Source organism: Ruegeria sp. AG7 (genome assembly GCF_056541545.1).
Genome location: NZ_JBQFYP010000001.1, coordinates 225,402 through 281,802, shown reverse-complemented (window position 1 = coordinate 281,802; position 56,401 = coordinate 225,402). Strand labels below are relative to the sequence as shown.

Here is a 56,401-nt window from a genome sequence, read left to right as displayed (position 1 = left end):
CATAGACATGCACCGGGTCGCCTTTGCTCAGACCCAGTGCTTCGGCCTCGGCTTCATCTGCCGCGCGTGTCGTCAGGGCCAGAATTTTCTTTCCCGGTATCTTGCCGCTGGCCGAGACGTTCTTGTGATATCGAACCCTTTTGCCAATCGGATAGTCGGTTGGCCGCGCGGCCACAAAAACGCCCGCACCGCGCCGGGCATGAACCAGACCTTGTTCCGACATGTCGGCCAATGCGCGCCGCACTGTGTGGCGATTGACACCGTATTTGGCGGCCAGCTGCGCTTCGGTCGGCAGGCGGTCACTGGTTTGATACCGCCCTTCGGCAATGTCCGAGGTCAGGCGCAAGGCGATGCTTTTCCAGATCGGCGTTTTGCTCATGTCATCAAATCTTCACACAGTTGGAGATTGCGTGTTGCGCGCACGCAGGCTAATATTTGTCTAGTTGTATAGTTCAAATAGACAACCCGGCCAAGAGGCTTTGATGACAGATCAGACAGAAATCGCGACCGGGGCGCGCAGGGATTGGATGAGTTTGCTGGCCCGTGCACCTGACGACACCCTGATGACCTTGTGGGATGGGATTGAGACCCGCCCGAGCTTTGACTGGCTGCGCCGTCCCGAGGTCGGGAGCGTGATGGTGCGCGGTCGCACCGGTGGTACCGGAGCGCCGTTCAATATGGGCGAAATGACGGTCACGCGCTGTTCTGTGGTGTTGCAGGATGGAACGGTTGGTCACGGTTATGTTCAGGGCAGGTCGAAACCCAAGGCCGAAGCCGCAGCGTTGATTGATGCGATGATGCAGACCGCGGCGGCAGATGAGGTACAGGCGCGGCTGCTCGACCCGCTTCAGCAACAAATGCAGGCGGTCAAAAGCACACGCGCGGCCAAGGCAGCGGCCACCAAGGTTGAGTTTTTCACGCTGGTTCGGGGGGAAGATTGATGGCCGTGCAAACACAGTTTTCCGGTGGCTTTCAAAACGCACCTGTCGATGCCGCATATGCGTTCCGCGCGGCGATGACCGTCATGGCGCGCCCGGGCTACATACGCGTCCTGTCGGGCGGCGAACCCCCAGCGCCCCTGTCCGTGGCGGCTGGTACACTGCTGCTGACGTTGTGCGACCCCGAGACCAGGGTTCATCTGGCCGGAGGCACCGATACCGAAGCAATCCGCAATTGGCTGACTTTCCACACGGGCGCACCGCTCGTATCCGCAGCAAAGGCTGATTTTGCCGTTGGCACATGGGACGCATTGGGACCGCTTAGGGCCTATCGCATCGGAACGCCGGAATACCCGGATCGTTCAGCAACCCTGATTGTGGAATGCGACCGGCTAGAGCAGAGCGGTGCCGTTCTGAGCGGCCCCGGCATCAAAAAGACCGCGCGCCTGTCTCTGCCGGATATTCCGGCGCTTCAGGGGAATGCGATGCTCTATCCCCTGGGGTGCGATTTCTTTTTTACCTGCGGCAACAGGGTTGCGGCCCTGCCCCGCAGCACGCAGATCACGTCGGAGACTTAAGCGATGTATGTTGCTGTCAAAGGGGGCGAAAAAGCCATCGAGAACGCCCATGCCTGGCTGGCCGAAGAGCGCCGGGGTGCGACCGATGTGGCTGAACTGAGCCTTGCGCAGATCCGGGAACAGCTGAGCCTTGCAGTGAACCGGGTCATGGCGGAAGGTTCGCTATATGACCCCGACCTGGTTGCGCTGGCGATCAAGCAGGCGCGGGGCGATCTGATCGAGGCGATCTTTCTGATCCGCGCCTACCGCACGACGCTGCCGCGTTTTGGCTACTCCAATCCGGTCGAAACGGGTGAGATGGCCTGCGACCGCCGGATTTCGGCCACGTTCAAGGATGCGCCCGGAGGGCAGGTTCTGGGGCCGACTTTCGACTATACGCACCGTTTGCTGGATTTCAAACTGGCCGCGGATGGTGATGTCCCGAATGCTCCGGAAGGTCCTGCACGGCAGGAACCGACGCCGCATATCACCGAATTCCTGAAGGACGAGGACCTCATTCAGGACGAACCGGCAAGTGATGACACCCCCGGCGACCTGACGCGCGAACCGATGGAATTCCCCGCCAATCGCCCGTTGCGCCTGCAATCGCTGACACGCGGGGATGAGGGATTCGTGCTGGGCATGGCCTATTCCACCCAGCGCGGATACGCGCGCAACCACGCGTTTGTGGGTGAATTGCGGATCGGCAAGGTTGCGGTTGAAATGGACATCCCCGAGTTGGGGTTTGCCATCGAAATCGGCGAGGTCGAACTGACCGAGTGTGAGACGGTGAACCAGTTCAAGGGTTCAAAAACCGAGCCGCCCCAGTTCACGCGTGGATATGGTCTCGTCTTCGGTCAGTCTGAACGAAAGGCCATCGCGATGGCCTTGGTTGATCGCGCGCTGCGGTGGAAGGAACTGGGTGAAGACTATCTGGGCGCGCCTGCGCAGGATGAAGAATTTGTTCTGAGCCACGCGGACAACATTCAGGCGACCGGTTTTCTCGAACACATCAAGCTGCCACATTACGTGGATTTCCAGTCCGAGCTTGAACTGGTCCGCAATCTGCGCCGCGAGGCTGACGCGCGGATCACGTCAAAGGAGGCTGCGGAATGAGCGGGTTTGTCTTTCTGGTGGTAATGCTGGCAGCGCTGCTGCACGCCACGTGGAACGCGTTGGTCAAGGGTGGGTCGGACAAAAGCGCCGCGATGACGGCTGTGGTGATGGGGCAGGGGTTGTCCGGCCTCCTTATTCTGCCGTTTGCCCAGCCGCTCGATTGGACGTGCTGGCCCTACCTGCTGGCAGGCATCGGGCTGCATCTGGGCTATCAGCTGTTTCTGATTCAGGCCTACAAGATCGGCGACCTGACCCAGGTCTACCCGATCGCACGCGGTGCCTCGCCGCTCTTGGTTGCGCTTGGTACGGCGCTGTTCTTTGGGGTTACGTTCAGCCAGGCCGAGCTATTGGCGATGGCAATGATCTCGGTCGGGATCGCCTCGATCGCGCTGGTGCGGCGCGCGGATGGCAATTTCAACATGGCTGCTGCAGGGCTGGCGCTGATCACTGGGTTGTTCATCGCCGCCTATTCCATCGTCGACGGGCAAGGCGCGCGCATTGCGGGAACAGCGCTGGGCTTCTTCGGCACGCTGACGGCGGCGAATGCGCTGGGCTTTGCCCTGGTGGCGCGGGTTGCGCGACCGGGGTTGTTGCGGCGGGCAGCCAGCCTTTGGTGGCTGGCGGTCCTTGGCGGCGCGGCCTCATTCACCGCCTATGTTCTGGTTGTCTGGGCTTTCACCCAAGCGCCCATCGCGTTGGTCACTGCCTTGCGCGAGTGTTCGATCATCTTTGCACTGATCATCGGCGTGACCTTCCTAAACGAAAGGCTCGACCTGAAAAAGGTCGCCTCAACCGCGCTGACCCTTGCGGGTGCGATCCTTCTGCGCATGAGCCGGAGTTGACCCATGTCTGACTACAACTTCGCCTATCTAGACGAACAAACCAAACGGATGATCCGCAGGGCCATCCTGAAGGGCCTCGCTATTCCGGGGTATCAGGTGCCCTTTGCCAGCCGTGAAATGCCGATGCCTTATGGCTGGGGCACCGGAGGGGTGCAGGTCTCGGCCGCGGCGCTGACGCCTGAGGATACGCTCAAGGTCATCGATCAGGGTGCGGATGACACGACCAACGCGGTGTCGATCCGCAAGTTCTTTGAAAAGACCGCAGGTGTGGAGACGACCGAGGAAACCGAGAAGGCGACGGTGATCCAGACCCGCCACCGCATCCCCGAGGCAAAGTTGCGCGAAGATCAGATCATCGTTTATCAAGTGCCGATCCCGGAACCTCTGCGCTTCCTCGAACCGCGCGAGACCGAGACACGCAAGATGCACAGCCTAGAAGAATATGGGCTGATGCATGTGAAGCTATATGAGGATATCAGCCAGCACGGGGCGATCTCGACCGCTTACGCCTATCCGGTGAAAGTGTCTAGCCGCTATGTGATGGACCCGTCCCCGATCCCGAAATTCGACAACCCGAAGCTTGAAATGGATGCAATCCAGCTGTTCGGTGCCGGGCGCGAGCAGCGCATCTACGCAGTGCCGCCACATACCAGGGTCGTGAGCCTGGACTTCGAGGATTACCCGTTCGAGGCCACCAAGGCCGATCATCCCTGTGACCTGTGCGGGGCCGAGGATAGCTATCTGGATGAAGTCATCATGGATGATGCGGGCAACCGAATGTTTGTCTGTTCGGACACTGATTATTGCCGGTCGCGCCGCGAAGCGGGCCATATGGGCCGACTGGCCGAGGAGAACGCGGCATGACCGCCCTGTTGCAGGCCAAGGGCATCGAAAAGCTCTATGGTGCGCGGATCGGATGCACGGATGTGACTTTTGATCTCTATCCCGGAGAGGTGATGGGGATCGTGGGTGAAAGTGGCTCGGGCAAGTCGACCCTGCTGAATTGTCTGGCCGGTCATCTGGTTCCTGATGCAGGGCAAGTGATCTTTGACACGCGCGCGAATGGGCCGGTGGATACGGTGACCATGTCGGAGCCCGAACGCCGGATGCTGAGCCGTACCGATTGGGCCTTTGTGCATCAGCATGCACGTGACGGGCTGCGGATGTCAGTTAGTGCCGGAGGCAATATTGGTGAACGGCTGATGGCCGTGGGCGAGCGCCACTATGGTGACATCCGAGACAAGGCCATTGACTGGCTGGGTCGGGTCGAGATCGAGGCGGCCCGCGTTGATGACCGGCCCACCGCGTTTTCGGGCGGAATGCAGCAACGTTTGCAGATTGCCCGCAATCTGGTGACCGGTCCGAGGCTGGTATTCATGGACGAACCGACCGGGGGGCTGGATGTCTCGGTTCAGGCGCGGTTGCTGGACCTCTTGCGCGGCTTGGTGCGTGAAATGGGGCTGAGCGCGATCATCGTGACCCATGACCTTGCCGTAGTGCGCCTGCTGGCCGATCGGCTGATGGTGATGAAGGATGGTCATGTGGTTGAGGCCGGGCTGACCGATCAGGTGCTGGATGATCCTCAACACGCCTATACGCAGCTGCTTGTGTCCAGCGTTCTGCAGGTTTGAGTATTTGGGAAAAGGTGAAGCAATGATTGAACTGATCAATGTGAGCAAAAGCTTTACCCTGCACAATCAGGGCGGTGTCGTTATCCCGGTGATGGAAGAAGCGTCGCTGAAGGTTGAACCGGGTGAGTGCGTTGCTTTGACGGGGACGTCAGGCGCGGGCAAGTCCACGCTGATGCGCGTGATTTATGGCAACTACCTGGCGGCCTCTGGTCAGGTGTTGGTAGGAGGTCTGGACGTGGCAAAAGCCGAGCCGCGCCAGATCTTGACCCTCCGCCGGGAAACGCTGGGCTATGTCAGTCAATTCCTGCGGGTCGTGCCGCGGGTGCCGACGCTGGACGTTGTGGCAGAGCCTTTGCTGGCCGTGGGTTGCGACAGAATTGAGGCGCTGGAGAAATCCACCGGGTTGCTGAAGCGGCTGAACATTCCTGAGCGTTTGTGGACCCTGAGCCCCACAACCTTTTCGGGCGGGGAACAGCAGCGGGTGAATATTGCACGTGGCTTTGCCCATGACTACCCGGCGATGTTGCTGGACGAACCGACGGCAAGCCTGGATGCGCAGAACCGCGAAACCGTGTTGTCACTGATTGAAGAGGCAAAAGGGCGTGGCGCGGCGATTGTCGGGATATTCCACGACCTTGATGCACGTGAGCGTGTCTGTGACCGCGAAGTCAATGTCGCCGACTTCACGCCGGGACTGGCGGCATGACACTTGCCCCTGTCATAGCGATTGTTGGCCCCTCGGGCGTCGGCAAGGACAGTGTCATGGAAGCGTTGGAGGCACAGGTGCGCGGCGCCCGGCGCGTGCGAAGGGTGATCACCCGCCCCGCAGGCGAAGAAGGCGAGGATTTCGACCGGGTTTCGGTCGCAGAATTCCAGCAGATGGAACAGGCAGGCGCTTTCGCGCTGAGCTGGCCCGCGCATGGTCTGTTCTACGGTATCCCTGCTGAGATTTTGCGACAGCGTCAGGGGGCGAATGCGGTTCTGGTCAATCTTTCTCGCCGGGTTCTTTTACAGGCGCAGAAGGTGTTTGGAGACCTGATCGTGATCTCTCTGACGGCAAATGCCGGAGTTTTGGCGCGGCGCCTTTCCGCGCGGGGACGGGAAAGCGCAGACGAGCAGGCGCGGCGGTTGTGTCGCGCCAACGCGGAGTTGCCGGATGGTCTGAACCGGGTCATCGAAGTCGACAATTCCGGCGCGCTGGAAGACACGGTCGCCGAAATCCTGCGCCGCCTTCAACTGGAAAGCGCGTAGCGATGGATCAGGTGAAACCACCCATCTTTCGTCTCGCCCATCAGGGCAAGATCAGTGATCTGGAAGGGCTGTGGCAGCAAAGGGCTCAGATGGGTTTGCAGTGCTTCTTGCGTTGCCTTGAGGGTTGGTTTGTCCAGTTTGCCGCTCAGCGTGATGTGAAATCGAAACGCGTCCAGCACGTAGGGATAACCCCATTTGGTCAGATTGTCGTCCTGCTCGGGGGTCAACCCGGCGGCGCGGCGGCGCGTCAGTTCAGCCTGAGTGGCAGGTGCGCGAAACCGGTCGAGGTTGCGAACACAGGCCGCGGCCAGCGCATTCAGCGCCTGCGTTTCACCCAGCGGGCACAGGGCCAGGAACCGTCCAAGGCGGACAATTTCCAGACCGTCAAGTGTGACAGGCTGCCGAGTTGCAGCCAGCGCAATGCACGCCTGGTGCAATTCGTCAAAGGTCAGGCCATCGCGCAACCGGAACGGCGGTTTCAATGTCGCGTGCAGCCCGTATTTGCGTGGCACATCTGTGACGGAGGCAATGTCGATGCCACCTATGATCGGATGCGCGACCTGCATTCCCTTTTCCATGTCCCAGCCCAGCCAGCTGGTCGCAAAATCCGTCCAGGCCGCCCCGGCGGGCGGCGCAAAATAGATCGCGTATCGCGTGAATGTCACATTGGCCTCCTATTAAGTGGCCTTCCAATACCTCAGATTGTGTGAAGTTCAGATGACAGAAGACTTGATCCTTGCCAATGCCACGCTTGTGTTGCCGAATGAAACTGTCACCGGCTGTGTTCGAATTGTGGATGACACTATCATCGAAATTGACACCGGGAGTGCAGTTCCCGCAGGTGCGATAGACTGCGAAGGCGACTATGTCAGCCCCGGTCTTGTCGAGTTGCACACGGATAATCTTGAACGCCATATTCAGCCGCGCCCCAATGTACATTGGCCCCATGCCGCCGCCATTCTGGCCCATGACGCGGAACTGGCCAGCGTGGGGATAACAAGTGTGTTCGATGCGATGCGGGTTGGTTCAATCCCGTCCGGCGCCGGACGGTACGGAAAATATGCCCGCGGCCTGTCGCGGGAGTTGTGGGAATTGCGCGAGCAGGATGCGCTTAAGATCAGCCATTTCCTGCATTTGCGGGCAGAGGTGTGTTCCGAGACACTGATCGAAGAACTGGACGAGTTTGGACCCGAGGATAGGGTCGGCCTTGTGTCCATCATGGATCACACCCCCGGCCAGCGTCAGTTTCGCGACATGGGCAAGCTGGAATCCTTTCTGAAGGGCAAATATGCAATGGACGATGATACGTTCTTTCAGCATGTGGCTCAGCTGAAAAGCCTACGTGATCGCAACGGCGATGTGCACGAGGTCGAAACCGTCAAGGCCGCGCGCCGATTTGGGGCCGTTCTTGCCAGTCATGACGATACGACCGAAGATCAGGTGAAGGTCTCGGCAGGTCACGGCATTCGGCTGGCTGAGTTTCCCACAACGGTGGAGGCCGCACGGGCGTGTCATGAACATGGTATCAAGGTTATGATGGGTGCGCCAAACGTTGTACGCGGTGGCTCTCATTCCGGCAATGTTGCGGCCCGCGAATTGGCCGAGCTTGGGCATCTGGACGTAATGTCCTCGGATTACGTGCCGTCGGCCTTGTTATTGTCTGCGGTCATGCTGGGTCAAATGTGGGGCGATATGGCGCGTGGAATGAAGACCGTCACATTGGCGCCGGCGCAGGCCGCCAGGCTGGAGGATCGTGGCGAGTTGCGCGCCAATGCCCGCGCCGATGTTATCCGTTTCCGGATGCGCGCGGGTGTGCCAGCCCTCAACTCGGTTTGGGCGCGCGGTCGCCGTGTGGCGTGATCAGGCCGTATAGAACAGGTAACGGTCCGGCGCGATCGTCTCGGGCCCTTTGATCTGGTTGAAGCCGACAAGGGGCTGGCCGGAAATCAACAACCCACCGGGCTGCATCACTTGCGCGATCAACGGGCTGAGGCGCGCGGCCTCGGCCACATCTTCGTGTTTGATGCCGCGTCCGAAATCATAATGCGCCAACGCGATCTTGTGCCCCTCGGCCATCAGTTTCCGCAGCATGGGTTCAGCTTCGCCTTGCAGGAAATCTTCGGCCGGTGGGGTGCTTTCGGGATGGCATTGCAGCACACGATCCATCACCCAGATCCGGCGGTGCGGCAGAATTTCTCGCAGGTGGTCATAGGTGCGACCATTGCCCAAACCCATATCCAGCACATCGCCGGGCTGGCCACTGATCTGTTCGGCTGCCCAGTTCAGCCCGTCACGTTGGGCCGTCAGTCGGCGCAGCATGGAATCCAGTCGGCTCATGACGATGTCCTCACTCGTTCTTTGGTGCGACCCAGGGTGTGGCAGGACCGTCCAGCAGATGTTTCAGCAACGCCTCGGTAAAGGCCCAGATGTCCTGATCATGGACCAGGTGATGGGTCAATACTCCAAAAGGCTCGGCGTTGTCTGCGCGGCCTTCGCGCCTGTCCCGCAGGAGGTTAACTGTCTGTGCGATCAGGCGGTCCGGAGAGATCAGACCGCATGAACCCCGCCAGTCAATCGGGTCAAGATGTGTGTTGACCTGCTCAAGCCCCGCTGCCGCCATTTTTGTTCTGCGGGGCGTTGCCGTTGAAAGAACGCGATACCCCAGCGATGGAAGATGTTCGATGACTTCTGGTGCAATGCGGTTCCACGGAGGGATAAACATCGGCCGCAGGGTGTTGCCGAACAAGGCGCCAAGGCGTGACAATCCTGCCGCGGCATCCGCGACAACCTGGTCCAACGGACGGTTGAGACGAAACTCGGCTTTCTTCTCACCGGCGGGCGCATGGTTCGTGTGGGACCAACCGTGGACCACAGGGATGAGAGTTTCGCCGTGCGCAACATAGTCGGCCAGCGCAGCGGTTGCCCCGTGCGGAATGACAGCCAGATGCACCGGCAGGCCTAACTGCGTGGCCAGATCGGACAGCCGGTCCAACTGTGGTGTCGGGTCGATCGCGTCATCGTCTCGCCACCACAACGGCAAGGAAAGGCCCGCTGCATGCCAATGGGTCAGCTCGACCTCAAGTGGGTGCCAGTCCGGGTTCATTTGCGCCGTTCCAGCAGGTGCTTGGCGATCTCCACGGTTTGGGCCGCGCCATCAAACCCGAAGTCCTGCTGCGCGCGGGGTCCATCTGAAATGACGCGCTCTACGGCCTGCGCCAACGCCTGCCCGCTCAGGGTTCGGCTGAGAAGCACCTCGATGGCTGGCAAACTCGATAGGCTTTGCCCACGCAGCCCCTGTTCAACCTCTTTGCCATCATCGAATGGGACAAAAACAGCGGGTGTTCCGCTTTGCAGAATATCCATGGCGGTGTTGTAGCCGCACATGCTGACCGATGCCGCCGCATGGGGCAGCATCTGGCGAAAATCGGGGCGCACAGGTTCCAGAATTGCCGAGGTTCCTTCAGCCAGTTGGGACAGCTCTGCGATCCTTGCCTTGGCATCCGTCCCGCCGATCAACAGGCGCCAGCGCCTGTTGGGCATCTGGCGGGCGGCCTCGATGGCCGCGCGAAAGATCGGTTGCCCCACAGAACCGCCGCCGGCGCTGACAAGGATTTCGCCCTGCCCAACGGACTGCGGATGCGGTAGAGGCAGTTCCGGCGCCACAAAGCCGGTATAATGCAGCCGTTCCGCCAATCGGTCCGACACCGGCCAACTGACCGAAAGCGGCGTGACACTTTCGGTCGAGTGAACAAGAATGCCGTCATAAAAGCGGGTGACGATATCTTCGGTACGCTGGGCCTTGGCAGGTTTGGATGGCGGGGCCAGAATATCGCGGATCGATCCCAGGATGACCGGAGGCTGAGGCAGGGCCCGTGCCGCATTCAGGCTCGCGTCGAATTCCGCTGCCAGCGACCGGCGGCCAAAGGGGAAAAGCTCGGTTATCAGGATTTGCGGCTGAAAGCTGTTTACCGCCTGCACCATGGCTGTCACGCGCGCGCGATGATAATCAGCATCGGCCTCGGCACCGCTTTCAGTCAGAAGCCGCGTGAAATTGGCTCCATCCGATCTGAGCGGTGGCAAACCGAACAGGGTTAGCCCGCTGCTGTCTAGTTGAGGCGCAGGCATCCCGCCCGAGACGACCATGACCTCGTGACCGTCATCCCGGAAGGCCCGGCCCAATGTCAGAGCCCGGCTCAGATGCCCTGTTCCCAACAGGTGCGTGACAACGATCATCATCTTCATGGCAGCGGCCCATGTTTGATCAGGCGAACAGGGTCCGGATCTGCGGTCATCGTATTCATATCGACGATATACAGCCGATTGCGCTTGATCTTGAAGGGGGCGGGACCATCAAAATCCCAGCGCCACGCCTGGGCGAGAATGACCCGCATGATGCCAATATGGCAGACCGCGACTGTATCCTGCCGCAGCCCGGACACCCAGGGGTGCAGCCTGGTCCAGACCTCGGCAGGGCTTTCACCGTCAGGCGGGCGAAAATCCCAACTCCAGTCTTCGATATGGCGATACCCGCTGGTTTCATCGGCGATCAGGTCGACGCCTCGAAGTCCTTCCCAGTCGCCCCAATTCATTTCTATCAGCGCGTCCGAGGTTTTCGGGGCGCGCCCAGACACGATGCGTGCCGTTTCACTGGCGCGCAGCAACGGGCTGGACCAGATATCAGCGACGGCCCATGGATCAGGCAAGCGATACCCGGCCAGCTCAGACCGCGCGTCGTCATCCAGCGGAATATCGCTGCGCCCCTGAATGCGCCCCGCGCGGTTCCAGTGGGTATGCCCGTGGCGAAGTAGTGCAAGACGGGTCATGATACATCCTTCAACAAGGGCCGTAGATGCGCCCACAACCGCGCGGTCGCCTGAGGTATAAGATGACGCCGGGCCACATAGCTGCGCGCATTCTCCCCAAGCGCGTGGCGCTGCGCGGTATCCTCGAGCAGGTTTTGCATGTGATCGGCAAGCCCTCTGGCCCCAGCTTCAACCGGTGGGTAAACCGCAGGTGCCAGCACGTCCCGAACGCCGGGACGATCCTGTGCGACCACGGGCAGGCCTGTCGCCTGCGCCTCAAGATAGACCATACCATAGGCTTCGTTCACACCGGGCCAGACAAGCAGGGACGCCTGTCGGTAGATTTTCTGCAAGGCCACCCGGTCGAGCTGGCCCAGAAAGTGCACCCGGCTTCCGAACGGCGCCATCAGGGTTTCGACTTCAGGCCGCGCCGGACCATCCCCTGCGATGTTCAGGTTCCAGTCACATGTCAGGTGCGAAAGGGCCTCGGCCAAAATCCGGTAGGACGCCAGCTTGTCCCCATGCCGCATCATTCCGACAGTCAGCATGGGGCCGTCCCCGGTCGTAGCCACAGGCAACCCGGTTTCAGGCAGAAATGGCGGCAATTCAACCAGTGCCTGCTTGCCAAAACGGTCCCGTTCCAACGTAATCAGGTCATTGGCTGTGTGGTAGAATATGATATCCGCTGCATCACACGCCTGATGCGCCGCTTGGGCGAAATCGGCCCACGCCCCGTTCAGCCTGCTTGATGCGCGCGTGCTTTCCAGTTGCACATACGGGATGCCGCGCGCCTGGCAGACCTTGGGGCCCAGCAGGTCGGGTGCTTTGTAGTAATTGTGATAAGTCACCCAAAGATCTGTATCAAAGGGCAATTCGGCGCTCAGCCGCTGCGCTTCAATCTCAGCCGCGCGAACAAGGGTTCGCTGTAGGTCCCGGTCTCCGATCTTGTCGTAGATGCGCAGGTCCGAGGCCAGTTCGATCTTATCCCCTTGCGCCGCCAAGCCGAGCATAAGGTTTCGCGCCATTTCGCGGTCGCCCGAGGGTATCTGGCTGCCGGGGGATTTCATTGGCGCATAAAACGCGACCCGCGCCATTACGCGTCTTCCATGCTCAGGGTTTTCAACCGTGCCGACAGCCGTACAATACCGGGTTCCATTCGAAAATCTGCAATCAGGCGGTCATAGGCTGCACGCGCCATAGTTGCTGCCGTTTCCGGATCAGCGGCCAAAACTGAAATGGCCGAAGCCAATGCAGCCGGGTCGTCATCAGACAGCACGCCATGCGTTCCGGATTGGATGAATTCCGGGATGGCCGAAACCGGTGTCGACAGAATTGGCAACTGCTGCGATGCGGCCTCCATCAACACGTTCGGCAATCCATCCCGGTCCCCGTCCGCAGCAACACGGCTGGGCAAAACAAACAGGTCGGCCTTGCGCATGGCTTCGATCACCTCGGGCTGATCGCAGGCCCCCCTCCAGATGATGCGGTCCACGATACCAGCAGCGCGCACCTGTTTGTGTAGTGAGTCCCCAAGACCCCCGCCGCCAATGTGGGTCCAATGCCAGTCCAGGTTTTCCGGCAGCAGCGTGAAGGCCGCAATAAGGCGGTCAAAGCCCTTCTTTTCAACCAGCCGCCCAACGGAAATCATGTGAAACGGATCGCCAGCGGCGCGTATCCTGCGCTTTGGCGGTTCGGGGAAGCGCGACAGGTCCAGGCCATGATAGATAAGGTCCACGCGGTTGGGGTCATCAGCGAGGCTGCGCAGGTGTTCCGCGCCGATTGCCGTGCAGGTGGCTCCGAAAGCGGCCCCATATGTTGCAGCCTGCAGCTTTTCACTCTTTTCCCAGTCCGGTGAGGTCCAGATATCCTTGGCATGGGCGGAAAAGCTCCATGGCAGACCGCGCATGATGGCCGCATATCGGGCGACGGACGAGGGGGTGTGCATGAAATGGGCATAGAGCCCCTGCGTCTGGGCGGGTAACTCGGCGGCCAGAACACATGCTTGCCCAAACCGGCGGATGCGGTTCGGCGTGGGATCGCGGCGCAGGTCGTGCCGCCAGATCTTGTAGGCCTCGGCATAGCCGGGCAGGTCTTGGGCGGCAGTGCGGGCCGCCCACACCCGCTGTGGCTCCTCATGCAGGTATTCCGGCAGATAGCGAACCTGCCCCAAGAATCGATCGTGCAAAGGGTGACGTTTGGTGTCGGTCGGACGGCGCAGAGACCAGATGTCAAATCGGTGCCCGGCTTCCTGCAAGGCAACAAGTTCCTGAGCGATAAATGTTTCGGACAGTCGCGGCCAGCCTTTGACCACAACCGCCAGATTGGGAGAGGCCGAGTTCATCCAGTGGCTCGTTTCTGTTCCCGTGTCAGCAGGCTGTCAATGCGGTCGGTGACATAGTCCAAACCGTCCAGCAATCCACTTTGGATGGCATGCGACGGCACAGATTGGTGCGGCAGATTGCGGATGGCACGGATCATTGCGTCGGGTGTCAGGCTGTCGCGTCGTTCGTCCAGCATCTTGACCAGCCCCAGCTCTTCCGCGCGTGAGGCCCTTATCCACTGTTCCAGACGAGGTGTGGTGCGTGGAACAATGACGGCCCGTTTGTCGAAGGACAAAACCTCGCAAAACGTGTTGTATCCACCCATGCAGACCACGCCTTCGGCCCCTGCAAACAGCGTTTCGATCTGCGATTCAAATCCAACCGCAGTTACGCGACCATTCAATGCGGCAACCCGTGCTTCGAAATCGTTGCGCAATTCACCCGACAGGAATGGGCCATAGACCAACACGGCACGCGGCGACAGGTCTGGGTCTTTCTCGTAGGCGGACAGCACAAGGTTGACCAGCGCCTTACCATCGCCACCGCCGCCGGGTGTGATCAGGATATAAGGTTGCTGAGGCGGTTCCCCGACCGGGCCGAGATCGCGGCGCAGATATCCCGTCCAGTGAATACGCGATCGCGCTGACGCGCTCAGCCGCAATCCTTGCGTCGGATCGTAGATCGACTGTGATCCGTAAACCCAGATCTCATGATAGAACCGCTCGGTCGCTTCGATGGCTTCTTTGCGTGCCCATTCGGCGGCCAGCACTTCGGGTTCGTCCAGCACATCACGCAGGCCCAGAACCAGTTTCGTACCGCAATGGCGTTCGAGATATTTCAGTGTTGGCAACAGCTCACCCCGGAACCCTGTCGGTTCCTTGTCGACCACCAACACGTCTGGGTCGAACTGCTGAACCGCGGTCTGGATCAATCCCGCACGCAATTCGGTTACTTCGTCGATCCCCATTCCGATTGTGCGCGCAGCATACGAGCCGTCCGCACGCTTGGTCACACCGGGCAGGCGCACATGGTCAACCCGGCGCGGAAAAGTGAAACGGCCTGCCACGGGTGAACCCGTCAGGATCAGCGCCGAGGCGCTTGGGTCCGCCTGCGTGATTGCCGCAGCCAAGGCGCGGGACCGGCGCAAATGCCCCAGACCGAAAGTGTCATGGCTGTAAAACAGGATACGCGGCGCGCGGTCCGGTTTAGAATTGGTTGTGCCAAGGCTCATAGTGTTGCCCGTCTTCTTGATCCCAGAGCGAAATCCGCGCGTTCGCTAGCGTTACCGTATATTTCAATGCCACGCTTGCCAAAGGCGGATTTGCGCATTTGCAAATGTTTCAAGCATTGCGATTTGGCAACAGCGTTTTGACAACTTCGCGGCATATCGCACCACAGCTAGAGAAGATCGCATAAGGATCCCGATGAAGGCAATCGGGTCGGACCTGAAACTTTTGCCCGGTCATATTCAATTATGGCAAGATTGAAAACACCTGCGAGCATCAGAGTGCGCCAAGAACACGTCCAAACACGATATTGAGACGGAGTGATGCGAGTGTTTGAACTGCCTGAAACGCTTCTGTAATCTGGCCAATATCGGCAAAAACTGGATGCAAGACCCAATGCGAAATAACTTTCCGGCCGTATTTTTTTTGGCGTTGTGGGCCATTTTCCTGAGCGTTCCCACTGGTGCATTGGCGCAGACGTCCTTGATTCCCGGATATTCTTCCGGGTCGGGCAGTTCGTCCGGGACCGACAAGGAAAGTGATTTGGCCGCTGCAATCCGTGCTGCCAGCGATGCAGGCGCGAGTGTCATTGTCATCGACAGTGCCGGTCAGGTTGTGACAACGGCAGGTGGAAAGGATGCAGGTTCGGGGGGCGCGGACAGCGATTCGAGCAACCCGATGGGTGACGGTTCGCAGTTGATGAAGGCGCAAGAGCGGTTCTCGAAATTCCGCGAGTCGATGAATTCCCGTCTCGAGGCGCTGCCCTATTCTATTTTTGAAGTACAGTACATCCTGCGCCAGACCAGCCCAGATGGCCGTATCCAGACCTATGTCGAGGTGTTGGGCTGGAATATCCTGTTCCTGTTACTTGGGCGGTGGCTGTCGATCGAGATTTACGGGAAACGGTTCGCGCGCCGCTGGGTGGTGGCGCGGATCAAGGACGAACCACAGGGTTATCGGGAAAAGATGCCGTTCCTGCTGTTCCGGTTCCTGATGGGGATCGGTGCTACGGTCTTTGCAATGATCATGGCTTTGATCGTCGGGTATCTGATCTTTGGCGAGGCCGAGGATATCTCGGTCCAGTTCACGATCACCGCCATCTTTACGGCTTTTTTCCTGTCGCGCACGGTGTCGGACCTGTGGCGCATGGTCCTGTCGCCTTATCTGAGCCAATATCGATTACCGCCCTTTTCGGACAAGAATGCGCGCAGGCTGTACATCTGGGCGTCCGTGCTGGCGACCTATGATATTTCGGTCGTCCTGTTTTCCACCTGGGTCGCTGATTTTGGGCTGAACTACAATGTCTACGCCATGGTGTATGGCGGTCTGACGATGCTGGGCGCGCTGGGTAATATTCTGATGATCCTATTCAACGCCCGTGCCATCTCGAACGCGATCCGGGGTGGGCGGGCATCCGAACAGGTGTCTTGGCTGCTGCGGTTTGTGTCATTTGGCTGGGCGCCGGCATTGATCATCTATGTCGTGTTCAGCTGGTTCCGTCTGGCTGTTGATCTGGCGCTGGAGCATCCGACACCGCTGCCGTTGATTGCAAGCAGCTATCTGATCTTCATGTCCGTGGTCGTGGCCTATGGTGCAATGAACTACCTGCTGGAGCGGTATTTTGACCGCTCGCGCATGATTAGCGAAATAAACGGGGAAGCCGAGGCAGCGGATGAAGGCGTCATGGCGGCGGATATACCCGAGGCTGAACAGCCGAAGCAGCATCTTCTGACTTATGAAGACCTGGCCCGCCGGGTAGCCGGAATTCTGGCTTTCGTGCTCGGGGCTTATGCGCTTGTCGTGATATGGTACCCGAACGCGGACTGGAGCGAGGATCTGCCGGTAGAACGTGCGCTGGATGTGATGGTCGTCCTGTTTATCGGGTACATCCTGTTTCATTTCTTTCGGATCTGGATCGACAGCAAGATCGCTGAAGAATCCGACGATGGCACCGAGGTTGAACTGGGCGACGAAGGCGGGGAAGGCGGGCAAAGCCGTCTGGCAACGTTGTTGCCACTTTTCCGGGGCGCAATTCTGGCTGTTGTCGTGGTCACGATCGTACTAATTGTCCTGATGGAACTGGGTATCAATGTCAGCCCGTTGTTTGCGGGTGCCGGTGTGGTTGGTCTGGCCGTGGGTTTCGGGTCGCAAACGCTGGTGCGCGACATTTTTTCCGGCGCATTCTTCCTGCTGGATGATGCGTTCCGGAAAGGGGAATATATCGACATTGGGGATGTGAAAGGGACGGTCGAGAAAATCTCGGTCAGGTCCATGCAACTGCGTCACCATCTGGGTGCGCTGAACACCATTCCCTTTGGCGAGATCAAAGTGCTGACCAACTATTCGCGCGATTGGGTGATCATGAAGCTGCCGCTGCGCGTGACCTATGACACCGATGTCGAGAAGGTTCGCAAGTTGATCAAGAAATTGGGTCAGGAACTGTTGGCCGATCCCGTAATCGGAGACAATTTCATCCAACCGCTGAAGTCACAGGGCGTGATCGAGATGCAGGATTCAGCGATGATCATCCGGGTCAAGTTCATGACGAAACCCGGCGACCAGTGGCTGGTTCGCAAAAAGGTCTATCAGGACATTCGCGAGTTGTTCGCGCGAGAGGGGATCAAGTTTGCGCATCGCGAGGTCACTGTAAGATTGGCAGATGGCAAAGAGGCGGAAGACCTGACACCAAAACAGCGTGAGGCCGTGACAGGGGCTGTTCAGGCCGCAATTGACGAGGACTATCTGGACGATATCGGGCCGGATGGCGACGACCGGTAGAGAGTCCCGCCGCCGCTTTGTGTTGAGTCTCGGATGAGGTGCCACGAAAGCGTGAGGTCAGTTGGAAACGAAGGGCCAGACCGGGTCAGATGTGCCCAGTTTCGACGCCGGTAAATCCCATTGCAGCACAGTTTCACCGAGGCTTAGCGCTGGTTTGAGGCGGTGCCCCGGTCCCCAGCCCGAGGCTTCTGTTGCAGGGGAGTAATCCGTGGGCATCGGGCGAATGGGCTCAGCCTCGACGTCGTCTTTGCCGAGAATCGCCAAAAGCTCGGCGGTGCGGGCAAGGGACACATACGCATGCATGATGGAATTGCCCGACGCGGCCTCGGCCAATGCGGAAAGGACGGCGGCGGCCATTAGGTAGCCGGTTGCGTGGTCCAAAGCCTGAACCGGCAATGGCGTTGGTTTGTCTGCGTCAGCCCAACCCATGCCCGTATGCGCAATTCCCGCGCTCATCTGCACAAGGCTGTCAAAGCCGCGCCGGTTCGACCACGGGCCTTGCCAGCCATAGGCATTCAGCGTCACCTCGACCCTGTTCGGTGCCAGTTCATCGCGCTTAGCACGGGTCAGGCCCAGCGCGTCCAAAGCGCCGGGCCGGTACCCGTGCACGAATACATCGGCCTGGGACAAAAGCTCTTGCAGCCGTTCCATTCCAACGGTCGATTTCAGATCGAGATAAGCGCAGTGTTTTCCAAGTGAAATGTCAGGTATCACACCGGGCTCGTCCCAAGCGGGCGGATCGATCCGCAAAACCTCGGCCCCGAAACCGGCCAATGTGCGTGTCGATACCGGACCCGCCAGAACGCGTGTCAGGTCAAGAACGCGCAACCCGGCAAGAGGTCTTGCAGAGGTTGCCTGCGGCCTCTCGCGCAGCTTGACGTACCGGGGGCCCTGCCAACCAATCAACGGGTCGCGCGATACAGCGCGGCCCTGCGGATGTTCAAGCCATTCGGTCCGGCTGCGCATGGCAGCGGCCACACCGCCTTCGGCCACAATATCGGTTTCCAAATCGGATATGGCCCGGGTTCTGACGGCTTTTGCCACAGCTTCACGCTCTGGCAGCGTTCCAAGAACCTTCATCGCTGCCGCGCGATGGCGTGGCAGGTTGGTGTGCAACCTGATCCACCCATCAGAAGCCCTGTAATCCCCCGCGACCGAATCCCAAAGGTTCGGCATTTCCCAGCCATCAGGCTTAAAGGAATAGCCGAACCACAAGGATGCCAGCCGATGGTCGACGGCGACCTCGGGTGCTTTCTGGGTCAGGTTCAGCGCCTGCAAAAGCCGGGCCATTTCCTGCCCAACGGCTGCAAAGCTGGCCGTCGCCAGTTCGGAAACGGCAAAAGCACTTGGCAGAGCGCCAGTGCCGATCCTGCGATATCGTTCGGCGGCGGGAAGGGTGGCAAGAAGGCTCATTGCTGATACGGGTCCAGACTGTCGCGCAATCCGTCACCTAGAAAGTTAAAGGCCAGTACGATCACGATAATCGGCAGCATCGGGATTGCCGTCCAGGGGTAGATCTCGATCGATGCGAGGTTCTGCGCGTCATTCAGCATCACACCCCAACTGACCGCTGGTGCACGAAGGCCCAGGCCAAGAAAGCTCAGCGCGGTTTCCCCAAGGATCATTGCCGGGATCGACAGGGTGGCTGATGCAATCAAATGAGACATGAAATTCGGCAACAAGTGCTTACGGATCACCCGGCCCGAGCTTGCGCCCATCATTTCTGCGGCGCGTACGTATTCTTCCTCGCGTAGTGACAGGAACTTGGCACGGACCGAACGCGCCAGCCCGGGCCAGTCGAGGATGCCGAGGATGATCGAAATGATGAAGAATACGGCAACCGGGCTCCAATTCGAAGGCACGGCGGCAGACAGTGCCAGCCACAGCGGCAATTCCGGCAGCGAGCGCAGGATTTCGATGACCCGGTTGATGACCCAGTCGATGCGCCCACCGAAATAACCCGCCATCGAACCGAACAGGATACCCAGAAAGAACGACACCGAAATACCGATCAGACCCACGGTCAGCGACAACTGCGCGCCATAAAGGATGCGGCTGAAGATATCGCGCCCCAACCTGTCGGAACCCCACAGGAACAAAGTGGCACCATCCGGCGCGCAGAAAAGATGCGTATCTGTCTTGATAAGACCTGCAAGTCGATATTCGGATCCTTCACAGAAGAACCGGATCGGGCGCGGGTCATCAGTGTCAGGGACGAACTTCCACTGGAAGGTTTCCAGATCCGCCTCGGCGACGATTGGAAAAACATGGGGGCCGATAAAAGCGCCGTCGTAAAACCAGTTCACGGATTGTGGTGGCGCGTACAGATGCTCTCCGTTCCGGTCATTAGGGCCATACGGCGCGATGAAACCGGCAAACGGCAGCATTAGGTAGCACAGCAGCAGGAAGATACCCGAGATCAGGCCCAGCTTATGTGTGCGGAACTTGCGCCAGACCAACACCCAGTTTGGGGCATCCAGATCGGCGCGTTCCAGTTGCTGTATCGATGCCTGCGGATCAAAAGGCGCGTCATCGACGTAGCGATTGTCAGGACGTTCGGTCATGCTTCGCGCCCCTCATACCGTATGCGGGGATCCAGCATGACCAGCAGAATATCCGAGATCATCGTGCCGATAAGCGTCAGCAGCGCGACAAACATCAGGATGAATGCGGACAGGAATTGATCCTGCGTTTTCAGTGCTGTCAGCAAAGTCGGCCCGATGGTTTGCAAGCCCAGAACGACTGAAACCAGAACCGATCCTGACACCATTGATGGCAGAAGGTTACCGATGTCCGCAACGAACGGGTTGAATGCCACGCGCAACGGATATTTTGTTAGCATCCGCGACGGGGCCATGCCCTTGGCAATGGCCGTTTCCACATAGGGCTTCCCCAGTTCGTCGAGCATATTTGCCCGCAGGCGCTGCATCATCGCCGATGCGCCCGAGGTTCCGATGACAAAAGTCGGAACGATCAAGTGGATGAGAATGGATTTCATCTTGTCCCAACTCAGCGGCTGACCTTCGAATTGCGGGTCCATCAGGCCGCCGATAGGTAGGTTGAAATACCGATGCCCGTAGTAGAACAAGATCAGGGCCAGCAGGAAGTTTGGGGTCGCCAGCCCCAGATAACCCACAAAGGCCGAGGTATAATCAATCCACGTCCGTGATCGCGCCGCAGCAATAACACCCAGGGGAAGGGCAACGGCATATACAAACAGGATCGCGGCAAGGTTGACGACGACCGTCAACCAAAGCGTGTCGCCTACGATTTCCGATACAGGCCGGTCGAACTCAAAGGACCAGCCGTAATTGCCTTGGATCAGACCTGAAAATCCGTGTGGTCCCGGCCAGAAGCCTATCCAGATCAGGTACTGTTCCCACATAGGGCGATCCAGAGCGTACTCGGCGCGCAGAAACTCGGCCTTGGCGACACCCGCTGACTGGCCCGAGGCCTGAAGCTCGGCAATCTGGTTGCTCAGGTAATCACCGGGCGGCAGGTTGATGATTATGAAGATCAGGACCGAGACCACCAACAATGTCAGCAGCATCGTGAAAAAGCGATACACCGCATAGCGCAGCATGACCATTTAGCTGCTCCTGCTTAGTCGGCGAAAAAGAACTCGTCCGGGCGGTGAACGCCGAAATGCGCACCGGGCTCCCATGCCCACATGGCCTGTTCCGGCACATTGCGCAGACGGTTCGACACGACAATGGGTTGGGGTGCTCCGTTCAGGATACCAATGGCATAAAGCTGATCGGCGTGGATTTTAAGCATTTCCGTCCAGATTTCCTTGCGTTCGTCGTCCGTTGTGGCGACCTCCCAGTTATGGGCCAGTTGCATCAGACGTTCTGCCTCGGGCATGTCGGGGGCTTCCCCGGCTTCACCACCTGTCTGGTAGAACTGGCCCCATTTTGGCCAGGCCAGGAATACCTGATCGGTGGGCGCCAGATAGGTTGGAGACGTGTGTGCCTGCGGGATGCCGTCATCCCATCCATACCAGACCGATGCCATCGAGTTGCCGGCAAACACCCGGTTGCGCAGGATATCGCGATCCAATGGGCGCATGACCAGCTTGACCCCGATCTCACGCCAGGTGTCGGTGACGATTTGCAAGGCGTTTTCAACCTCTTGCCGCTCACCAGCAGTTTCGATCACCAGTTCCATAGGACGGCCATCCGGTAACAGACGGACACCGTTCTTGTCGCGCTCGGTCAGGCCGACCTCATCCAGCAACGCATTGGCCTGGCCGACATCGTAACTGGCCCAGGCGGTGGCATTCTTTTCATCGTAAAAGGGCGAGGCAGGCAGAACCGACATTGCACCGGGGTGCGCAAGCTTGAAATACAAAGCCTGGTTGATTGTCTCGCGGTCGATGGCAAGGGACAGGGCGCGCCGCACACGGACGTCACGCAACACTTCGCGCCAGGCGTCATCCTCGTAATTGAGGTTCGGATAGATCGCGATTTGCGATGCAACGCCGGTTTTCCACAGTAATGTCTTGTAGCCGCCTTGCGCCTCGCCTTTTTTCAGGATGGAAGCGTCGCGGAAATCCAAGCCCCGACCTTGCAGGTCGCTTTCCCCTGCATTGGTTTTGGCGGCAACCAGACCGGGGGCAACGATCTCCATCTCGACCACATCGATATAGGGCAGCTGAACCCCTTTGCTGTCGATACGGTGGTAATAGGGGTTACGTACGAAATTGTGGCGGATTTTCTTGCCGGAACTTGCGTTCAGCCACGGTTGCAACGTGGGCAATTCGTGATTGTCGAACTTGTACAGGTTGTCGAGCTTGTTGTGCAGCGCGGCCCAGCTTTTGACGCGGGCATCATCGACCAGAAAGGCAAGTTCCTCGGGGTCGGCATATTTCTCGTGATATCGTTTCAGGAACGCTGCGGGACGATAAATAAAGGGCGGTCTTGCCTGAGCCAGCGATTGTAGAAAACCCGGGTTAGGGTCCTCCCATTCGAAAATCACAGTGGTTTCATCCGGGAAGGTAACGGTGGGTGATTTGCCTTCGACTATCAGAAAATCCGGCGGGCCTGACGGGCTGAGCAATTTGTTGTTGGCAACGTCTTCCCACCAATAGCGGAAATCTTCCGACGTAAACGGAGAGCCGTCGGACCATTTGTGCCCTTCGCGCAGTTTCAGGGTGAACTTGCGGCCGTCTTCGTTTTCAAACGACGCCAGCAAATCGGGGATAATCTCGTAGTTCTGGTCGAAACCGACCAGCCGGGCATAGCCATAGACAACCATCTGGCGGATATCTTTGGAGCGCGTGATCATGGTGCGCAGGGTGCCGCCCTGTTTGCCAAACTCGCGCCCCTTTGCTGCCAGATCGACAATCAGCGGGTCCTTGGGCAGGCGCTCTTGAACGGGAGGAAGATTGCCCGCTTCTACTTCCGCGTTCCAGAACGCGCTTTCCTGCGGCGTCGGGATCGTCTCGGCCGTGGCGGGCAGCATCCCGATGAACGCCAGCGAAGCGGCCAGGATCAGGGGGCGAGTGGTCTTAAACATGGCAACGTACCTTATGGCCCGGTTCCAATTCCACCAATGAGGGTATCACGGTGTCCGAGAAACGAAAGGCTTCATCCCAACTGTCCGGCGCGCCGGCGCCCAAGGAAACCACTTGCAGGTCGATCGGGCGATTGATGTCGGGTTCGGGTTGAGCGGCAATCAGCGCTTTGGTGTAGGGGTGGCGCGGATTGTAGAAAAGAGTTTCGGGTGGTGCTTGCTCGACGATCAGGCCTCGACGCATCACGGCAACTTCGTCGGCGATCCGTGCAACAACGGCCAGATCGTGCGAGATGAACAGATAGGACAGATTCAGGCTGTCCTGTAGATTTTCCAACAGGGTCAGAATCTGCCCCTGTACCGATACATCCAGCGCCGAGGTGGGTTCGTCACACACGATGAGCTGCGGGTCGAGCATCATGGCGCGTGCTATCGACAGACGTTGCCGCTGCCCCCCCGAAAAGGCGTGTGGATAGCGTTTCAGCATGTCGGCTGTCAGGCCGACGCGCTGCAACATCTCGGCGGCCTTGTCGCGCTGCTCGGCGGTTGTTCCGATGCGGTGAATTTCCAGCGGCTCAGTCATCGCGTCCTGAATGCGCATCCGCGGGCTGAGCGAGCTGTAGGGATCCTGAAACACCATCTGCGCATTGCGCTGAAACGCCGTGCGCTGGGCGCGGGTCATGTTGTGCACCGTGACGGGATCGGCATTCGGCGCGGTGCGAAACAGGACTTCTCCGCCGGGATCGGGCAGTTCCGCACCCAACGCGATCCGCGCGGCTGTCGTTTTACCTGATCCGCTTTCACCGACAATGGCCAGCGTCTTGCCACGTGCAAGATTCAGATCGACCCCTTTGCACGCATAGATTTCCTTGTCGGCCTGCCACCCTTTGCTGGACCGCATCGTGTAGGTCTTTGAGACGCCCTTCATCTGAAGGATCAGATCGTCGCCCGGCATCGGTATGCCCACAGCAGCCTGATCTGGAATTTCCGGCGCAGCATCAAACAGTTGTTTGGTATATGGATGCGCCGGGGAGGTCAGGATTGGTGCGGCCGGGCCAGCCTCCATGATGCGGCCCTTGTGCATGACCACAACCTGTTCGGCCATGTTGGCAACCACGCCCAGATCATGGGTCACCAGAATAAGCGCCATGCCAGTCTCGCGCTGCAATTCCTTGATCAGCCCCAGAACTTGAGCCTGAGTGGTCACATCCAGCGCGGTGGTTGGCTCGTCCGCGATCAGCAACTCGGGTTTGGATACCATGGCCATCGCAATCATGGCGCGTTGGCGCATTCCGCCCGACAGCTCGAACGGGTAGGAGTCATAGGCGCGCTGTGGATCTGGAAAACCCACGCGCTCGAACTGCGTCAGGACCTTTTTGCGCGCTTCAGACTCGGAAAGCCCACGATGCAGCCACAGGACTTCACTGACCTGATTCCCAATCTTGTGCAGAGGTGACAGTGAACGCATTGGTTCCTGAAAGATCATCGAAACGCGATTGCCACGAATGCCGCGCATTTCCCGCTCGGAGACAGCTGTCAGGTTACATGTGCCCTTGGAATCATTCAGAGTTATCGTGCCGCTGCGTATCTGAGCCGTTCGCGGCAGAATCCGCAAGACGGCCCGGCACGTGATGGTTTTACCCGATCCCGATTCACCGACCAGCGCCAAGGTTTCCCCTGGTTTGACATCAAAGTTCACATCCGCGACCACGGAACTTCCCGCACCAAAGCCGATGCTGAGGTCTCTGACGCACAACAACGCGCTCATGCAGGCTTTCCAACCGTTTGGCCGCTTGGTGACATCGGTCGTTTCAACTCCCCGTGATTTTTTCGCCAGTGTCGCGCGGTTCCGCCTGTCTAGTCAAACCCGTTCTTGGGCTGAAATGTCGCGAAAATGTGAAACTTTGGGCTTCGTCGCTACACAAAGTCTTGAGAATTTGTCATCTAAGGCGGCGTCGGGGGCATCTATGCTTTCGATTGGTATCAAGGAGATATTTACCGGTGTCCAAGAATCAAAGCCGTCTGGACTTGTTTATCGATCGAATGGTGTCACAGCGCGCCTGTCTGGATCACGCGATTGCGCAAACGGCAGGCATGGCAGGTCCGGTGTTTGAACTGGGTCTGGGCAATGGGCGCACCTATCATCATCTTGTGCAGCATATCGATGGACGCCCTGTCTTTGTGTTCGAACGCGCGGTGGCTTCGCACCCCGATTCAACCCCGCCCGAGGATAGGGTGATCTTGGGAGATGTGCGCGAGACGCTGCCAGCGGCGGTCGACAGGTTTGGACCGACAGCAAGCCTGATCCATGCAGATCTTGGGGGGCATAATCGCGAAAAGAACGACATCTTTGCGCGGCTTGTTTCCCCGTTGATCGAGCCCTTGCTGGCATCGGGTGGATTAATGGTATCAAGCGACCGGATGTATTTCGAGCGGCTGGAGGAAATGCCGTTGCCCGAGGGTGCCGTCGAAGGGCGCTGTTTCATCTATCGGCGCTGACCAGAGAGAAGGGGCCTGCATGATATTCTACGATTGCTCTACGGCCCCAAACCCGCGCCGTGCTCGCATGTTCATCGCGGAAAAAGGGTTGGACATCGAAACGCACGAAATCTCGATTGCTAAGGGCGCGCAGTTGAGCGCTGAGTTTCGTACAGTGAACCCCCGGGCCACAATCCCGGTTCTGGTAACGGATGAAGGCGCAGTCCTGACCGAAAATCTTGGCATCGCCGCGTATCTTGAAGCGCGTTTCCCCGAGCCGTCCTTAATGGGCCGTACCGCTGATGAAAAAGGGTTGGTCTTGATGTGGAACGCAATTGCTGAGCAGCAGGGCGGTGCGCCTATCGCTGAGGCTTTGCGCAACAGCCATCCGGCGTTCAAAGACCGTGCCATTCCCGGCCCTGTTAACCATGCGCAGATCCCCGAACTGGCGCAGCGTGGGCGCGAGCGGGTTGCGTCGTTTTTCGAGCTGCTGGAGGCGCGGCTGATGCAAAGCGCGTATGTCGCTAGCGATGTATTCACTCTGGCGGATATATCCACTTTTGTTTTTGTCGATTTCGCGCGCGTCATAAAGATGCGGATACCGGACGGCAATACGAACACGCAGGTCTGGTTTGAAAGCGTGAAAGCCCGCCCAAGCGCGCAGCTTTAGGTTTGCAAAGCAATAGGTAGAGTTCTCTCATTCCGCACTGTACAGAAATGTCTAGACAGAACTGAACAGTGCTACTAGCGTCTTCCAAGATTCTGTTCAGGGAGGTCGGGATGAAATCCCAATATCGCGTAGTGGTCATTGGAGGGGGCGTCGTTGGTGCCTCGGTTCTGTATCATCTGGCCAAATTCGGCTGGTCGGATGTGGTCATGCTGGAAAGGCGGCGGCTGGCTTCGGGATCGTCTTGGCACGCGGCGGGCGGCATCCATGCCCTGAACGCGGATCCAAATATGGCCTCGTTGCAGGCCTACACAATCGACCTGCTGAGTGAGATCGAAAAAGAATCGGGCCAGAATATCGGTTTGCATATGACCGGTGGCCTGACTTTGGCCGGTACGCCTGAACGCTGGGAGTGGTTGCAGGCCAATTACCGCATCTTCCAGTCCATCGGTATTGACGACTGCGAGTTGCTGACCCCGCAAGAGGCACAGAGACGCTGCCCGATCATGTCAACCGACGGTGTTTTGGGCGCGATGTGGGCGGATCGCGAGGGGTATATCGATACAACAGGTACTGTTCAGGCTTATGCTACTGCGGCCAGGAAACGTGGTGCCGAATATTATGAGGAAACCAAGGTCGAGGAATTGATCCAGACGGCGGATGGCTGGCAGGTGGTGACCGATAAGGGCACGATCACCTGTGAACATGTGGTCAACGCGGCCGGGCTCTGGGCCAAGCAGGTTGGGCGCATGGCAGGGGTAGAGCTGCCAGTCTCACCGTTGAAGCACCACTATCTGATCACGGACACGGTGCCCGAAGTGGCGCAGGCGGACTTCGAGATGCCGATGACCGTGGACCTCGAAGGGTTCACCTATATGCGGCAGGACCAGAAGGGCGTTCTGGTGGGGATCTACGAGGTCGATCACGAACACTGGGCGATGGATGGCGCGCCGTGGAACTATGGCGAGGAACTGTTTCAGGAACAGCTTGACCGGATCGAGAACGAGCTGACATTGGGCTTTGAGCGGTATCCGTCGATCCAGAACGTGGGCATCAAGACATGGGTCAATGGTGCTTTCACGTTTTCACCGGATGGTAACCCGCTGGTTGGTCCGGTTCCGGGTAAACGAGGGTATTGGACGGCCTGTGCGGTCATGGCAGGGTTCCTGCAAGGTGGTGGCGTTGGGAAAACACTGGCCGAATGGATGATCCAAGGCGAGCCCGAAGCCGATGCCTGGCCGATGGATGTGGCGCGCTATGGGGAATTCGCACAGAACAAGCGGTATATCCGTGAAACCACTGGCCAGTTCTATTCGCGCCGCTTCGTGATGACCTACCCGAACGAACAATTGCCTGCGGGTCGCCCGTTAAAGATGGCTCCGGCGCATGACGCGATGACTGAGGCCGGATGCAAATGGGGCGTCAGCTGGGATCTGGAGGTGCCGCTGTATTTCGCACCCAAAGGGTTCGAGGAAACGCCGACGCTCAAACGTTCGAACGCGCACGACATCGTGGCGGCTGAATGCAGGACCATCCGTGAGGGCGTGGGCCTGATGGATATCACGGGCTTTTCCCGCTTTGAGGTTTCCGGCCCAAATGCCAAAGCGTGGCTGGATAACGTTATGGCTTCGAAACTACCCGCGCCGGGTCGTGCCAAACTGGCGCCGATGCTGGGCGAAGACGGGCGGCTCAAAGGCGATCTGACCGTGTTGAACTGGGGCGATGGCACCTGGTGGATCATGGGCAGCTATTACCTGCGCGCCTGGCATATGCGATGGTTCAACGATCATATGATGGATGGGGTCACCGTCCGCGACCTGGGAGAGGAGTATTGCGGGTTTGCCGTGGTCGGACCGAAATCGCAGGCGGTGGTCGAGAAACTGGCCGAACAGGATATCTCAAACCTGAAATTCATGGGCTGCGGTGATTTCGACATCGGCCTGGTCCGTGCCCGCGTGGCCCGTATGTCGGTGACCGGCGAAAAAGGGTATGAAATCAACTGTCGCTATGGCGATCACATCAAGCTGCGTCGCATTTTACTGGAAGCCGGTTCAGAAGAGGGAATCCGCGAGTGCGGTTTCAATGCGATGCTGTCAACGCGGCTTGAGAAAAGCTTTGGCATCTGGTCGGCAGAGTTCACGCAGGCTTACACACCCGGCATGACCGGCATGGATCGCTGGATCGACTGGGACAAGGAGTTCATCGGCAAGAAGGCCGCTTTGGCCGAACGGGATGGCAATGGCCCGGCGCAGGTACAGGTAACACTGGAAATCGATGCGTTGGACGCCGATGCCAGCGGGTATGAGCCGGTCTGGGCCAATGGCGAACGCGTGGGTTTTGTGACTTCAGGCTGTTATGGGCACCACATCGGCAAGTCCTTGGCGATGGCCTTGATTGACCGTGACAAGGTGGACCCGGGTACGGAACTGTCTGTCCATGTGGTGGGTGTGGAATGTCCGGCGCGAGTAATTGCGCCGTCGCCCTACGACCCTCAGGGCAAAGCGATGCGGGGCTGATCATGGCCGCTCCGGACCGACGACGCCGAAGGCGAGGGGGCGAGGCTGCCCCGCAGCCCAGCCGCGACGTGAACTATCGCCAGCTTAGGAACCCTTTCCCATTGATGGAGGTGTTCCCGGCTGACCAGATTGCGGACATGCACGAGGCAGCGTTGCGTACGCTCGAGGAGTTGGGTGTAAAGACCCTGCTTCCCGAGGCACGCAAGCTGTTCAAGCAGGGTGGCGCGCGCGTGGATGAAGACAGTGAGATGGTCTTTATCGGGCGCGAGATGGTTGAGGCTGCCGTTGCCTCGGCCCCCAAATCTGTCGCTTGTAGCGCCGGTTCGCGGCATCGGGATTTCACTCTGGAACTGGGTTCGCTGGTGTTTCAACCGGGGGCAGGCGCGCCGAACGCAACCGATCTGGAACGTGGTCGCCGCCCGGCGACAGGTCAGGATTATCTGGAGTTTCTGAAGCTCACCCATCATTTCGATGTGTTCCAGATGATCTCGCCTCAGGTTGAACCTCAGGATGTACCGACGCATCTGCGCCACTACTTCACGACACAGGCACAGATGGAACTGACCGACAAGTTCCCGTTCTTCTTCTCGCGCGGTACGCCGCAGGTCATGGATTGCTTTGAGATGCTGTCCACGGCGCGAGGTCTGTCGGATGATGAGTTCCGGGGCAACGCGCATTGTTACACGATCATCAACACAAACAGCCCGCGCACGCTGGACATTCCCATGGCGCAAGGCCTGATCGACTTTGCGCGCCACGGTCAGATGTCGATCATCACACCGTTCACCCTGATGGGGGCGATGGCGCCGATCACCGTGGCCGGGGCAATCACCCTGTCCCATGCCGAGACGCTGGCCGCGCTGACCTTGGCGCAGCTGGCCAGACCGGGCGCTCCGGTGTGTTATGGCACGTTCACCAGCAATGTGGACATGAAATCCGGTGCACCTGCATTCGGGACGCCCTCGCATTTTCAGGCATCACTGGCCGCAGGCCAACTGGCGCGTCACCTTGGCCTGCCCTGGCGGTCGGCGGCAGGGTCAGCGTCAAACAGCAACGACGTGCAAGCGGCGAATGAGAACCAGTTTGGCCTTTGGGGTTGCCTGATGGCCGGGGCGACTGTGATCATTCATTCCGCGGGCTGGCTGGAAGGGGGATTGACCGTATCCTTCGAAAAGCTGGTCTGCGATGCCGAGGTGCTGAACATGGTGGCCGAGCTTTGCGCGGGCGCGCAGGCGGGGCCCGCCGAGATTGGCTTTGATACCGCTTTAAGTGAGGTCGCGCCCGGCGGCCATTTCTTTGCCTGCCCCCAGACGATGGAGCGCTACACCACCGAGTTCTATCAACCGCATGTCCATGACTACGCCAACTTCGGCACATGGACCGAGCGCGGTTCAACAGATGCCAACCAACGTGCAACGGGGGTTTGGCAGGGTATCCTGAACGATTTCAAGGCCCCTGCCATAGACAATGATCGTTTTGGTGCCTTGCAGGACTTTATCGCACGTCGCACCGCAGAGGGCGGGGCGCCACCGGAGAGTTGAATGAACAACAAACCCATCCTTCACCGCGATGATCCCGAGGCCGAGCCCCTGATCGGCAATATCAAGGTCACCCGAGACGATTGGCTGAACGTAGCGATGGACGTGCTGATTTCGGACGGGGTGGACCAGATCAAGGTTCTTAACCTGGCCGAGCGGATGGCCGTGTCACGTTCATCCTTCTACTGGTACTTCAAGTCCAGACAGGAACTTTTGGATGCACTGCTGGCGCGGTGGCAGGCGACCAATACGGTTGCGCTTGTAAAACAGGCAGAAGCGCCGGCCGAAACGATAACGGGCGCGGTCTGCAATGTGCATCGTTGTGTCGTCAACACGGACTTGTTTGACACCGCATTGGATTTTGCCGTGCGCGACTGGGCGCGTAAATCGGGCAAAGTACGCCGTGCGCTGGACCAGTCAGACACACGGCGGCTTGAAGCTTTGCACGCGATGTTCGCCAGATACGGCTATTCCGAGATCGAGTCCGAAACACGTGCGCGCGTGCTGTATTACATGCAGATCGGATATGATCTGGCACAATTGAACGAACCCTTCGAGACGCGGATCTCGATGGTGCCGCATTACCTATACGCCTTTACGGGCGTTGAACCGAAACCCGAAGAAGTTGAAGAATTCAGCGCATATTCCCGGCGCTACTGGAAAGGAGACCCGACATGAGTCAACCAGACGCAATCATCATTGGCACAGGTGTGATCGGCGCGGCCATCGCGTTCGAAATGTCCAAGGCGGGCTGGAAAACCCTGTCTCTGGATCGCAACGCACAGGTTGGGCACGGTTCAACCGCCGGGTCCTGCGCGATCATCCGGATGCATTATTCCACCTTCGACGGAACGGCGTTTGCCTGGGAAGGCTATCATTACTGGCGCGACTGGGCTGACTATCTTGGACTGCCAGAGGGGGCCAATCTGGCTCAGTTCAGGGAAACCGGCTGCCTGGTCATGAAGACCGAGGCGAACGGGATGCTGGAAAAGCACATGCGCAATTCATCAGAACTGGATTGCCCGTTCGAAGAATGGTCGGGGGAAAAAGTGGTTGAACGCCTGCCGGTTTATTCGTTGGACAGCTTTGCCCCGGCGCGCCGCATGGATGACCCGGAATTCGGCCAGCCCAACGGGCGAAAGATGACGGGTGGAGTGTACTGGCCGCAGGCGGGATATGTCACCGACCCGGCCTTGTCGGCGCAAAACCTGATGGATGCTGCCAAACAGCACGGGGCCGAGGTCCGCACCAGTGCCGAAGTTATCGAGATCCTGACCGAAGATGGTCGCGTTTCCGGAGTCAAGCTGGCCTCGGGCGAAGAAATCCGCGCAAGGGTTGTCGTGAACGTGGCCGGGCCGGGCTCGGCTATCATCAATGGGATGGCAGGCGTTCTGGACGACATGACCATCAAAACCCGCCCCCTGCGGCAAGAGGTCGTGCATGTCCCTGCCCCGGAGGGGTTCGACTTTGAAAACGACGGAACCATCGTCTCGGACAGCGACATCGCCTGCTATTGCCGCCCGGAACACGGCAATCACATCCTTGTGGGATCTGAGGACCCGGAATGCGATCCGCATCAATGGTGCGAGGATGATGTCACCTATAACCGAGAGTTCACGGACCAATGGACCACACAGGCCATGCGATACGCGCAGCGTGTACCCAGCCTTGGTATTCCATCAAAAACGCGGGGTGTGGTTGACCTTTACGATGCCTCAACCGACTGGATTCCGATCTATGACAAATCCAGCTTGCCGGGGTTTTACATGGCCTGCGGGTCCAGCGGGAACCAGTATAAGAATGCACCGATTGCGGGTAAGATGATGGCGGCACTGATCGCGTATTGCGAAGGCGGAGCGGATCACGACGCGGAACCGTTGCAATTCGAACTGCCTTATATCAAACGGATCATCGACGTGGGCTTTTACTCACGCAAGCGCCCGATCAATGAGGAAAGCAGCTTTTCGGTTCTGGGCTAGTCGGGTTTTTGCAACAATCAAAGTCGAGCGGGGCAGGTTTACAGCTTACCTCGCTATGACCGACCGAAGGATCGGCGCATAGCTTCCAGGCTGCGAAACGGACAGTATACCCTGATGTTAGTTACGTTGCCGCGAAGGTGACCCAGGCCCAGACCATCGCCACATAGGTCAGGTTGTGCAGGCACTGATCCAGCCCAGCCGCACGCCAGAATGCGGCCTGCGTGGGCTCAAGTTGTTTCTTGTCTGAATAGCTGGCTTTCACGAAATCGATATTGAAGTGAATGACCCATTCAAGCAATTCGACAATCAGGATAAACAACAGCGGCGCGCCGAAAGCGGCAAACACGATGACAGAGCCCGCAACATGAACTGCTGCGTGCTGCGCGCGTCCCAAGTGAAAATACTCGCCTCTGCCAGAGAGCATCTTCGGTGTCTGGAGGTAGTAGTCAGCGAACATATGCTTGATCTGTAAAAGGCAAAGCATAAGTAGCACTGCGCCAATACTGGCAGTCAAAAGAACCCTCCCGATATCGTTCAAAACTGACTTTAGGCAATAACACGGCCATGCGTAAATGAACTAGTTCACATAAGATAAAGAAAATTCTCAGGTGGGAAAAAAATTGCATAACGTGTCAGTATGGCAGTAAATTCAAACTGTTGAATTTGGGCGCACGGCGTCCGGGCCGTGTTATCGGCCAGCAGTAGGGGCAGGTTCCATAGAACGCACGATTTTCCGCTTTATCTGGAAATACTCCAAACGCGATCAGCTGATCCTGCTGGCTGTGACGGCGACGTTGTTTCCGTTGCTCTATCTTACACTGGAGTTGCCCAAGCGTATCATCAACGACGCAATCGGTTCGACAACGGCCGAAGTGGATGTCTGGGGTTATACGCTTTCACAGACGAATTTCCTGATTATTTTGTGTTTTGCTTTCTTGGCTGCAGTGCTGGCGCACGGGCTGATGAAAATGCGCATCAACACCATGAAGGGTGTGCTGAGCGAACGCATGCTGCGACGGTTTCGGTATCAGCTGGTCAGCCGCGCGCTTCTTTTTCCGCAACCTTATTTCGAACGGGTCAGCCAAGGTGAAATGGTCTCGATGATCACGGCTGAAAGCGAACCAATGGGGGGTCTGATGGGCGATGCGATCAGCCAGCCGGTTCTGCAAGCCGGTCAGATGATCACCATCCTTTCTTTCCTGTTCTTGCAAAGCTTTTGGTTCGGGCTGGCCGCTGTCGCCCTGATCCCGGTACAGGCCTGGTTAATCCCCAAATTACAACGCCAGATCAACCTGTTGAACAAGAAACGCATTCAGGAAGTACGGGCGTTGGCTGCCCAGATCGGCGAAAACGCGGCAGGGGCGTCAACCCTACGCAGCAATGGCGGTTGGCGCTATCGCCGGGCTATGGTTTCCGATCAATTGGGGCGGCTTTTCACGATCCGCTTTGAGATTTACCAGAAGAAGTTTTTTATGAAGTTCATAAACAACTTCATCTCGCAGCTGACACCATTCATGTTCTACCTGATTGGTGGCCTTCTGGTGTTGCAGGGTTCGGTTTCGCTGGGGGCATTGGTTGCGGCGCTGGCGGCGTACAAGGATCTGAGCTCACCCTGGAAAGAGCTGTTGACCTATTACAACCAAACCCAGGACATGTCGTTGCGCTGGGAAATCGTCGTTGACCGTTTCGATCCGGCCGGATTGAAGGATGAAGTGCTGTTCGAGGGCGAACCAGCAGAGCGCCCCCACCTGAGCGGCGATATCGTGTTGAATCACGTTTCAGTTCGCGACATGGACGGAAATCAGGTGCTGGATGATCTGAATCTTACTTTTCCCGGTGGCAAGACGATTGGTATCGCCGCACCCAGCGAAGAGGATCGGCGCGCCATGGGTGAGCTGCTGACCCGCGAGATTTTGCCCGCTGCCGGCACGGTTCAGGTTGGGGATCTGAACCTGGCAGATCTGCATCAGGGCGTTGTGGCCGCGCGTATCGGGTACGCAACGTCCCGCCCGGTCATGTTTCAGGGAACGTTGGGTGACAACGTGATGATGCCGATGCGATTCAAACCCTTGGCTGAATCCTCAGACGACCCTGATTTTGCCGAGACTTTGCGGGCTGGAAACAGCATGGATCCGTTCAGGGTGGAATGGCTTGACCCGGCGCTGGCCGGGTTTGAAGACGCGACGGCGTTGCGCGACTGGTGGTTGCAGCTGATTGATGGAATGGGGTCCGGTGCAGCCTTGTTTCGGCGTGGTGCCGAACAAAGCTTTGTTGCGACCGAACACTGCGAACTGGCAAGGAAACTGGTCGAGCTGCGCCCGCTTGTTCGGCGGGCGGTCCATGACGCGGGTCTTGAGCAGCAGGCGCTGATATTCGACCGGAATGCTTACAACCCGGCGCTGCCTGTTGCCGAGAACCTGCTTTTTGCGACGCCCCGCGTGCCGGTGACGCAGGCGTTGCTTGCCCGGCAGAAGGTTTTCCTCATGCAGTTGCGAGAGCTGGGGCTGGATGAGACGCTGATCGCCCTGACCCGTGACGTGATCGAGATGCTGCGACAGATCTTCGGGTTCGACGGAACCGACCATCCGTTGTTCCGCAAGCTGGGTCTTGATGTAAAGACTTATGAGGCAGCTGTGGAGCTGGTTGAACAGACCCGCAAAGAGGGAACATCAGGGCTGGATGACGAACAGCTGGCCAGTATGTTGGCCGTGCCTTTCGTCGTCTCGGCTGAGCAGATTGGCCCGGCTTTCACGGATGAGCTGAAAGACCGCATTCTGGAACTTAGGCAGAGTCATTCGGGTAAGCTGTTGGAAAGCCTCAAGGACGCATTTGTTCCGCTGGATCCGGAAGATTTCGCGCCTGGATTGACGGTCATGGAAAACGCGCTGTTCGGCAAGGTCAGTCAGATAGGCGGCGCGCGATCGGATGAGGCCCGCAAGGTCATTGTCGACGTGTTGGAGGAGAACGGCGCGCGTCCTTTGGTGGTCGAGCTGATTTATGACATTCCGGTTGCTTTGGGTGGGCAGAGCCTTCCGGCGGTTTTTGCCGAACCTCTGGCGTTTACCCGCGCGACAATCAAGAAGCCAGATATCCTGATCCTGGAGCAGGCATTGGCCAGTTACGACATGAAAACGCAGGTATCGGTTTACAAGAAGCTGCGCGAGTTGCTGCCGGATGCCACGGTGTTCTACCTCAATGACCAGTTCGAAAACCCGGACGTATTCGACATGTTCGTGGAAATCCGGCAAGGTCGTGTCGTCTCGGATGGAGGACCGGTAGACGTGGGAAAAGACAGCGCATCTTCAGCAGATCTGGCGCGGAAACTGCGCGCGCTGGAGCAGACCCCCTTGTTTTCAGGTCTGGACCGGAGGCAATTGCGCCTTCTGGCTTTTGGGGCGCAATGGTTCGATGCCAAGCCTGGGCAGGTGGTGTTCCTGAAAGATGATCAGCCCACCGATGGCGCTTATGTAGTGCTGGAGGGAGAGGCAGGCCTGTACCTGCCACAGGAAGATGGACCCGATCAGTTGATCACCACCGTGGGGCCGGGCGCATTGGTGGGTGAACTTGGTCTGATCCGCAAAGAACCACGCGCGCTGAGCATGGTGGCCGAAACACAACTATCCTGCCTTAGGATCGGTGAGGAAGAATTCCTGGCCGTTGTGGAAAACGATGCGGCAACCGCGTTCAAGCTGATGCAGGTGATCGCCGGTTACGTGTCCAATTAGGCGTGATCAGCTGGCAGGCTCGCAAAACAGCTCGTACAGCAGACCGATCATCTGCGCTGCATTTCCATCGCTTAGCGAATAATAGATCGTTTTGCCATCTCTTCGGCTGGTGACAAATCCTTCCTCCCGCAGACGGGCCAACATTTGGCTGACGGCGGCTTGTCGTAATTGCAGCAAATCCTCAAGCTGGCCTACCGATTTCTCGCCATTCCCAAGGTGGCACAGGATCATCAGGCGCCCTTCATGCGCCAGTGTCTTGAGAAATGCAGCCGCGCGAGCTGCATTTTCTTTCATTTCTGATGGTGTGTCCGAGGTGTGTGCCTGAGGTTCGGTTTCTAGGAGTGTCACGTTTTGACCGTTGTGCCGTTAATCTTGGGTCAATATGCCTCAAACCCGTCTGTGTTGTCACCCCTCGGTTGCAGGGGCACCGCCCTGAAAAGCATTGCCATTAACGTAATCGCACGGCTCTTCCTGCATCTGCAAGTGCAAGCCGCGACCTTCATACGGGTGCGCGCGGGCCAGGTCTTCGTCGACATCGATCCCAAGTCCCGGCGCTGTCGGAGCGATCACGAAGCCGTCCTCTATTTGAATGGAACCTTTGATCAGCTGGTTGTGGAACGGTGTTTCAATGGTTTCCAGCAACAGCAGGTTCGGGATCGACGCGGCCAGGTGGATATTGGCGGCCCATTCGACCGGTCCAGCATAAAGATGTGGCGCCATCTGAGCATTGAATATCTCTGCTATAGCGGCGACTTTCTTCATCTCCCAGATTCCTCCGGCTCGCCCCAGCGCCGGTTGCAGGATTTCCGCAGCCCTGGCGCGCAGAACGGCTCCAAACTCGGCCTTGGTTGTCATGCGCTCTCCGGTGGCGATGGGGATACGGACGTTGCGGGCGACACGGGCCATGTCTTCGATCATATCAGGTGGCGTGGGTTCTTCGAACCATAGGGGCTGATATGGTTCCAGCGCCTGCCCCAGCCTAATGGCACCGGCCGTGTTGAACTGCCCGTGTGTGCCAAACAGCAGGTCGGCCTTGTCCCCTACGGCTTCGCGAATTGCCTTACAAAAGGCGACGGACATGGAAATGTCACTCATCGCGGGCATGTGGCCGCCATGGATTGTATAAGGGCCCGCCGGGTCGAATTTTACAGCGGTATAGCCGCGTCGCACCATTTCAGCGGCTGTTTCACCCGCTTGTTCGGGAGAGGTCCAGAAGTCGGTCAGATTGTGATGCGGCAAAGGGTAGAGGTAAGTGTAGGAGCGAATTCGCTCGTTCACCTTGCCGCCCAACAGGGCGTAAACCGGGCGGTCGCGATCCTTGCCCAGAATATCCCAACAGGCGATCTCCAACCCCGAGAATGCACCCATCACCGTCAGGTCGGGGCGCTGCGTGAAGCCGCTGGAATAGGCACGGCGGAACATAAGCTCGATGTTTTCGGGGTTCTCGCCCAGCATGTGCCGTTCGAACACATCCCGGATGACGTGGCGCATCGCCTCGGGTCCGACGGACGAGGCATAGCATTCGCCCCAACCGGTTATGCCGGTGTCTGTCGTCAGTTTGACCAATATCCAGTATCGCCCCCCCCAACCCGGAGCGGGTGGGGCGGTGACGATGATGTCGAGATCCTGCAGTTTCATCTCAGTTCCTCCGAGCCGGGAGATCAGGTTCTGTCGAACAGGATCACGTTGCGCTTGGCAGATCCGGTTTTGGTATCGGCAATGGCCTCGTTGATCTGATCCAGCGACCAGCGGCCCGAGATCAGCTCGTCCAGTTTCAACCGACCCTGCTCGTAAAGGTCGATCATCCAGGGGATGTCCCGCTGAATAACCACATCACCCATTTTCGAGCCGACAACACCCTGGCCGAGGGCTGCCAGAACAACCGGTTCATAGCTGGCCATGCCGCCCGAATGCGGCATTCCGATCATGATGGCCTTACCGCCGCGGCCAAGATAACGCGGGGCCTGATCATAGGCGGCGATTGCGCCGACCGAAATCAGAACCGCATCGGCACCGCGTCCGCCAAGGGCTTTGAACGCTGCCTTCCAGGGTTCTTTCAGCCTGGCCAGCACGCCATGGGTCGCGCCGAACTCCTTCGCGATTTCCAGCTTTTCTTCAGTCATGTCGACGGCCACGATCCGTCGTGCTCCTGCGATCCGTGCGCCCTGAATGGCGTTCAGGCCAACACCACCCGCACCGATGACAACGACATCCTGACCCGGACGCAAATTGGCGGCGTTTACAGCAGCGCCGACCCCGGTGATCACCCCGCAAGACAGAAGGCTGGCCAGGTCTTTGGGCAGGCTTTCGGGTATCCTGACGATCTGCCGATGGCTCACCACAACTTTTTCGGCAAACGCGCCGCAGGCCATGGCCTGTTCCAGCGGACCGCCGTCAGCCGTTTTTAGCGGGCCTTTGACGGTGTCGTACGGTGTTTCGCAATTTGTCGGGTGCCCTCCGGCACAGGTGGGGCAGGACCCGCACGCGCGGATCAGCGTCACAACTACAGGTTCGCCAATCCTGAAGTCCCCGGCGGCCTCTCCAACTGCGGAGATCACACCTGCGGCTTCGTGTCCGTAAACGGCGGGCAGGAACCCTCCCCAGGCACCTTCGGCATAGGATATATCTGAATGGCAGATGGCCACTGCATCCAGCGTCACTTCGACTTCGCCCGTGCCGGGGGGCGCCAGCTGAACCTCTTCGATAACCAGGGGTTCGCCGAATGCCCGGCAGACTGCGGCTTTGATTGTTTGCATGTTTTCCCTCATTCCCGTTGGCCCCACGGTGGCGTGGGAAAGCGTTGATCGCAAGGCGGAAACCGTCATGTGTGTGTCGTTGTTAAGCCACGACAGGCGGGGACCGGCGAAACAAAACGAACCCGGCCAGCATCAGCGCCAGTGCCAGCAGGAACGGAGCACCCGGCAGGTACAGCGGTGTGTCGGGGCGAATGAACTGCGCAAATACGCTGGTCATGACCAGGGGCGAGATTACCATCGAAAGCGCGTGGAGCGCGGCGAGGACGCCCTGCAACTCTCCTTGCTGCGAATCTGGTGTCGCTTTGGACATCATTGCCTGAAGTGCTGGTGTGGTGATTGCCCCGATTGCGGTGATTGGGATGAACAAAAGCGCAATGAACCCGTTGGTCAGAAAGGCCAGAATTGCGAAACTAAGAATTTCAAAACCCATCCCGTAGATGATGGCACCCCTTTCGCCGCACAATCGGATTGCGGGGCGGATCAGACCGCCCTGCACAACGGCCATGCCGATCCCATAGACGCCCAGTGACAGGCCGATCATCTGAGGGGACCATCCGAACCGCTCGGTGGTGAAAAAGGACCAGATAGCGGGGTAGACGTAGATTGAGACCGAATACAGAAAGTAGACCCACAGCATAGGTCGGATACCGGGCAGTGCAGCAATGGCGCGCAGCGAATTCACCGGGTTGGCGCGGCGCAGGTTGAAGGCGCGCCGGGTCTTGTCGGTCACGGTTTCAGGCATCACGAAGCAGCCGATGGCAAAGATCAGTGCCACCAGACCTGCCGCAGCCCAAAACGGGGCACGGGTTCCATATTCGCTGAGCAACCCGCCGATCACTGGTCCGAGCACAAATCCGACGCCAAATGCTGCCCCCAACAGGCCAAAGTTTGCGGCCTTGTCCTTGGGATCGGAAATATCCGCCATGAACGCGGCGGCGGTGGAATGCGTGGCTGCGGTAATGCCGCCGACGATACGACCGGCCAGCAACAGCCAGATACTGCCCGCCACTGCCATAACCATATAATCAAGCGCCATGACGAACAGCGACAGCAGCAGCACAGTTCTGCGGCCATAGGCGTCGGACAGGTTTCCAAGGATTGGACCAAAGATAAATTGCATCGCCGCAAAAGCGGTACTCAGCACTCCACCCCAGATCGCCGCATTGGCAAGCGAACTGCCCTGCACATCAACAATCAGTTGCGGCATGATCGGCATAACCAGACCAATGCCCATTGCGTCGATCATGACGATGCTGAGGATGAAGAGTGATGGCAGGCGCATGGAACTCGGGCAGGTGATCTGTTCGTGGCACCCTAGGCACAGTCACCGAAGGTGGGAAGACAGAGTTTTGCGTGCAGTCCGCCGCATCACTCAAATTTGCTTGCCAATTCGCTCAGCAGTCCGGCCAGTTCCTGTGGATGCGAGAAAAACGGAGAATGCGAACTGTCGATGGTTCGCCGCAGGTCCTTCGGGATAAACGCGCACATGTCCGCCTGATATTCCGCGGGGATCGTTCGGTCATCTGTGGTGCGGATATAGGCCTTGGGCACTTCGTTGAAATTCGTGCCGACCGGCAGTGGTGTTTCCTGGGGGCGAATGGCCTGTGGGCACAGGCGCGCATAGGCGTAAGGCAGGATATCGTCCGGGCAATCGTGGTAGAACAGCTTTGGGATGGCATCTACCGACACGGTGTAAGACAGCCCGTCAGACGATTTGTCAATCGCGTGGGCAATTGTCTGCTGCGGGCCGCGTCTGCGCATTTCTGCTAGCGAAAGGCCATCGTGAGGCACGTAGGCGCACAGAAAGATCAGGGCGCGCATGGCGTCCGGTCGAGCTTCGGCGGCGGCGCTGATCGGATACCCGCCCCACGAGTGACCCACGACAATCGTATCGGGCGTGCAGGCGTTCAGAACGGCATCGCGGCAATTTTCCAGCGTCACCTCGGACACCGGCGTTGGATCTGCACCATGGCTGGGCAAGTCGATGGCCCGGGCCGAATGTCCCAAAGCTTCCAGCGCGGGGATCAGGTCGCGCCAGCACCAGGCTCCGTGGCAGGAGCCGTGGACCAACAGGAAAGACGCCATCGCTGTTCTCCTTCAGATATGCCCGATATCGGTCAGAAACCGGGTCAGGATTGCTGCGTATTCTGCGGGTTTCTCGACGCAGGGCAAATGGCCAGCTCTGCGGATCAGTTCGAACCGCGATCCGGGGATGAGGTCGACAGTTTCGCGCACCAGATCGGGCGGGGTCGAGCCGTCCTCGCTTCCGGCGATGCCAAGCGTGGGAAGGCGCAGGCCGCTTGTGGGTGTATAGAAGTCGGTCCCGGCGACGGCAGCGCAACAGCCCAGATATCCGTCAAGCGGTTGGCTGATCATCATATCGCGCCATGGCAGGTGGTTTTGCGCTGCGCGGAAATCACGGGAAAACCAGCGTTCCATCGTGGCGTCTGCCACCGCTTCAATCCCGCCGCGACGCACAGCGTCGATCCGATCCTGCCAGACTGCGGGAGTGGCGATTTTGGCAGCGGTGTTCGACAGAACCTGCGCACGTATCTGATCCATACGTTTGACGGCCAGCCCCTGTGCGATCATCCCGCCAATGGACAGGCCGACAAAAACGCAGTCGCGAACCTTCAGGTGATCCAGCAGCGACTCGGCATCGCGGATCAGGGCGCCCATAGAATAAGGCGCCGGTGGAACCGAGGATTGCCCATGCCCGCGTTTGTCATACCGGATGATACGCAACCCTTTGGGCAGGTGCGGTAACACTGCGTCCCATATGTGCAGGTTTGTTCCCAATGAGTTGGCAAAAACCAGTGGCGCGCCGTCCGCCGCACCATCGACACGGTAATTCAGTTTCACGTCGCCCAGATCAGCGATCATCATGACTCAGGTCCTTGCAGCCCCGGCTTTCCAGGTGCAACTTGCACAGGTTTGGGATGCCTGTCAGGTCAGGAATTCCAACGCCCTGGCAAAAACATCCGGATCGACGTTACCACCCGATGTGACCACGATCACGTCGTCGCCCTCAATCTCGTCGCCCCGGAACAGGGCCGAGGCCAATGCGACTGCGCCGCCGGGCTCCAGCACGATCTTGAGGCGCAGGAAAGCAAGTGCCATGGCCCGCAGGGCCTCTTCTTCGGTCACCGAAATACCGGGCCCGCAAAGACGGTTTAGGATGGGAAAGGTGATGTCGCCGGGTTGCGGTGTCAGGATGGCATCGCAAATATTGCCTGATGCCGCGTTGTTGTTCTGAATCCGTCCCGTCGCCAGTGATCGTTTGACGTCATCGAACCCTTCCGGTTCGCACGGGCGTGCCCTTAGGTCGGGGGCGTGTTTTTCCAATGCCAGTGCAATGCCAGAGGTGAGGCCGCCACCACCACAACAGACCAGAACATCCGCCTGAGAAACTCCAAGTTCCGCGGCCTGTCTGGCGATTTCCAAGCCGGTAGTACCTTGCCCGGCAATCACCTGAGGTTCGTCATATGGCCGGATCAGAGTCAGCCCGCGTTCGGCGGCGATGGTCTCCCCGATCTCTTCACGGCTTTCGTTTGCACGGTCGTAAAGAACGACCTCACCTCCAAGCGCGCGGGTGTTTTCGATTTTCAGGTGTGGCGCGTCCGACGGCATGACAATGACCGAAGCAATACCGTGTTTCGCCGCCGCCATCGCAACGCCTTGTGCGTGATTGCCCGAAGAATATGCAATCACGCCGCGCTGGCGTGTGTCTTCGTCCAGCGCGGATATGGCAGACCAAGCTCCCCGAAACTTGAAGCTGCCCGTATGTTGCAGGCATTCCGGCTTGACCCAAATCCTGCGCCCGGCGATCGCGTCAAGAAATGGCGACGACAGAATTGGTGTCTCGCGGACATGTCCTTTAAGCCGTATGGCCGCGGCTTCGATCATTTCAAATGTGCTCATGCAGCGTTCTTCAATACCTTTTTGATGACATCCAGAGATTGCGGCTCATTCAAGAACGGAACATGCCCGCGATCCGGTACTTCGGCCGAGATCAGACCGGGATGCCGCCGGTGCATCTCAGCCAGTGTTTCTGCGCTCAGAACGTCCGAGTTTGCGCCCCTGATCGCGCCGCATGGAATATTGCGCAGCGCTTCAAAAAACAACCAATAGTCGGGTATAGCACCGCTCGCGGCCTGTTCCAGAAGCGCCTTGCGCAGGGCCGGATCATAGCGCAGCGCCAGCCCGTCCCTTTGTTGTTCGTATTGAATTTCGGCCTGTTTGCGCCAGATCTCCAGCGGAACCCTGGGAAATTGCGGCTCCATCATATGTTTCAGGGCGGCAGCAGCTTCGTCATGGGTTTTCGCGGTGGGTTGTGCGCCCACATAGGCCATGATCTTGGCGATGCCTGACGTCTCGATGACGGGCCCCACATCGTTTAGGATCACACCGGCCAAACGTTCGGGGTGGCTTGCCGCCAGTGCCATGGCAATCAGCCCGCCCCGCGAGGTGCCCAGAATGACCGCTTTTTCGATGCCCAGAAAATCCAGCAGTTCAATCGCGTCATGGGATTCACGAAAGATGTTGTAGTTCATGAAATCGGGGTCGTAGTCTGAGCGGCCGCGCCCCCTGTAATCCATCGCAATCATGCACAGCTCAGTGGCATGTGGTGCGAAATACGAAAAATCCCGGCTGTTTCTGGTCAATCCGGCCAGACACAAAAGCGGCGTGCCCGATCCATGGTCTTCGAAATAGATGCGCTTGCCGTCCGAAGTCGTAAAGTCTGACATCAAAGACCAGCCAGCTTGGGAATGGTGGTCAAATCAGACAGAACATGCGCTGGCGTCCACGGCAGCCGGTCCATTGGTTCCCCGATCCGATTGACCCAGGCGGTGACAAAACCATAACCGCTGGCCCCCGCGGCATCCCAGCCGTTTGAACTGACGAACAAGACTTCGTCGCGGGCGCAGTCAAACCTGTTCTGAACCAGATCATAGACACGGGAATGGGGCTTGAAGACCCCAACGCTTTCGACCGACAGCACGTCATCCAGCACATCGCCGATCCCGGCGGACTGAACAGCACCGTCCAGCATGGGCGGTGATCCGTTGGACAGGATGGCAGTCTGCATCCCGCCATCCTTGAGGGTTTTCAACATGGCAGGAACTTCGGGATAGGCCTGCAACTCCCAATAAAGATCCAGCAAGCGTTGGCGCAGTTCAGGGTTGCCCTGCAGGCCTGCAGCTTCCAGCGCCCAGTCCAGCCCGTCCTGCGTGACATCCCAGAAGTCCGCATGCGCATCAGCCACTGCACGCAGCCATGTGTATTGCAATTGCTTCAGGCGCCAATGTCCCGCGACCTCGGGCCATTTGTCTTTCAGTGCTTCGAATCCAGGTTCGCTTGCCGCCTGCCGGGCGGCGGCCGCAACATCAAACAGTGTTCCGTAGGCGTCGAACACGCAGGTCGTGACTGCCATATGACCCTCCTTTGATTGCGCGCAGGTTGGCACAACACGGAATGGGGGGGAAGGGCCAAGGGTTTACAACTTTGTGTCAATCTCTAGGGTTGGCCGCTTAACCCCTAAAACGGCCGGAGGCCACTATGACCGAAATCAAGCAAGGCGACACGGTTCGCATCCATTACACAGGGACATTGCTGGATGGCAAAGTCTTTGACAGCTCGGATGGGCGCGATCCGTTGGAGTTCGTGGTTGGATCGGGCCAGATTATTCCCGGTCTGGACAGTGCAATGCCCGGTTTGTCCGCAGGTGACAAGAAACGGGTCGAGATTGCCTGTACCGACGCCTACGGCCCGATCAACCCTGCGATGCGTCAGGAAATCCCCCGTGAGGGTATTCCCGAGGATATTCCGCTGGATCCGGGCACTCAACTGCAGATGCAGACACCGGACGGTCAGGCCGTGCCTGTGACAGTTGTGGACGCCAACGAAGCGACTGTAACCCTGGATGGGAATCATCCGTTGGCCGGACAGGATCTGGTGTTTGAGATTGAAGTCGTCTCGATCAATTGAGACTTAGTTCGGGTTGGAACTCCTGCACGGACTTCAGCCGATCAAAGCTTCAACAGCTGCACGTACCTGTGGCTGGGTGAAAAAGACAAACACCAGCAGCAATGAAGTCAGCGCGAGCAGCAGCACTCTGGCCCGCTGGCTGAGGAAACCGGATTTCTTCCGGCTTTGCACTGACCGTGCGTTGTTTGCAATGATTTGATCTAGCTTGCTCATATCGAAGTCCTGCCGCCCAAAGATGGTGAAATCTTGGCGGCGGCAGGGAAAGATATGGTCACATGAAATCGGGTTGTGGCATGCCCAGAACGTGGAAACCACCGTCAACGCGGATGATTTCACCAGACGTGCAGGCACCCGCATCAGATGTCAGGTAAACTGCGGTCCCGCCAACAGCTTCCAGTGTGGCATTCGAACGCATCGGCGCATTCTGATCACAGAACTTGTATGTCCTGCGCGCTCCGCCAATGGCCGCACCGGCAAGGGTTTTCATCGGCCCAGGTGAGATTGCGTTCACGCGGATACCATCCGGGCCAAGGTCATTGGCCAGATAACGGGTCGCCGATTCCAGCGCAGCCTTGGCAACACCCATGACGTTGTAGTTCGGTACAACCCGGTTTGATCCCTGATAGGTCAGCGTCAGCAGCGAACCCCCATTGTCCTTCATCATCGGATAGGCGCGGCGCGCCACCTCGATGAAAGAATAGGCCGACACGTCCATCGAGTGTTTGAAGTTCGCCCGCGTGGTATTCAGAAACCGGCCTGTCAGCTCGGACTTATCCGAATAAGCAATGGCATGAACAACAAAGTCGATGGTGGGCCAACGCTGAGCCAGTTCACCAAAGGCGCGATCCAGTGACTCGTCGTCGGTCACATCGGCATCCACCATGAAATCACTGCCCAAGCTTTGAGCGAGAGGTTCCAACCGCTTGCCGAACGCTTCGCCCTGATAGGTGAAGGCCAGTTCTGCGCCTGCCTCGTGCATGGCCTTGGCAATGCCCCACGCGATTGAGCGGTCATTGGCCACGCCCATGATCAGGCCGCGTTTACCTTTGAGAAGATCCGACATCACTTTCACCCGTTATACTTAGACAGAATCATGGACCCGTTAGTGCCGCCAAAGCCGAAGCTGTTGGTCATGACACTGTCCAGTCCTGCGTTTTCAACCACTTCAGTTGCAATTTCACCGGGCAAGATGCCTTGGGCGAGTGTGTCGACATTGATCGACGGCGTAATGAAATCATTGTCCAGCATGAGTAAGCAGAAGATCGCCTCAAGCGCTCCTGCCGCGCCTTGCGCGTGGCCAGTCATTGATTTGGTCGAGGAAATCGGCGGTACGTTGCCTTCACCGAAGATGCGGCGCACAGCCTCTACTTCGCCCACGTCACCGACAGGGGTCGAGGTTCCATGTGCATTGATATAGCCGACCTTGCGACCTTCGGGCAGTGTGTCCAGCGCCAGCCGCATCGCGCGCTCGCCGCCTTCACCTGAAGGGGCCACCATATCGTGGCCATCCGAGGTGGCAGCATAGCCGGTGACTTCGGCATATATCTTTGCACCGCGGGCCAGAGCGTGCTCCAACTCTTCCAGAACGAGGATGCCGCCGCCACCGGAAATCACAAACCCGTCACGGTTTTCGTCAAACGCGCGCGAGGCTTTCTCGGGCGTGTCATTGTATTTCGACGACATCGCGCCCATCGCATCGAACAGACACGAAAGCGTCCAGTCCAGTTCTTCGCCGCCGCCAGCAAACATGACGTCCTGTTTGCCCAGCATGATCTGTTCGGCCGCGTTGCCGATGCAATGCAGCGAGGTCGAGCAGGCCGAGGTGATCGAATAGTTGATACCCTTGATCTTGAACGCGGTCGCCAGGTTTGCCGAGATTGTCGAGCACATACATTTTGGCACGGCGAACGGCCCTATCCGTTTGGTTGCACCGGTGCTCAGAACCGTCTGATGAGCGGTCAGCATCGCGCTTGTCGACGGGCCGCCGGATCCGGCCACCAAACCTGTACGCGGGTTGACGACCTGGTCCTCGGTCAGACCGGAATCTGCAATGGCCTGAGACATGGCGATATGAGCGTAAGCCGCGCCCGGACCCATGAAGCGCAGGGTGCGTTTGTCTACGTGTTCAGCCACGTCAATCTTGAGCGTTCCCGCGATCTGACTGCGAAACCCGTGTTCTGCCATCTGTTCGCTGGCTTCGATCCCGGATTTACCTGCTTTGAGCGAGGCCAGAACCTCTTGGGCATTATTCCCGATCGAAGACACTACCCCCAGACCGGTGACGACTACTCGACGCATGTGCGCACTCCTTATTTCGGGTCGGTCAGGCTCAGGCCTCGGACAGAACGACCTTCATATCTTTGACATCATAGATCATCTCGCCATCGGCTTCGACGATTCCATCTGCCACACCCATGGTCAGGCGACGTGTCTGAATCGCTTTTTTGAAATCGATTTTATACGTTAGCATCTTGCGGTCGGGACGAACCATACCGGTCAGTTTCACTTCGCCCACGCCAACGGCCATGCCGCGCCCTTGCCATCCACGCCAACCCAGGTTGAAACCGGTCAGCTGCCATAGACCGTCAAGGCCCAGGCAACCCGGCATAATCGGGTTGCCTGGAAAATGGCAGTCAAAGAACCAAAGGTCAGGGGTGATATCGAACTCGGCCAGCACATGGCCTTTGCCGTGCAGGCCACCATCATCCGAGATGTCGGTGATCCGGTGCATCATCAGCATTGGCGGGGCGGGCAATTGTGCATTGCCGGGGCCAAATAATTCGCCGCGGGCGCATTTCAGCAGATCGTCTTTGTCAAAACTGCTCGGGAACTGGGCCATTCTTGCCGCCTCTCCTGCCGTGGGTCCGTTCGTAATATCTGGCCTCGTCTAGCACCCGTTTGCAAGGTCCTGCAAGAGCAGCGGCCACATCATGTTGTGTATACCGCGTTCTTTGCGAATGAATTTCATTTGAAATTGCCAACCATGCGCTCCTATATATAATGGAAGTCACTATGGGTATTGGATCAATGACACCGCAGAGCGGCGATATAGCTACGGGTTGGCTGGTGAACGCTGGCCTGCGTCCGACACGTCAGCGTGTGGCGTTGGCCGAGCTATTGGTGGGCGATGGCCGCCATCGTCACGTTACCGCCGAGAGCCTGTTTGAATCTGCCAAGGCGAATGGTGACGCTGTATCACTGGCGACGGTTTACAATACCCTGCGTGCGTTTTGCGACGCCGGCGTTCTGCAGGAAATCACTGTGGACGGGTCAAAAAGCTATTTCGACACGAACACGCATGATCACCCTCATTTTTATTGGGAAGACGAGGCACGCCTGAGTGATGCGCCATCGGACCAATTGGTGATCCAGCGCCTGCCCGAAGCGCCCGAAGGGGTCGAGATTGCCTCGGTTGACGTTGTCATTCGCCTGCGCAAAAAGTAGCGCCAAGACCACCTTTCAAACTCGCCAATAACAAACGTTCAACCTGATCAATGGTTGCGTCAGCGGGCCCTGTTCCGTGGCGCGCAAGAACAACGGATTCAGTTGCGTCCTGATTGCTGATCGGAACACTGACAAGACGTTTATTGTCATAACTGACCGGGCTGAGCGGGCTGGTATAGCTGATCCCGATCCCTTCGCCATGGGCGGCAAGACTGCGCTGGATCTCAATCGACGCCGCCCTATGCGCGACAGTCGGGTGCAGACCGTTGCGCCGGAAGAGACTGAGGATGTGTTGTGCCGACCAGCCTTCTGTTGACAGGATCAACGGGTGAGCAGCCAAGTCAGCCAGTGAGACCGTGCCTGCTGTCGCCAATAGATGATCCGGGGGCATAAGGGCCTTTGGCCGACTGTCGAACAGTTTTGCTCGTGTGAACCCCGCATCCATTGTCAGCTCGTAAGTGATGGCAATATCGATCTGGCCATCAATCAATCTGTTCAGCAGCCCTTCAAAGGACGCAGCAAAGTAAGTGATAGCGATGTTTGGAAAAGCATCGCGCAAATGGTGCAGGGCGGGTGCCAGCAGGAAGGGGGCGAGGTCCGTAAAACACCCCAGTCTTAGACGTGTCGTGCCCGGCGACGGTGTTTCTGATGACTCGATTTGGGCTGCGTCTTTCAGAAGGGTCTCGGCCTGATCGATGAATTTTCTCCCCTGAGGCGTCAGCGCCATGGCCGAGCCTCGGCGGCGGATAAACAGCGGGTGTCCCAAATGTGCTTCGACACGCGTCAGGGCTGTGGACAGGGCCGGTTGCGATACATTCAGGTATTGTGCGGCTGCGGACAGGCTGCCGTGGCGCCCGACCGCGCAAACATATTCGTACTGACGCAGTGAAATGTATAACATAAAGTTAATTATAACTTCGAAAGATATGATTTGAACAGAACACTCCTTCAACGCAAAAGATTGGAAAACGAATGGAGACCCGGATGCCTCACCCGCTTGTAACTCAAGAGATGATCACAACGTATCAGGATGATGGCGTCGTTCTGATCAAAGGGCTGTTTGCAGATTATGTGGATCAACTGCGCGACGGCATTGCCGCGAATATGGCAGAGCCTGGCCTGTATGCATCAGAAAACAAGAAAGAGGGTCAAACGGGTCTGTTCTTTGACGATTATTGCAACTGGACCCGCATCCCGCAGTTCCGCGAGGTGATCGAAAACTCGCCCGCGGCCGAGGTCGCAGCGGACCTGATGCAGTCGAAAAGTGTTCAGGTGTTTCACGACCACGTATTGGTAAAAGAGCCCGGGACATCCATGGCCACGCCCTGGCATCAGGATGGCCCATATTACTTCGTTGAGGGTCAGCAAACCATCAGCTTCTGGTCTCCGCTGGATCCGGTCAGGCAGGCGACGTTGCGCTGTGTCGCGGGCTCTCACCGGTGGGAGAAAGAGGTGCTGCCAACCCGCTGGGTTTCTGAGGAAGGTTTTTTCCCGGATGAAGGCCAGTACATCCCTGTGCCGGACCCGGATGCCGAGGGCATGAAGGTCGTCGAATTCGAAATGGACCCCGGTGACGCTGTTGCCTTCAATTATCGCACCCTTCACGGTGCGCGAGGAAACCACTCGGACAGCCGTCGCCGCGCCTTTTCTCTGCGGCTGGTCGGCGATGACGCAAGGTATGTAGAGCGTCCAGGCAGAACCTCTCCACCGTTTCCCGGCCATGACATGACGCCGGGGCAGCGTCTGCGAGAAGACTGGTTTCCGGTCCTGTTTCAGCGCTGAGGCGCTTCAGAACCATTGGCCTGATTCGATCAGGCCCAGATCCAGCAGCTGCCGCGAGTGCCATTCAAAAGGCACGGAGTTGCGCCAGCTAAAACTTGGAATGTCAAAAGTCGACCCGGCATTTGTTTTGAGCGCCTTCGCGGCGCGGAAGGAACAGATAGCCGCGGTCACGTTGTGATGCCATGGGCAGGAATAGGTATTGTATTCCGGCTCATTGAACGTGTGGTCGGATTTCAGGATCAGGCCCTTTTGCGCCTTGAACAGGGCGATGCGGTCGATGCGACGGCGTTCATAGGGAATGTGATCCTCGAACCGCCAGCGCAAGCCACCTGACAGGTCCACCTGACGGTCCAGTGGTTGGCCATCAGGGTCGTGGCGTGATTGGGCATAGTAACCCGTTTTGTCGAACAAAGCCTGTTCGGGGGCGACACCGTTGGGAAAAGCGGTCAGGTCCTCGGCATAAAGGTCGATGACGTAGCTCAGCATCGCATTGCGGCGTTCTTCGCTGTGAAAGGCCAGCATTTCGCCAATGCTGCGCGTTTCGCAAAACGGAAAGAACAGGTATTCGGCGTTATAGCAGTAATACATCCAGATGCCGGGTGCGGCCTGAATTATTCTGTTCAGGGTATCGAAAACCACCGTTCGGGGAACGCATTTCAAGGTGACCCGATGCACTCGGTCGGTCAACGCGGGCTCTAGTCGGAACTCCTGAGGCATGAAGGTGATAACGGATTTGAACCCTAGCTTCAGATGGTGATGCAGAGTGCTTTCCAACTCGACCTCGTCCTCGGCAAAGACCATCGCAACGGGGCCTTGCGCCATTGCGGGCTGCCCGGCTTTCAGGAAATGGTCGAGGGAATCGTATTGCATCGGCTGTTTTCGGTTTTGTCTTGCTGGAAAGTTCCGCCAAATTCGGGTAATTGCGCCCGCATTGCAAGCGGCGTTCGAAGCAGATAGACGACGCCGGTCCAGCGAATGCAAAGGCCCGTCTCATGTCCGAACCGAAGAAGCTGTTTATCAAGACCTATGGCTGTCAGATGAATGTCTATGACAGCGAACGCATGTCCGAGGCGCTGGGCGGGCAGGGTTATGTTGAAACCCAGACCCCCGAAGATGCGGATATGATCCTGCTGAACACCTGCCACATCCGCGAGAAAGCGGCAGAGAAAGTGTATTCCGAACTGGGGCGCTTCAAGGGTCTGAAGGCCGAGAAGCCTGATTTGAAAATCGGCGTGGCGGGCTGTGTCGCTCAGGCTGAAGGCGAAGAGATCATGCGCCGCCAGCCGCTGGTTGATCTGGTGGTCGGTCCGCAAAGCTATCACCGCCTGCCCGAGATGGAGGCAAAGACCCGAGCGGGCGAAAAGGCGCTGGACACGGATTTCCCCGAAGAGGACAAGTTCGAAAAACTGAAAAACCGCCCCAAGGCCAAGCGCGGCCCGACGGCGTTTCTGACTGTTCAGGAGGGCTGTGATAAATTCTGCGCCTTCTGCGTGGTTCCTTATACGCGCGGTGCTGAAGTCAGCCGTCCAGCGGATCGCATCATCCGCGAAGCCAATGATCTGGTCGAGCGCGGGGTGCGCGAGATCACGTTGCTGGGCCAAAACGTCAACGCCTATCACGGTGCCGGGGCAAATGGTGACATGACACTTGCCGGCTTGATCTGGGAATTGAACAAGGTCGACGGGCTGGAACGCATCCGCTTTACGACCTCGCACCCGAACGACATGGCCGACGACCTGATCGAGGCGCATGGCACCTGTGACAAGCTGATGCCCTATCTACACTTGCCGGTTCAGTCGGGTTCGGACCGTATCCTCAAGCGGATGAACCGCAGCCATACGGCGGAAAGCTATCTGCGGCTGGTCGAACGCATTCGCGCGGCGCGGCCTGATATCGTGATGTCGGGAGACTTCATCGTTGGTTTCCCCGAAGAAACCGAAGATGATTTTCAGGCCACGATGGATTTGGTCGAAGAGGTCAAATACGGCTACGCCTATTCCTTCAAATACTCCACACGTCCGGGAACCCCAGCGGCTGAACGAGCCCAGGTTGATCCGGCAGTGTCAGATGAACGGTTGCAGCGGCTTCAGGCCTTGATCACGCGTCATCAGCGGGAAATTCAGGACGGTATGGTTGGACGCACAGTCCGCGTTCTTTTTGAAAAACCGGGTCGCCTGCCCGAACAGATGGTTGGAAAGTCCGAATACCTGCATTCGGTGCACGTAAAAGGACCAGAGATCGCCACGGGTGACTTGAGAGAGGTCCGGATCACTGCGTCGGGGGCGAATTCTCTGGCCGGTGAGTTGCTGTAGATCGGTGTATACACCTCCCGGACACCATAGTTGGTGTTTGTTTCCAAAATTTACCCTTGATTTATTGCTTGGAACTATGCTCCGAGAGGAGCCATGGTTTTCGGGGCGCAAGGATTTGCGCCTGCAAATCGGCAATATGCCGGTCCCGGAAAACGGGATGAGGGAGGTACGAGTGACGACTTTCAATAGCTTTACGAGCCTGAGCAGGTTGAAAACGCTGACACTAACTGCCGCTGTTACACTGATTGCCAGCGCATCCATTGCCGGTGATTTGAAAGGTGAGATAAGCGATCCGGAAGTGGTCAGCCCGAAAAGATTCAGCAGCGATGTCAGTGCTTTTTATCTGGGGCTTACTGGTGGTTATGGCGCTGGTGGGGACGATCGATTTGGCCTGACAACACCCGGCGGACAGTTTGATATCGGTGATCAGGATTTGTCGGGAGCATACGGGGGGGTCCGGGGCGGCTGGCGTGGCATTCTACCTGCAAGGGAAGGGCGCGACTATGTCTACGGCTTCGAAATCGGGTATGAATTCGGATCTCTTGACGACACTGTCAGCAGGCGGATCGGCAGCGTCAATGTGCAGGGCGGAACAAAGATATCGGATGTTCTGGCAGTCCGATTTCGCAATGGTCTGACGAACCGCAGCGGACGAATTCTGTATTTTTTTAGCGTCGGATATCTGTGGGGCGATGTGGAAACAACCAACAGTTTTGCATCGGCCACCTCGGTTCAGAATTTCCCCGTGTCAGATCGGCGGAACGGCTATTCGGCAAGCATAGGGGCCGAGCATAAGTTGTCCGACAATTGGTCGATTACGGGCGAATATGAATATGTCCAGTTCCAATCAAAAGACATCCAGTTCAGTTCTGGCTTCTCCACAAAGTCCACACCAAAATACAGCGGATTAAGATTCGGGCTGAATTACACCTTCTGATGTTCATCCAATCGGCAACCAATCACCGTTAAATCGGCTGTTATGACATCTCAGCATTTATTTTTTAAACTGTGGCTTGCGCCTACCAAGATTTGTTGTCTACGCTCAGGGTGAACAGCCAAGACAGGAGAGCGGATTGGCCATCGGTGCCCTGACCCCACCGCAAGATGAAATGCCCCAACACGAGGCGTTCGTAGAATTTCCCGACAACCGATTGCTGATTGACCTGTGCGGTGAATATGACCGCAATCTGGCTGAGATCGAAACCAAGCTTTCGGTCCAGATTGTACGCCGCGGCAATCAGCTTGTTGTGATGGGCGATGAAGATGCTCAGAAACAGGCGGTTGAGGTGCTTCAATCGCTTTACACTCGGCTTGAAGGTGGGCGCGAGGTTGAGGCCGCAGACGTCGATCGCGAGTTGCGGATGGGTGTTTCGGAACAGGGAACCGGTAGCCGCGATGGCGATCAGCTTGAGATGTTCAAGGGCGGTTCGGTCGAGATCAAAACCCGCAAGAAGTTGGTTGAACCGCGCACCGACGCCCAGAAAGCCTATGTCCAGTCACTGTTCAAGAATGAGCTGGCCTTTGGAATTGGTCCGGCGGGGACGGGTAAGACCTATCTGGCGGTGGCGGTCGGGGTTTCGATGTTCATCGGCGGGCATGTGGACCGAATCATCCTGAGCCGTCCGGCGGTCGAGGCGGGCGAAAAACTGGGCTATCTGCCGGGTGACATGAAGGACAAGGTCGACCCTTACATGCAGCCGCTTTATGACGCGCTGAACGATTTTCTGCCCGGAAAACAGTTGGCCAAGCTGATCGAAGAAAAACGAATCGAAATCGCTCCGCTGGCCTTTATGCGCGGTCGTACGCTGGCCAACGCATTTGTGGTTCTGGATGAAGCGCAAAACGCCACCACGATGCAGATGAAGATGTTCCTGACCCGTCTGGGCGAAGGAAGCCGCATGGTCATAACTGGCGACCGGTCACAGGTCGATTTGCCGCGTGGCGTTCAATCGGGCTTGGCGGATGCTGAGAGGTTGTTGAAAACAATCCCGAATATCAGCTTCAACTACTTCACCTCGAAAGACGTGGTGCGTCACCCGCTTGTCGCTGCGATCATCGAGGCGTATGAGGCCGATGCGGGCCGTGAAACCACCTGAACACATAGCCCGCTAACGAGGCTGTTGCGCGGTAAGATGACCCTGGATCTCATTTTCGAGGACGAAAGGTGGCAAGATCTTGAGGTCTTGTCACAAAAGGCGATTAACGCCGTTCTGACCCATTGCGGTTTGGCCCCGGAGCTGTGCGAAGTCAGTATATTGGGATGCAACGATGCGCGGATTTCAGAACTGAACGCAGAATTTCGCGGTAAACCGACGCCCACCAATGTGCTGAGCTGGCCTGCGGAAGACCTAGCTCCGGATGAGCCAGGGCAATCACCACGCCTGCCAGAGCCGGATTTTACTGGCGAGATTGTTCTGGGCGATATTGCGATTTCCTATGACACCTGCGCCCGCGAGACGGCCGAGGCCAACAAGGCAATGAATGATCACGTGACCCATTTGCTTGTTCACGGAACGTTGCATTTGCTGGGTTATGATCACATTCGTGACCCCGATGCCACCTTGATGGAAGGGATTGAGGTCAAGATACTTGGCAAATTGGGTATTGATGACCCATATAAGGTATAATGTGGGTTCAAGACCCGATCAGTTGGAACAAGGTAATGGGCGATATAGAAGGCAGTTCTAGGGCGGCGCAAAGCGCGCAACCTCAGGACAGCAGTACTGAAACGGAAGAGAAAACCGGTCTGTTTTCTCGAATCCTCGAAGTGTTTTCGAGCGATGATACTCAACCGGACCAGACGGTGAACGGACAAAACGCGGCTGTGGCGCAGCCACGCGGGATGATTAACCTGCGCCGGATGCGCGTTGAGGATGTTGCCATCCCTACCGCTGAAATCGTCTCGGTACCTTCAACGATCACAAAAGATGAACTGGCGGATGTTTTCCGGAGCAGTGGTATGTCAAGGATTCCTGTCTATGAGGGAACCTTGGATACACCGCTTGGTTTTGTTCATCTCAAGGATTTTGCCCTGACCCACGGTTTCAACGGTGGCGGCAAAGAGTTTGATCTGACCTCGATGCTGCGGACGCTATTGTTCGTGCCGCCATCCATGCCAATCGGCGTCTTGTTGACCAAGATGCAAACCGAGCGGCGTCACATGGCATTGGTGATTGATGAATATGGCGGCGTTGATGGACTGCTCACGATCGAAGACCTGATCGAGCAGGTCGTCGGCGAAATCGCTGACGAGCACGATGCGGATGAAGACCAGCTTTGGGTGCAGGAAAAGCCCGGATGTTATGTGGTGCAGGCGCGTGTGCCGCTCGAAGATTTCGAGGCCGAGATTGGCCGGTCTCTGACCAGTCATGAAGACGTCGACGAAGAGGAAATCGATACTCTGGGCGGGCTTGTGTTTATGCTCTCCGGCCGCGTTCCGGCGCGGGGTGAAGTTGTCATTCATCCAGAGGGTCCGGAATTCGAAGTGATCGAAGCCGATCCACGCCGTATCAAACGGCTGCGCGTCATGCTGCCGGACGTTGCTGCATGACCCCAGTACGGGGCTGGCCATTATCGTTGAGATTGTTGGCCGGTGCCGCCCTTGGCGGGGTAGGCGCGTTTGGTCAGGCACCTCATCTGTATTGGGGCGCAACCGTTTTGGTTCTTGTCCTGATTGTCCCGATCTTCCTTGCCAGCGAAACCCGAGGCCGGGCGGCATGGGTCGGCTGGGCCTTCGCGACCGGCTATTTTGCCCATGCCCTCGGCTGGATCATTGAGCCGTTTCAGGTGGATTCTGAACGCCACGCCTGGATGGCCCCGTTTGCCTTGGTGTTCATGGCGGGCGGGCTGGCCTTGTTCTGGGCCTCTGCATTCGGCCTGTCGCGCAGAATTGGTGCCACGCCAGTTCGTCAAGGCATATTACTGGTTGCAGTTTTGTCCCTGGCCGAAGTGGCGCGGGGATATGTGTTGACCGGCTTTCCATGGGCTGGGGTCGCGCAAATCTGGGTGGACACGCCAGTGGCGCAGATGCTGTCTCTGGTCGGGCCGTATGGGTTGAATGTGCTGACCTTTGCCGCAACATTCCTAATTGGCGCGGCATTGGTGCAGGACAAACCCTTGGACGGTTTGGTGCGGACTCTGAGTTTTACCGGCGTTATGGCAGCGATGGCGATTGCCTACGGGTCGACGCGACCCGTCGTTCAGGGTGGTTCGCATCTGGTTCGCGTGATCCAGCCGAATG

General features: G+C 58.1%; 56 protein-coding genes (2 of these 56 only partly in view). 26 read left to right on the top strand and 30 right to left on the bottom strand.

What is annotated here, in order from left to right; genetic code table 11:
* On the bottom strand, positions 1-379 hold the 5' portion of the coding sequence (phnF, locus tag ACR0BF_RS01415) for a phosphonate metabolism transcriptional regulator PhnF (RefSeq protein WP_480518651.1). The gene continues 332 nt to the left of window position 1, outside the view; 379 of the gene's 711 nt are visible here — the first part of the coding sequence; the start codon lies at positions 377-379; its stop codon lies beyond the left edge, outside the window.
* A 103-nt stretch (positions 380-482) separates the two neighbouring features.
* Between phnF and phnG the strand changes: the two genes are divergently transcribed.
* The 8 genes from phnG to phnN are packed head-to-tail and all read left to right on the top strand — an operon-like array spanning position 483 to position 6,335.
* Positions 483-941, top strand: a complete 459-nt coding sequence (gene phnG / locus ACR0BF_RS01410) for a phosphonate C-P lyase system protein PhnG (protein ID WP_480624126.1) — start codon at positions 483-485, stop codon at positions 939-941.
* The gene (gene phnH / locus ACR0BF_RS01405) at positions 941-1,516 is read left to right on the top strand and encodes a phosphonate C-P lyase system protein PhnH (RefSeq protein ID WP_480624125.1); all 576 of its coding nucleotides are present in this window, start codon (positions 941-943) and stop codon (positions 1,514-1,516) included. Before phnG ends, phnH begins: the two co-directional genes overlap by 1 nt.
* A 3-nt stretch (positions 1,517-1,519) precedes the next feature.
* A complete protein-coding gene (locus ACR0BF_RS01400; RefSeq protein ID WP_480624124.1) occupies positions 1,520-2,611 on the top strand; it encodes a carbon-phosphorus lyase complex subunit in 1,092 nt (363 codons plus the stop codon).
* Entirely contained in the window at positions 2,608-3,453 is an 846-nt protein-coding gene (locus ACR0BF_RS01395; protein WP_480624123.1) for an EamA family transporter, read from the top strand. The genes ACR0BF_RS01400 and ACR0BF_RS01395 overlap by 4 nt, the downstream gene beginning before the upstream one ends.
* 3 nt (positions 3,454-3,456) lie before the next feature.
* Positions 3,457-4,317 carry an alpha-D-ribose 1-methylphosphonate 5-phosphate C-P-lyase PhnJ gene (locus ACR0BF_RS01390; protein WP_480605128.1) on the top strand — a complete coding sequence of 287 codons (861 nt, stop codon included), beginning with the start codon at positions 3,457-3,459 and terminating at the stop codon, positions 4,315-4,317.
* Positions 4,314-5,084 carry a phosphonate C-P lyase system protein PhnK gene (gene phnK, locus ACR0BF_RS01385; RefSeq protein ID WP_480518663.1) on the top strand — a complete coding sequence of 257 codons (771 nt, stop codon included), beginning with the start codon at positions 4,314-4,316 and terminating at the stop codon, positions 5,082-5,084. Before ACR0BF_RS01390 ends, phnK begins: the two co-directional genes overlap by 4 nt.
* A gap of 22 nt (positions 5,085-5,106) precedes the next feature.
* Entirely contained in the window at positions 5,107-5,790 is a 684-nt protein-coding gene (gene phnL / locus ACR0BF_RS01380; protein ID WP_480473833.1) for a phosphonate C-P lyase system protein PhnL, read from the top strand.
* Positions 5,787-6,335 carry a phosphonate metabolism protein/1,5-bisphosphokinase (PRPP-forming) PhnN gene (gene phnN, locus ACR0BF_RS01375; protein WP_480518668.1) on the top strand — a complete coding sequence of 183 codons (549 nt, stop codon included), beginning with the start codon at positions 5,787-5,789 and terminating at the stop codon, positions 6,333-6,335. Before phnL ends, phnN begins: the two co-directional genes overlap by 4 nt.
* Here phnN and ACR0BF_RS01370 read toward each other — a convergent pair.
* Positions 6,317-7,000 carry a DUF1045 domain-containing protein gene (locus ACR0BF_RS01370; protein WP_480624122.1) on the bottom strand — a complete coding sequence of 228 codons (684 nt, stop codon included), beginning with the start codon at positions 6,998-7,000 and terminating at the stop codon, positions 6,317-6,319. The genes phnN and ACR0BF_RS01370 overlap by 19 nt on opposite strands.
* Before the next feature lie 52 nt (positions 7,001-7,052).
* On the opposite strand from ACR0BF_RS01370, the gene ACR0BF_RS01365 reads away from it, so the two are divergent.
* Positions 7,053-8,195, top strand: a complete 1,143-nt coding sequence (locus tag ACR0BF_RS01365; protein WP_480624121.1) for an alpha-D-ribose 1-methylphosphonate 5-triphosphate diphosphatase — start codon at positions 7,053-7,055, stop codon at positions 8,193-8,195.
* Here ACR0BF_RS01365 and ACR0BF_RS01360 read toward each other — a convergent pair whose 3' ends face one another.
* The 7 genes from ACR0BF_RS01360 to ACR0BF_RS01330 are packed head-to-tail and all read right to left on the bottom strand — an operon-like array spanning position 8,196 to position 14,689.
* On the bottom strand, positions 8,196-8,672 hold the full coding sequence (locus ACR0BF_RS01360; protein WP_480473829.1) for a class I SAM-dependent methyltransferase: 477 nt from the start codon (positions 8,670-8,672) through the stop codon (positions 8,196-8,198).
* Between the two features lie 10 nt (positions 8,673-8,682).
* Complete coding sequence (locus tag ACR0BF_RS01355; protein WP_480554560.1) at positions 8,683-9,438, bottom strand: polysaccharide deacetylase family protein; 756 nt, start codon at positions 9,436-9,438, stop codon at positions 8,683-8,685.
* Positions 9,435-10,577: a glycosyltransferase family protein gene (locus tag ACR0BF_RS01350; protein ID WP_480624120.1), complete on the bottom strand. Its 1,143-nt coding sequence runs from the start codon at positions 10,575-10,577 to the stop codon at positions 9,435-9,437. The genes ACR0BF_RS01355 and ACR0BF_RS01350 overlap by 4 nt, the downstream gene beginning before the upstream one ends.
* The gene (locus ACR0BF_RS01345) at positions 10,574-11,158 is read right to left on the bottom strand and encodes a histidine phosphatase family protein (RefSeq protein WP_480605118.1); all 585 of its coding nucleotides are present in this window, start codon (positions 11,156-11,158) and stop codon (positions 10,574-10,576) included. The genes ACR0BF_RS01350 and ACR0BF_RS01345 overlap by 4 nt, the downstream gene beginning before the upstream one ends.
* On the bottom strand, positions 11,155-12,231 hold the full coding sequence (locus ACR0BF_RS01340; RefSeq protein WP_480605116.1) for a glycosyltransferase family 4 protein: 1,077 nt from the start codon (positions 12,229-12,231) through the stop codon (positions 11,155-11,157). Before ACR0BF_RS01340 ends, ACR0BF_RS01345 begins: the two co-directional genes overlap by 4 nt.
* On the bottom strand, positions 12,231-13,478 hold the full coding sequence (locus ACR0BF_RS01335; RefSeq protein ID WP_480624119.1) for a glycosyltransferase family 4 protein: 1,248 nt from the start codon (positions 13,476-13,478) through the stop codon (positions 12,231-12,233). The genes ACR0BF_RS01340 and ACR0BF_RS01335 overlap by 1 nt, the downstream gene beginning before the upstream one ends.
* On the bottom strand, positions 13,475-14,689 hold the full coding sequence (locus tag ACR0BF_RS01330) for a glycosyltransferase family protein (RefSeq protein ID WP_480473823.1): 1,215 nt from the start codon (positions 14,687-14,689) through the stop codon (positions 13,475-13,477). The genes ACR0BF_RS01335 and ACR0BF_RS01330 overlap by 4 nt, the downstream gene beginning before the upstream one ends.
* A gap of 391 nt (positions 14,690-15,080) precedes the next feature.
* Here ACR0BF_RS01330 and ACR0BF_RS01325 point away from each other — a divergent pair, with 391 nt between their 5' ends.
* Positions 15,081-17,462, top strand: coding sequence for a mechanosensitive ion channel domain-containing protein (locus ACR0BF_RS01325; protein ID WP_480473822.1), 2,382 nt, complete (start codon positions 15,081-15,083; stop codon positions 17,460-17,462).
* Positions 17,463-17,519: 57 nt separating this feature from the next.
* Here ACR0BF_RS01325 and ACR0BF_RS01320 read toward each other — a convergent pair whose 3' ends face one another.
* The 5 genes from ACR0BF_RS01320 to ACR0BF_RS01300 are packed head-to-tail and all read right to left on the bottom strand — an operon-like array spanning position 17,520 to position 24,744.
* Positions 17,520-18,875 carry a CoA transferase gene (locus tag ACR0BF_RS01320; protein WP_480624118.1) on the bottom strand — a complete coding sequence of 452 codons (1,356 nt, stop codon included), beginning with the start codon at positions 18,873-18,875 and terminating at the stop codon, positions 17,520-17,522.
* Complete coding sequence (locus ACR0BF_RS01315) at positions 18,872-20,026, bottom strand: ABC transporter permease (RefSeq protein ID WP_480518687.1); 1,155 nt, start codon at positions 20,024-20,026, stop codon at positions 18,872-18,874. Before ACR0BF_RS01315 ends, ACR0BF_RS01320 begins: the two co-directional genes overlap by 4 nt.
* Entirely contained in the window at positions 20,023-21,051 is a 1,029-nt protein-coding gene (locus tag ACR0BF_RS01310; protein WP_480473819.1) for an ABC transporter permease, read from the bottom strand. The genes ACR0BF_RS01315 and ACR0BF_RS01310 overlap by 4 nt, the downstream gene beginning before the upstream one ends.
* 14 nt (positions 21,052-21,065) lie before the next feature.
* Complete coding sequence (locus ACR0BF_RS01305; protein ID WP_480624117.1) at positions 21,066-22,979, bottom strand: ABC transporter substrate-binding protein; 1,914 nt, start codon at positions 22,977-22,979, stop codon at positions 21,066-21,068.
* Entirely contained in the window at positions 22,972-24,744 is a 1,773-nt protein-coding gene (locus ACR0BF_RS01300; protein WP_480605105.1) for an ABC transporter ATP-binding protein, read from the bottom strand. Before ACR0BF_RS01300 ends, ACR0BF_RS01305 begins: the two co-directional genes overlap by 8 nt.
* A 233-nt stretch (positions 24,745-24,977) precedes the next feature.
* Between ACR0BF_RS01300 and ACR0BF_RS01295 the strand changes: the two genes are divergently transcribed.
* The 6 genes from ACR0BF_RS01295 to ACR0BF_RS01270 all read left to right on the top strand — a co-directional run bounded on the left by ACR0BF_RS01295 (position 24,978) and on the right by ACR0BF_RS01270 (position 32,154).
* A complete protein-coding gene (locus ACR0BF_RS01295) occupies positions 24,978-25,475 on the top strand; it encodes a class I SAM-dependent methyltransferase (protein WP_480518693.1) in 498 nt (165 codons plus the stop codon).
* A gap of 19 nt (positions 25,476-25,494) precedes the next feature.
* Positions 25,495-26,124 (top strand): glutathione S-transferase family protein, encoded by a 630-nt coding sequence (locus ACR0BF_RS01290; protein ID WP_480624116.1) that lies wholly within the window; start codon positions 25,495-25,497, stop codon positions 26,122-26,124.
* 110 nt (positions 26,125-26,234) lie between these two features.
* On the top strand, positions 26,235-28,637 hold the full coding sequence (locus ACR0BF_RS01285; protein ID WP_480624115.1) for a GcvT family protein: 2,403 nt from the start codon (positions 26,235-26,237) through the stop codon (positions 28,635-28,637).
* Positions 28,638-28,639: 2 nt separating this feature from the next.
* On the top strand, positions 28,640-30,178 hold the full coding sequence (locus ACR0BF_RS01280) for a trimethylamine methyltransferase family protein (protein ID WP_480624114.1): 1,539 nt from the start codon (positions 28,640-28,642) through the stop codon (positions 30,176-30,178).
* On the top strand, positions 30,179-30,853 hold the full coding sequence (locus ACR0BF_RS01275; protein ID WP_209505343.1) for a TetR/AcrR family transcriptional regulator: 675 nt from the start codon (positions 30,179-30,181) through the stop codon (positions 30,851-30,853). It abuts the gene before it with no gap.
* Positions 30,850-32,154 (top strand): NAD(P)/FAD-dependent oxidoreductase, encoded by a 1,305-nt coding sequence (locus ACR0BF_RS01270; RefSeq protein WP_480624113.1) that lies wholly within the window; start codon positions 30,850-30,852, stop codon positions 32,152-32,154. The genes ACR0BF_RS01275 and ACR0BF_RS01270 overlap by 4 nt, the downstream gene beginning before the upstream one ends.
* Before the next feature lie 121 nt (positions 32,155-32,275).
* Here the strand turns inward: ACR0BF_RS01270 and ACR0BF_RS01265 are convergent, their stop codons facing one another.
* Positions 32,276-32,638: a DUF3307 domain-containing protein gene (locus tag ACR0BF_RS01265; RefSeq protein WP_480473810.1), complete on the bottom strand. Its 363-nt coding sequence runs from the start codon at positions 32,636-32,638 to the stop codon at positions 32,276-32,278.
* A 244-nt stretch (positions 32,639-32,882) separates the two neighbouring features.
* Here ACR0BF_RS01265 and ACR0BF_RS01260 point away from each other — a divergent pair, with 244 nt between their 5' ends.
* Complete coding sequence (locus tag ACR0BF_RS01260; RefSeq protein WP_480624233.1) at positions 32,883-35,879, top strand: cyclic nucleotide-binding domain-containing protein; 2,997 nt, start codon at positions 32,883-32,885, stop codon at positions 35,877-35,879.
* A 6-nt stretch (positions 35,880-35,885) separates the two neighbouring features.
* On the opposite strand, the gene ACR0BF_RS01255 is transcribed toward ACR0BF_RS01260, so the two are convergent.
* The 9 genes from ACR0BF_RS01255 to ACR0BF_RS01215 form a co-directional block, all read right to left on the bottom strand.
* On the bottom strand, positions 35,886-36,173 hold the full coding sequence (locus ACR0BF_RS01255; protein ID WP_480624232.1) for an ArsR/SmtB family transcription factor: 288 nt from the start codon (positions 36,171-36,173) through the stop codon (positions 35,886-35,888).
* Positions 36,174-36,284: 111 nt separating this feature from the next.
* On the bottom strand, positions 36,285-37,517 hold the full coding sequence (locus ACR0BF_RS01250; RefSeq protein WP_480624112.1) for a mandelate racemase/muconate lactonizing enzyme family protein: 1,233 nt from the start codon (positions 37,515-37,517) through the stop codon (positions 36,285-36,287).
* A gap of 23 nt (positions 37,518-37,540) precedes the next feature.
* Entirely contained in the window at positions 37,541-38,635 is a 1,095-nt protein-coding gene (locus ACR0BF_RS01245) for a Zn-dependent alcohol dehydrogenase (protein ID WP_480624111.1), read from the bottom strand.
* Between the two features lie 82 nt (positions 38,636-38,717).
* On the bottom strand, positions 38,718-39,917 hold the full coding sequence (locus tag ACR0BF_RS01240) for a TCR/Tet family MFS transporter (RefSeq protein WP_480518707.1): 1,200 nt from the start codon (positions 39,915-39,917) through the stop codon (positions 38,718-38,720).
* A gap of 86 nt (positions 39,918-40,003) precedes the next feature.
* A complete protein-coding gene (locus ACR0BF_RS01235) occupies positions 40,004-40,720 on the bottom strand; it encodes an alpha/beta fold hydrolase (RefSeq protein WP_480546291.1) in 717 nt (238 codons plus the stop codon).
* Positions 40,721-40,732: 12 nt separating this feature from the next.
* Entirely contained in the window at positions 40,733-41,521 is a 789-nt protein-coding gene (gene pcaD / locus ACR0BF_RS01230; protein WP_480473804.1) for a 3-oxoadipate enol-lactonase, read from the bottom strand.
* 60 nt (positions 41,522-41,581) lie between these two features.
* Positions 41,582-42,556 (bottom strand): threonine ammonia-lyase, encoded by a 975-nt coding sequence (locus tag ACR0BF_RS01225; RefSeq protein WP_480605091.1) that lies wholly within the window; start codon positions 42,554-42,556, stop codon positions 41,582-41,584.
* Entirely contained in the window at positions 42,553-43,383 is an 831-nt protein-coding gene (locus ACR0BF_RS01220; RefSeq protein ID WP_480624110.1) for an alpha/beta fold hydrolase, read from the bottom strand. The genes ACR0BF_RS01225 and ACR0BF_RS01220 overlap by 4 nt, the downstream gene beginning before the upstream one ends.
* On the bottom strand, positions 43,383-44,069 hold the full coding sequence (locus tag ACR0BF_RS01215; protein WP_480518718.1) for a haloacid dehalogenase type II: 687 nt from the start codon (positions 44,067-44,069) through the stop codon (positions 43,383-43,385). The genes ACR0BF_RS01220 and ACR0BF_RS01215 overlap by 1 nt, the downstream gene beginning before the upstream one ends.
* Before the next feature lie 125 nt (positions 44,070-44,194).
* Here ACR0BF_RS01215 and ACR0BF_RS01210 point away from each other — a divergent pair, with 125 nt between their 5' ends.
* Positions 44,195-44,623 (top strand): FKBP-type peptidyl-prolyl cis-trans isomerase, encoded by a 429-nt coding sequence (locus tag ACR0BF_RS01210; RefSeq protein ID WP_209505363.1) that lies wholly within the window; start codon positions 44,195-44,197, stop codon positions 44,621-44,623.
* A gap of 33 nt (positions 44,624-44,656) precedes the next feature.
* Here ACR0BF_RS01210 and ACR0BF_RS01205 read toward each other — a convergent pair whose 3' ends face one another.
* Genes ACR0BF_RS01205 through fabA form a run of 4 tightly spaced genes read right to left on the bottom strand, consistent with a single transcriptional unit; the run spans position 44,657 to position 47,462 of the window.
* Positions 44,657-44,836 carry a hypothetical protein gene (locus ACR0BF_RS01205; protein ID WP_267366102.1) on the bottom strand — a complete coding sequence of 60 codons (180 nt, stop codon included), beginning with the start codon at positions 44,834-44,836 and terminating at the stop codon, positions 44,657-44,659.
* Positions 44,837-44,894: 58 nt separating this feature from the next.
* Positions 44,895-45,686: an enoyl-ACP reductase FabI gene (locus ACR0BF_RS01200; protein WP_267366101.1), complete on the bottom strand. Its 792-nt coding sequence runs from the start codon at positions 45,684-45,686 to the stop codon at positions 44,895-44,897.
* A gap of 5 nt (positions 45,687-45,691) precedes the next feature.
* On the bottom strand, positions 45,692-46,921 hold the full coding sequence (gene fabB, locus ACR0BF_RS01195; protein WP_480518720.1) for a beta-ketoacyl-ACP synthase I: 1,230 nt from the start codon (positions 46,919-46,921) through the stop codon (positions 45,692-45,694).
* Between the two features lie 31 nt (positions 46,922-46,952).
* Positions 46,953-47,462, bottom strand: coding sequence for a bifunctional 3-hydroxydecanoyl-ACP dehydratase/trans-2-decenoyl-ACP isomerase (fabA, locus tag ACR0BF_RS01190; RefSeq protein WP_480605087.1), 510 nt, complete (start codon positions 47,460-47,462; stop codon positions 46,953-46,955).
* Positions 47,463-47,650: 188 nt separating this feature from the next.
* Here fabA and irrA point away from each other — a divergent pair, with 188 nt between their 5' ends.
* Positions 47,651-48,067, top strand: a complete 417-nt coding sequence (gene irrA, locus ACR0BF_RS01185) for an iron response transcriptional regulator IrrA (RefSeq protein ID WP_267366106.1) — start codon at positions 47,651-47,653, stop codon at positions 48,065-48,067.
* Here the strand turns inward: irrA and ACR0BF_RS01180 are convergent.
* Positions 48,045-48,968, bottom strand: a complete 924-nt coding sequence (locus ACR0BF_RS01180) for a LysR family transcriptional regulator (RefSeq protein ID WP_480605085.1) — start codon at positions 48,966-48,968, stop codon at positions 48,045-48,047. The two genes, irrA and ACR0BF_RS01180, sit on opposite strands and share 23 nt — an antisense overlap.
* Before the next feature lie 83 nt (positions 48,969-49,051).
* Here ACR0BF_RS01180 and ACR0BF_RS01175 point away from each other — a divergent pair, with 83 nt between their 5' ends.
* Positions 49,052-49,849: a phytanoyl-CoA dioxygenase family protein gene (locus ACR0BF_RS01175; RefSeq protein ID WP_480605083.1), complete on the top strand. Its 798-nt coding sequence runs from the start codon at positions 49,052-49,054 to the stop codon at positions 49,847-49,849.
* A gap of 6 nt (positions 49,850-49,855) precedes the next feature.
* Here ACR0BF_RS01175 and ACR0BF_RS01170 read toward each other — a convergent pair whose 3' ends face one another.
* Positions 49,856-50,719: a hypothetical protein gene (locus ACR0BF_RS01170; protein ID WP_480624109.1), complete on the bottom strand. Its 864-nt coding sequence runs from the start codon at positions 50,717-50,719 to the stop codon at positions 49,856-49,858.
* 122 nt (positions 50,720-50,841) lie between these two features.
* Here ACR0BF_RS01170 and miaB point away from each other — a divergent pair, with 122 nt between their 5' ends.
* The 6 genes from miaB to lnt form a co-directional block, all read left to right on the top strand.
* On the top strand, positions 50,842-52,161 hold the full coding sequence (miaB, locus tag ACR0BF_RS01165) for a tRNA (N6-isopentenyl adenosine(37)-C2)-methylthiotransferase MiaB (RefSeq protein WP_480518731.1): 1,320 nt from the start codon (positions 50,842-50,844) through the stop codon (positions 52,159-52,161).
* Between the two features lie 37 nt (positions 52,162-52,198).
* Positions 52,199-53,098 carry an outer membrane protein gene (locus tag ACR0BF_RS01160; RefSeq protein WP_480624108.1) on the top strand — a complete coding sequence of 300 codons (900 nt, stop codon included), beginning with the start codon at positions 52,199-52,201 and terminating at the stop codon, positions 53,096-53,098.
* Between the two features lie 136 nt (positions 53,099-53,234).
* Positions 53,235-54,257, top strand: coding sequence for a PhoH family protein (locus tag ACR0BF_RS01155; RefSeq protein ID WP_480494855.1), 1,023 nt, complete (start codon positions 53,235-53,237; stop codon positions 54,255-54,257).
* A gap of 36 nt (positions 54,258-54,293) precedes the next feature.
* Positions 54,294-54,788 (top strand): rRNA maturation RNase YbeY, encoded by a 495-nt coding sequence (gene ybeY / locus ACR0BF_RS01150; RefSeq protein WP_480624107.1) that lies wholly within the window; start codon positions 54,294-54,296, stop codon positions 54,786-54,788.
* A gap of 35 nt (positions 54,789-54,823) precedes the next feature.
* Positions 54,824-55,711 carry a hemolysin family protein gene (locus ACR0BF_RS01145; protein ID WP_480476819.1) on the top strand — a complete coding sequence of 296 codons (888 nt, stop codon included), beginning with the start codon at positions 54,824-54,826 and terminating at the stop codon, positions 55,709-55,711.
* Positions 55,708-56,401 carry the start of an apolipoprotein N-acyltransferase gene (lnt, locus tag ACR0BF_RS01140; RefSeq protein ID WP_480624106.1) on the top strand. Its footprint extends 821 nt past the window's final position, so 694 of the gene's 1,515 nt are visible here — the first part of the coding sequence; the start codon lies at positions 55,708-55,710; its stop codon lies off the right edge, out of view. Before ACR0BF_RS01145 ends, lnt begins: the two co-directional genes overlap by 4 nt.

Bases quoted from the DNA above. Each gene is read 5' to 3' on its own strand.
- phnG (WP_480624126.1), top strand. From the start codon at position 483: ATGACAGATCAGACAGAAATCGCGACCGGGGCGCGCAGGGATTGGATG.
- phnH (WP_480624125.1), top strand. From the start codon at position 941: ATGGCCGTGCAAACACAGTTTTCCGGTGGCTTTCAAAACGCACCTGTC.
- ACR0BF_RS01400 (WP_480624124.1), top strand. From the start codon at position 1,520: ATGTATGTTGCTGTCAAAGGGGGCGAAAAAGCCATCGAGAACGCCCAT.
- ACR0BF_RS01395 (WP_480624123.1), top strand. From the start codon at position 2,608: ATGAGCGGGTTTGTCTTTCTGGTGGTAATGCTGGCAGCGCTGCTGCAC.
- ACR0BF_RS01390 (WP_480605128.1), top strand. From the start codon at position 3,457: ATGTCTGACTACAACTTCGCCTATCTAGACGAACAAACCAAACGGATG.
- phnK (WP_480518663.1), top strand. From the start codon at position 4,314: ATGACCGCCCTGTTGCAGGCCAAGGGCATCGAAAAGCTCTATGGTGCG.
- phnL (WP_480473833.1), top strand. From the start codon at position 5,107: ATGATTGAACTGATCAATGTGAGCAAAAGCTTTACCCTGCACAATCAG.
- phnN (WP_480518668.1), top strand. From the start codon at position 5,787: ATGACACTTGCCCCTGTCATAGCGATTGTTGGCCCCTCGGGCGTCGGC.
- ACR0BF_RS01365 (WP_480624121.1), top strand. From the start codon at position 7,053: ATGACAGAAGACTTGATCCTTGCCAATGCCACGCTTGTGTTGCCGAAT.
- ACR0BF_RS01360 (WP_480473829.1), bottom strand. From the start codon at position 8,672: ATGAGCCGACTGGATTCCATGCTGCGCCGACTGACGGCCCAACGTGAC.
- ACR0BF_RS01355 (WP_480554560.1), bottom strand. From the start codon at position 9,438: ATGAACCCGGACTGGCACCCACTTGAGGTCGAGCTGACCCATTGGCAT.
- ACR0BF_RS01350 (WP_480624120.1), bottom strand. From the start codon at position 10,577: ATGAAGATGATGATCGTTGTCACGCACCTGTTGGGAACAGGGCATCTG.
- ACR0BF_RS01345 (WP_480605118.1), bottom strand. From the start codon at position 11,158: ATGACCCGTCTTGCACTACTTCGCCACGGGCATACCCACTGGAACCGC.
- ACR0BF_RS01340 (WP_480605116.1), bottom strand. From the start codon at position 12,231: ATGGCGCGGGTCGCGTTTTATGCGCCAATGAAATCCCCCGGCAGCCAG.
- ACR0BF_RS01335 (WP_480624119.1), bottom strand. From the start codon at position 13,478: ATGAACTCGGCCTCTCCCAATCTGGCGGTTGTGGTCAAAGGCTGGCCG.
- ACR0BF_RS01330 (WP_480473823.1), bottom strand. From the start codon at position 14,689: ATGAGCCTTGGCACAACCAATTCTAAACCGGACCGCGCGCCGCGTATC.
- ACR0BF_RS01325 (WP_480473822.1), top strand. From the start codon at position 15,081: ATGCGAAATAACTTTCCGGCCGTATTTTTTTTGGCGTTGTGGGCCATT.
- ACR0BF_RS01320 (WP_480624118.1), bottom strand. From the start codon at position 18,875: ATGAGCCTTCTTGCCACCCTTCCCGCCGCCGAACGATATCGCAGGATC.
- ACR0BF_RS01315 (WP_480518687.1), bottom strand. From the start codon at position 20,026: ATGACCGAACGTCCTGACAATCGCTACGTCGATGACGCGCCTTTTGAT.
- ACR0BF_RS01310 (WP_480473819.1), bottom strand. From the start codon at position 21,051: ATGGTCATGCTGCGCTATGCGGTGTATCGCTTTTTCACGATGCTGCTG.
- ACR0BF_RS01305 (WP_480624117.1), bottom strand. From the start codon at position 22,979: ATGTTTAAGACCACTCGCCCCCTGATCCTGGCCGCTTCGCTGGCGTTC.
- ACR0BF_RS01300 (WP_480605105.1), bottom strand. From the start codon at position 24,744: ATGAGCGCGTTGTTGTGCGTCAGAGACCTCAGCATCGGCTTTGGTGCG.
- ACR0BF_RS01290 (WP_480624116.1), top strand. From the start codon at position 25,495: ATGATATTCTACGATTGCTCTACGGCCCCAAACCCGCGCCGTGCTCGC.
- ACR0BF_RS01285 (WP_480624115.1), top strand. From the start codon at position 26,235: ATGAAATCCCAATATCGCGTAGTGGTCATTGGAGGGGGCGTCGTTGGT.
- ACR0BF_RS01280 (WP_480624114.1), top strand. From the start codon at position 28,640: ATGGCCGCTCCGGACCGACGACGCCGAAGGCGAGGGGGCGAGGCTGCC.
- ACR0BF_RS01275 (WP_209505343.1), top strand. From the start codon at position 30,179: ATGAACAACAAACCCATCCTTCACCGCGATGATCCCGAGGCCGAGCCC.
- ACR0BF_RS01270 (WP_480624113.1), top strand. From the start codon at position 30,850: ATGAGTCAACCAGACGCAATCATCATTGGCACAGGTGTGATCGGCGCG.
- ACR0BF_RS01265 (WP_480473810.1), bottom strand. From the start codon at position 32,638: ATGCTTTGCCTTTTACAGATCAAGCATATGTTCGCTGACTACTACCTC.
- ACR0BF_RS01255 (WP_480624232.1), bottom strand. From the start codon at position 36,173: ATGAAAGAAAATGCAGCTCGCGCGGCTGCATTTCTCAAGACACTGGCG.
- ACR0BF_RS01250 (WP_480624112.1), bottom strand. From the start codon at position 37,517: ATGAAACTGCAGGATCTCGACATCATCGTCACCGCCCCACCCGCTCCG.
- ACR0BF_RS01245 (WP_480624111.1), bottom strand. From the start codon at position 38,635: ATGCAAACAATCAAAGCCGCAGTCTGCCGGGCATTCGGCGAACCCCTG.
- ACR0BF_RS01240 (WP_480518707.1), bottom strand. From the start codon at position 39,917: ATGCGCCTGCCATCACTCTTCATCCTCAGCATCGTCATGATCGACGCA.
- ACR0BF_RS01235 (WP_480546291.1), bottom strand. From the start codon at position 40,720: ATGGCGTCTTTCCTGTTGGTCCACGGCTCCTGCCACGGAGCCTGGTGC.
- pcaD (WP_480473804.1), bottom strand. From the start codon at position 41,521: ATGATGATCGCTGATCTGGGCGACGTGAAACTGAATTACCGTGTCGAT.
- ACR0BF_RS01225 (WP_480605091.1), bottom strand. From the start codon at position 42,556: ATGAGCACATTTGAAATGATCGAAGCCGCGGCCATACGGCTTAAAGGA.
- ACR0BF_RS01220 (WP_480624110.1), bottom strand. From the start codon at position 43,383: ATGTCAGACTTTACGACTTCGGACGGCAAGCGCATCTATTTCGAAGAC.
- ACR0BF_RS01215 (WP_480518718.1), bottom strand. From the start codon at position 44,069: ATGGCAGTCACGACCTGCGTGTTCGACGCCTACGGAACACTGTTTGAT.
- ACR0BF_RS01210 (WP_209505363.1), top strand. From the start codon at position 44,195: ATGACCGAAATCAAGCAAGGCGACACGGTTCGCATCCATTACACAGGG.
- ACR0BF_RS01205 (WP_267366102.1), bottom strand. From the start codon at position 44,836: ATGAGCAAGCTAGATCAAATCATTGCAAACAACGCACGGTCAGTGCAA.
- ACR0BF_RS01200 (WP_267366101.1), bottom strand. From the start codon at position 45,686: ATGTCGGATCTTCTCAAAGGTAAACGCGGCCTGATCATGGGCGTGGCC.
- fabB (WP_480518720.1), bottom strand. From the start codon at position 46,921: ATGCGTCGAGTAGTCGTCACCGGTCTGGGGGTAGTGTCTTCGATCGGG.
- fabA (WP_480605087.1), bottom strand. From the start codon at position 47,462: ATGGCCCAGTTCCCGAGCAGTTTTGACAAAGACGATCTGCTGAAATGC.
- irrA (WP_267366106.1), top strand. From the start codon at position 47,651: ATGACACCGCAGAGCGGCGATATAGCTACGGGTTGGCTGGTGAACGCT.
- ACR0BF_RS01180 (WP_480605085.1), bottom strand. From the start codon at position 48,968: ATGTTATACATTTCACTGCGTCAGTACGAATATGTTTGCGCGGTCGGG.
- ACR0BF_RS01175 (WP_480605083.1), top strand. From the start codon at position 49,052: ATGCCTCACCCGCTTGTAACTCAAGAGATGATCACAACGTATCAGGAT.
- ACR0BF_RS01170 (WP_480624109.1), bottom strand. From the start codon at position 50,719: ATGCAATACGATTCCCTCGACCATTTCCTGAAAGCCGGGCAGCCCGCA.
- miaB (WP_480518731.1), top strand. From the start codon at position 50,842: ATGTCCGAACCGAAGAAGCTGTTTATCAAGACCTATGGCTGTCAGATG.
- ybeY (WP_480624107.1), top strand. From the start codon at position 54,294: ATGACCCTGGATCTCATTTTCGAGGACGAAAGGTGGCAAGATCTTGAG.
- ACR0BF_RS01145 (WP_480476819.1), top strand. From the start codon at position 54,824: ATGGGCGATATAGAAGGCAGTTCTAGGGCGGCGCAAAGCGCGCAACCT.